This is a genomic window from Aquimarina sp. I32.4 (assembly GCF_002924285.1).
Classification (GTDB): Bacteria; Bacteroidota; Bacteroidia; order Flavobacteriales; family Flavobacteriaceae; genus Aquimarina.
In genome coordinates this window covers 1-55,424 of sequence record NZ_PGUB01000019.1, presented here as the reverse complement: position 1 = coordinate 55,424, position 55,424 = coordinate 1, and the positions used below count along the sequence as shown (strand labels likewise).

The following is a 55,424-nucleotide window of genomic DNA, read 5'->3' as shown; positions in this document are numbered from 1 at the left end:
AAAAGTGAAACACAAACGGCTACTGTAGTAGAGAATTCCGACCCAGATGGATTAGGAAGAATTAGAGTACAATTTGCATGGCAGAAGCCACTAGGTGAGCGTACTCCTTGGTTACGTATGATGACTCCTCATGCAGGCGCAGACAAAGGATTTCATTTTATCCCAGAGATCAATGAAGAGGTAATGGTAGGATTTGAAGGCGGTAATGCAGAACGCCCCTTTGTATTAGGTGCTTTGTATAATGGTAGTCAAAATCCATCAGCATGGCAATCACAGAATAACAATATAAAAGCTATAAGAACCAGAAGTGATCATACTATAAAACTAGATGATACCAGTGGCGCAGAAATGATTACTATTACCGATAAGAACAATAATATCATACAGATTGATACAGCAGGAAAAAGCATTATGATCTCAGCCCCAGAGAATGTGAGTATTGTAGCCAAAAACATAGAACTCAATGCTAGCGAGAGTATAAGCATAGGAGCAAGTGATAGTGTGAATGTAAATGCAGGAGAAGATGTTTCTGTAACCGCCAAAAACATACACAATTTGGCAGATGAAGAAATGTCATTGCAATCAGAGGATATAGAAGCCAATGCCAAAAAAATACGAGTAGATAGTACCGAGGAGAATCTGGAACTAGCCAGTGCCAAGCAAGTAGATGTACAAAGTAATGATAAGGTAAAACTTTTTTAGGCATCATGGCATTATCTTTTTTACCAGAAGAAGAACAGGAGATAGCACTTACTCAAAAAAAATGGGAAGCTCCTGTAGGATATAATGTACAGATCAATACAACGATGTATCTGCCACAAAAAAGCACTACTAATATACGCTATAAAGCCACTGTAGTATGTGATAAGAATGAAGATACACAACAAGTTTTTTATACCATTGATCGCACCACTCCCGTTGTTAATAATAAACCACCCAAAGATGGTTTTGAAGAGCTTACCTATACAATAAGTAGTGTATTCAACACCATAAAATTACAAGTAGGAGTAACAGGAAAACCAATTGCCCTTATTAATTATAAAGCCTTGCAAAATAAGTGGAGTGCTATAAAAAATAAACTCCAAAAAGAATATACAGGAGCCTCTGTAACAAATTATATACTGGCAACCCATCAAAAAATAATGCGAGAAGATGTGTTGTTTCAAAATCTGCTAAACGATCCTTTTTTGATGGTCTTTTTTGGGGGATATTATACCAATATAGCAGAAAAACAAAAGCTAGTTACCTCACAAAATCACATTGCAGGAATTGATATCCAGTATGCTATAAAAGATACACCATCCCAAAAAGATGCATCACTAGTTGCGATCTCTAGATTAGGCACCGCACAGTTCTCTAATCAGGATTATAAAATGCTACAAAAATATTGTAAAAGAAAAGGCATTGCAATAGAAAATAGTACAAAAGCGCAGATGCATGCGATACTCAATGGTACAAGTATGATCCATCAACAAACAGGCGAGATACATACGATACAAAGCAATCAACAATTTACGGTAGCCACAAAACTTCTAAAAGAGGTACAACTACACATTAAAAAAAACTAGGATATGTTGAAGTTTTTAAAAAATATATTTTCAGAAACAGAAGAAACAGACCCTCCAAGCGATGGCTCTTCCTCTACATCTTCTGATACAACAAACAATGATCAGGCAGACACTTCAGAAACGGTAGAAAATACAGAAGAAAATAGCGACGAAGAAACTGAAGAAACCACAGAAGAATCTACTGCAAAAAAACTGGTTTGCCATGGCGCAAAATGCGGGTGTGACAAAAGTGAGTCCCCTACAGAGGTTGAGCTACAGGTATTATCACACTCCAAGTTTTATATCAATGATAATGCAGGCAGTCAAAAACTCATTGCTAGCAATATGGAGTTGCCATTACCTTTTAACAAACCTTTTTTTGGTAAATGTACCTTAAAACCAAGTTCATCGGGCAATCTGCCATGTCAACCTGTATTACAAGGCTGGGATGACCCCTATGAGGGGGTAGAATTAGGTAACGGTGGTAAAATCCTTACCGAAGACTCTACCGCTATGTGTATCATGGGAGGGCTGATAGATATAAAAGATCACGGGCAAGACCCCGCAGAAATAACAGAACAGCAAATAGCAGATGCAAATACTACTGCCGCCGCTATACAAAACCCAATGATTACAGAAACCGAGATAGAAATTATCTCGGGTGGCATTACCGATGATGACGAGGAAGATCAAACAGGAAGAGGTGTAAAAAAGATAAACACTGTAACAGGTAGAAAAGCATTTCTAAAAGATGAATGGATACACTGCAAAGTAACAAAATGGTATAATGGTGATGCCCCAAAAGATAAAGTAAATTGGATAATCTATGATCAGACAGCCACCCCAATACAAGAGCATGTAGATTTGGGCGAAGACTTTTCTGCCCGTATATCAAAAAACGGGAAATATATTATAGAAGCCTATGGTAGCAGTGCTGGGGGTAATAACCCTGCACGTATAGAGATAGAGATCAAAGACCAGTCATTGCAATCTGTCAAAAAAAGTACCGCAAACAGAATACGCTCTGGCGAGAGTGCTACCTTTAGCATTACTCCCAATTTAGGGAGTTTTGAGACACTAGAAACAGGAGTCACTTGGCAGGTGTTTAAGGAGCAAGTAGTGCAAGAAAATTTTGTAACAGCAACCTCATACCAGCAAACCCTTGTTTTTGAAGAAAAAGGAAAATATACCATCAGTGCCACTTGGGGTACACAAACCAAAAGCACCTCACTTACCATAGGAGGTAATTATGTAACTGCTATACAGGCAGATAAAACCTCTATGAAACTACATAATGATAAGGTGTCTTTTTCTATCCCCAATAGTGGGTTTATCATAACTCCTGCACTAGAAACAGAAAAAGAAGCTGTAAAATGGATCGTTTATGATCATGAATATAATGAGGTAGCCCAATACCAAGGGCATACAGGAGCTACCTTTGTACTAGACACCCCACCAAAAACAGGTATTTATTATGTAGAAGCCTATATGAATATTAGAGAGATAGGCAAAGTAAAATCTGGTAGAGCATCAAGAACTATAAAAAAGATAAAAGTTACAGAGCCTACGGTGGTCAAAGCAGAATGGAGGTATAAAAACGAAAAAAGAAAACCCCGCACAGGATTTGCCAATGAAACCTCCTATATCTATGCAGAGCTACAAAGTTATCACGGGGGTACAGTAGATATAGAAGTACATACCAAAAAAGCTCATATTACTACCATAACAAACTGTAAGGCTAATAATCACAGTAAGATTATGCAGGAGTTTAGAATGACAGATCGATATAAGACGGCAATAAAAAGTGGAGATCAGGAGTTATTCTTCAAAATAAAAGGAAAAGACGAACCTATCAAAAATGAGAACGAAGCCTTCTATCCACAAAAAGGACTCATGATTATCGATAAACCTATGGTGCGAGATGCCTATTTTATCTACAATGGTAAACGATTACGAGCCAAACCTGTAGCCTATGGCGTTACGGTGCAAGGAGTGGTAGAAACGGTAAATATGATAGGCGAATCGCTAGAGGTAGATATATACAGAACCCAAAAACTACTCTATATAGATGCCGCTACAGGAGACCCTAAAGTTTTTTCTAAGGATCTTACTGTAGATGCAGAGGGTAGAATTACTTTTGATTTTACAGTAGAATCCCGATGGTGGCGAGACCTACACATGCTGGGTAAGTATTTTTATATAGGGGTAGAAAAAGCAGATTGGGCAGCTTTTAGAAAAGAACAAATCTATAAAGGCTCTATACTAGCGTATAAAAAAGGAGATCGACTCGAAAATGGTGTGAGCCCTGTGGTGGTACAAAGAGCAAATGTCGATTTAACAAATTCATGTGAAGGGAAACATTGTATTAAGCTAGGTGCAGAAAATAAACTTATAGAAGAAATTAATATAAGATTATGTGGTTTTGGAGGAAATGTGCCTTCCAAGCGTTTTACTATAAGAACCAAAGACATGATCAAACAATTTCAAAAAGATTATATGAAGATTACTCCTACTGGCAAAATATGTGGGGATACTCTAAAGTCTATTGATAAATTTGAAAAAAAATATACTATTGAATTTGATCAAATCAAATGTAATTGTGGTACTTGTGATGGTTTTGGAAAAGGATTGTACCCAGAGCAAAAACAAGATAGTTCTATAAAAGAGGCATATCGTAAATATGAATACCCAGGTATCCACAGAAGCTTAATATGGTCTCTACGAGCAGCCATGTTTTATATGCATGACCATGAAGAAGGAAAAGCTTTAGGGTATTCATTAAACAAGATAAGTTCAGGATATCGTTGCCATGAAAATAATAAGCAAAATAATAGGAATACAACAAACCATATGGGTAAAGCTCTAGATTTGCATTTTAACAAAAATGGAATCAGAACTAGAAATGTTTCTGATATGGAAAAAATAAGGAAAGAAATATTTAATAAATATTTAGGAGCTAAATGGGATTGGAAAGCAGGGCAAAATAATATTTTTAATTTAGAATCTACGAAAATAGGTGCAACTTCTTGGATTCATTATGATGTAAGAGAATTTGATCAAGTATATCTAAAAGACATTTTTTTTGTAAAAAAAATAACTGATACTAATAAAATAATAGCAATTGCTAAGGAGGAAAACTTCAGTAATACATGTGATTGTTTCCCAAAAAATAAAGACATTGATAAACAAGATGCAATTAACAATAGAGTTGACCCTGAAACGTTAAAAACAAGTGAGCAAGGAATAAAATTCATAAAAGACTGGGAAACCTTTAAAGCACATGCTTATAATGATGCAGAAGGTTATTGTACTATCGGGTATGGTCACTTAATTACGTATGATAAATGTGAAAACATTATACTTTCAGGTGAATTTAAAGATGGGATTAGTGAAGAAAAAGCATCGGAATTATTCAATGAAAGATTAACAGAGTTTGAAAATGCTATTCATAGAGATATAAATGTTAATCTATATCAATATGAATTTGATGCTCTTGTTAGTTTATTATTTAATGCTGGGGCTAATTTCCTAAATGTTGGAGGAATAAATAATGGTGAGACAAAAATTAAAACATATATAAACGATGAGAATTATTCTAAGGGAGCAGATGAATTTTCAGATGTAACCAACAATGGCCTTTCTGGTTTAGTTTCTAGAAGAAAAGCAGAAATAAATATGTTTAAAAATAATATATATGATTCAACACACTAAGTTTAATTTAATAGCATTACTTACTCTTTTAATATTCATAAATTGCAAACAGAATAAAGATAACATATCGGGATTACCTTCGTTGAATAAAAAGTCAGCTAAGACTAATAGTTATCCCCAGTCAGATTTATGGAGATATTACCAAGTATATCCTATTGGTAATCAAAAAAATGAGAAGATTAAGGATGTTGAGAATAAATTTAAAAACCTATCTTTTTATATAGAAAAAGACATGATTTTTATTTCTGATATTGGAGAGGAAACTATCTATAGAGGTAAGATAAAAACTAAAAAGTTTTTAAAATATCCATATATGGTAGATTATTACAAAAGTTTATTAAAAAAAGAATTTAATACTAATCTTAATGATACTGTAACTTACATACGAAATAAAAACACTCATAAACCTAGTTCAATTTTAAAAAATATTTTTAATGAGGCTTTTATTACGAAACAATATTTGTTTTTTGAATATAATGGAGTTGTCATTTGTTTATTAAATAAATCAAGAAGTACTCCTTTAAAGTATAGTTCATCCAAAAATCAAGAAAACAAAATACTATATCGTTCAAAAATAAATATTAATAATATAGATTATAGAATATATGAGAAGGATTTATTATTAGGAGCAGAAGATTGGTTATGTGATCAAAAACAACTAAGATATATAGAGTTACCACATAAAGGTAACCTTAAAATAATATTAGTCCCACAAGATTGTGGAGATTTTCCATATCGTTTTTTTCTTTTAACGATTAGAGAAAATAAAATATTATCAAATTTGTATGTTGAAGGTGAATGGTATGAACCAGGAGATGAAGAAGCTTATAAAGAACTTACATCATTTGAAATAAAAACAGACTATACCATTATTACAACGACTACTAGTTATGAGAACGGAGAAATAGTAAATAAAAGTATTAAAGAATATCATATTTCTGATTCTGGTAAAATCAAAGAGCAGTAGTTTTTTTGTTAACTACTTGCATACGCAAGGCAAGGAAACAATAAGAGAGTTTTATAAAGAGGGATGGTGGTATGTTTCTTTCAAAGGAAAGAACGGGTGGATACACAATAGTAGAGTTAAATTGATTAATGACTAAAGTTTTGAATTTAAAAGGCAACCTCTTCTTCTTTATCCTTTTTATTGTTTTAGGGTGTAAAAAACATCTAGCTGGTACGTCTAACTTATAGAACAAAAATATTTTTGAGTTGTATTCATTTAACGACAAGTCGTGCTAATTGTATCGTGTTAATATAGAGTTGATTGGAGGATAAAAAAATAACTTAAATATGAGAAAATATTGTTTTATTATATTAATTACTTTGATTAGCTGTCAAAAACAGGTGCAACAGAAAAAAAATGATAATAGGGTGGTTTTGGATGCTAAAACTGAGCAATCTCAGAAAAAAGAAACAATTGAAAAGGAAACTTTTGAATTTCCAAAATATCGTATTTCAAAAGGAATTATTAACGATAAAGATGGGTATGTAAACATAAGAAAAGGGAAAGGAACTAATTTTTCTGTTATTGGTAAAATAATGGATGGAGAGGAATTTCAATTTGCATTTCCAATGGGGGAAAAATCAAAATGGCGATTAGTTAAAACTTCTTATGGATTAGTTGGCTACGTTCATTCTAGTCGTATTTATAGTTATAGAAAAAATCATTGCAATAATACTATTATTCTAGTGGATCAAAATTGGGATGTCAATTATAATTTTTCTCATGGAACTAGAAAAATAGATTCTATACCCTCAAATTTAAACGAAGTTGATTTACGAATAGATGAGTCTAAACAAGTAAATATAAATAATCTAACTTCTTGTATATTCAAATCTGCGTTCGGTAATGAAAAGCTAAAACAAAAAAAAGAATATAATCAAAAAGTATATAAAGTTGAAGGTTTAGATATAACTCTTATTATTACAAATACCGAGGATTATTTTGCTGAGAATTTTTGTACCGTAGTGTCTATTATTGAAAAAGGAAATATGCAGCATTATATTTATTATAGTGAGTTAGAAACGATTACTATTTATGCCTTAAAAAAGATTAAAAATACATATAACTTGTTTGGAAATTTACAAGGTAGTCCAGGGAATTTATATGGAGGGAACTTTACAGTAAACTTAGATCAACATAAGCGAATTATTAAATATGAATATTATGAGTTTAATGGTTAGTTTTCTCATAGTTAACGATTTTAAAAAATGACATTCTTGGATATATACAATATAGTAGTAGAGTAAAATAATCGAGGGTTTCTTATAATGCGAGTTATCGTAAAAGGTTATACCTGTACCCATAAAATGCGATTTTTACTACAATTATCTTTTTAGAGTAGTGATTTTTTCGAAATTTAAATATTCAGACAATATGAATCCTAGTTTAATTGAAAATGCTGTACACACTGTTTTAACCCCAGAGTTTAGATGCAAAATAAATTCTAATCCTCATCGGGTAGATAGCTTAACTACGTTTATGAGATTTACCCCCCAAAAACTAAAAAAAACGATAAAAGGAGGTAAAGACCTTTGTCTGGTGTCAATTGGAGAAACCATATCAGTTTTTAATAAAACTACAACATCAGTATTGATTACAGATCAAAATGATAAGATTGTTTGTAATCAAAGTTTTAAAATAAAAAGATTTAAGAAGTTCCAAGAAAAACAGAAGGTTAATTTTACTCCTGATTTTATTTTTTAGTAGAAAAAGGAAAAAGAAGAGCTTATCATTCAATTATTTCTATTAACTACCAGCAATATGCTACTGGATATATAGAAACAGAAAAAGGTATGCCATTATTGGCGGTAGCTGATTCTAGTAATATTATGCATATATGCAAAGGGTTACTAAAACACTTTAATTTTGATACTGATAATAAAAGGAACTTAAAAATAGAGACTACTATCCATGAAGTAGATTTTGACAATGGTATCTGGAATATTTACTACCATTAGAAAGTGGTATTCTGCAAAAAAACATTTTGAATACAGTACATACTATCAAAACCCTACAGCAGTATCATCGCCTCTATGATCAGCACCCCCTTCTAGAGTACCATCAGGTAGCGCAAGAATACCATCAACTTTTCCAATAATTTTAGAATCCTTTTCATTGATTTGATACCCCTTTTGCTGTAAACTATCTATAAGTTTTGTAGAAAAAGCATTGGGTTCTAGTACTATTACATCGGGTAACCATTGATGATGAAAACGTGGTGCATTTACTGCATCTTGCATAGTCATATCAAATTCTTTTACATTGAGTATCGTCTGTAAAACAGATGTAATAATTGTAGAACCTCCTGGAGTACCAACAGACATCCAGAATTTACCATCTTTTTCTACAATTGTAGGAGTCATAGAACTCAGCATTCTTTTTTGAGGAACAATAGCATTGGCTTTAGATCCTGTTAACCCAAACATATTAGGAGTACCAGGTTTTGCGCTAAAATCATCCATTTCATTATTCAAAAAGAAACCTAACTCAGGAACATAAAGTTTTGAGCCATAACCACCATTAAGGGTTGTGGTTACAGAAATAGCATTACCAAATTGATCAACAATAGAATAATGTGTAGTTTCATCACTTTCATACCCTGGGATACTCCCATGATTGATATCAGAAGATGAGGTAGCCCTATCAAAGCTAAAACTTTGCATACGATCAGAAAGATACGCATCACTGATAAGCGTATCTATAGGGATCTTTACAAAATCAGGATCACCAAGATAAAAACTACGATCGGCATAAGCCCTTCGTTCTGCTTCAGTAATAACCTGAATAGTTTTGAGGGTGTTATGCCCATATTTATGGAGATCATATGGTGTTATCATTTTCATGATTTGAGCAAGGCAGATACCTCCACTAGAAGGAGGAGACATAGAAATGATAGAAAGGTCTTTGTAATCAAAACGTATAGGTTGTCGCCATTTTGCCTCGTATTTAGACAAATCTTCTAAAGTGATAATACCTCCCTTAGCTTGTATACGAGCGACTAGTTTTTTTGCTGTTTCTCCAGTATAAAATTCAGATTTACCATTTTTTATGAGTCGCTGAATAGTATTGGCAAGTTGTATATTTTTTAAAGTATCACCTTCTTTATAACCTTTAGCAAAAAGAATAGTGTCTTGATTTACCTCTAGGATTAGTTTTTTATGTTTTTCAAAGCGTTGTTGCTGTTGTTTGGTGACAACAAAACCTCGATTCGCTAATGCTACAACAGGCAAAAGAATTTCTTCTATAGGGAGTGTTCCAAATTTTTTGTGTACTGCAAAAATTCCAGCGATTGTTCCAGGTACGCCAATAGCCAGAGCTCCTTGTTGGCTTTTTTTTGGGATAGGGTTTCCATCCTCGTCTAGATACATATCTCTTGATGCAGTCAAGGGGGCTTTCTCTCTATAATCCAAAGCACCAATAGTGCCATTTGCACTACGATATACCATAAAACCACCACCGCCTAGATTTCCAGCATAAGGATATGCAACTGCAAGAGCCATTTCTGTTGCGATCATAGCATCAAAAGCATTACCGCCTTTTTTCATGATATCGCTACCTATTTTTGAAGCCTCTTCTCTGGCAGAAACTACCATAGCTTTTTGAGAAATTAGACCAATAACAGCTTCTTTTTGTATGGGTATACTTGTTTTTTTACAAGAGAAAAGTAAAGCGAGAAAAGAAAAAGAGAGAAGGTATAGGGTAAAGTTTATCTTCATAATAACCGTATTTCATTTTTGGTATAGAGTTCTAGTTCCTCAAAAAAAGAGCGAAATTCGTTCTCAAAATCAGTATAATATTGTTCCAACTCGATAATAGCAAAGTTCATCCCAGATTTATTTTTAGTTCTTTTATTCATTCTGTATAATACAGAACCAATTCCTTGAACAGTAGCATAGCTTAACAACCAATTTTCTTCAACCATATATGGTAGAAAACGCTGGATAGGTTTTGGTAAAAGTTCATAGTTTTTATGAAGTAAATCATAAAAATTAGCAACATATTCGTCTAAAGGAATATTGGAATATTCACTCCAATTAGCAGCCAAAAAGTGATCGTAAAGAATATCTACAATTACAGTACTATAATGTCTGTATTTAGGAAATAAACGAGACACACTTTTTTTTACAATAGAATGTGTATCCGTATAGAAATCAATTTTGCGATGTAGTAGTATACCTTGTTGCATACGAGTAGGGTACTCCAAATACTTTTTTCCTTTTACAGAATCAGCTATAAAATTACCTATTTTGAGTTGAGAATCTTCACCAGAAAGATATATGTGTGCTAAAAAATTCATTGGGTTAAAATACAATTTTATAAACCAATATCGACTAAATACTGTTGTTTATATGGTAAATAGAAGTACTTGTAAAAAAAGAAAATATATTAACTAAAAAAAATTATTTTAGTAAACTCACTCTTAAGTTTAAATAATAAATAATGAAGTATACTAGAAGTTTTTATTTTTTGATGTTGATCATTGTATGCATCTCTTGTAATAAAGAAATTAATAGTACAGATTTTACAAAGCCTAATACGTTTACCGCAGGAATAGAAGGACCTGCTACAGATAATAAAGGGAATATATATGCTGTAAACTATCAAAAAGAAGGAACTATAGGCAAAGTGACACCAGAAGGAGTAGTATCGATGTTTGTAGAACTCCCCAATGGTAGTATTGGAAACGGAATCAGATTTGGAAAAGAACAAATAATGTATGTTGCCGATTATACGAATCATAATGTCCTTGAAGTAAATTTGAGTACTAAAAAGGTTGAGATATATGCGCATCAACCAAAAGCAAATCAGCCTAATGATATTGCTATTTCTCCATCGGGTATAATTTATGCTAGTGATCCTAACTGGAAAAAAGGAACAGGAAATATCTGGAAAGTAACCAAAGAAAAAGGGTTTGAAATTTTAGAAAGTGATATGGGAACTACTAACGGAATAGAAGTGAGTCCTGATGGTAAAAAGTTATATGTAAATGAGTCTGTACAACGTAAAATATGGGAATATGATATTCTTGAAGATGGTACAGTAGCAAATAAAAAAGAACTATACTCTTTTGATGATTTTGGTCTTGATGGAATGCGTTGTGATAGTAATGGTAATCTGTATGTATGTAGATATGATAAAGGAACGGTAGTTATATTATCTCCAGCAGGGACATTGTTGAAAGAAATTAAGCTTCAAGGTAAGAAGCCTACCAATATTACTTTTAGTAATGATTTTACAACATTTTATATTACTGTAGCAGATAGAGGTTGTATAGAAAAGGTGCAAAATGAATTGTACTAGCTTGTAGATAATTACAGATACATACTTTTTGAGCATTATTCTTTGTAAGAAGAAACAATTTATATAGTTGTTTATAAAATTCTAACCTACTAAACTATTCCTGTTTATTATAATCTTGTACATTTGTTTGAAATAGAAAAAATCAATCAACACAAATGACATTAATCAAATCAATTTCAGGAATTAGGGGAACTATTGGAGGAACAGTGGGAGAGAATCTTACCCCAATAGATGCAGTAAAGTTTGCTTCTGCTTATGGAAGCTGGTTAAAAAACGAAACCAAAGTAGAGCATCCTATAGTAGTAGTAGGACGTGATGCTCGAATTTCTGGCTCAATGATTCAGCAATTAGTAATGAATAGTTTGGTAGGATTAGGAATTCATGTAATAGACGTAGGGCTTTCTACAACACCAACAGTAGAAATAGCAGTACCATTAGAAAAAGCTGATGGAGGTATAATTTTGACTGCTAGTCATAACCCAAAACAATGGAATGCACTAAAACTACTAAATAATAAAGGAGAGTTTTTGAATGCGGCACACGGTGAAAAAATTCTTGAGATAACAGAAAATGATTCCTATATTTTTGCAGAAGTTGATGATTTAGGAAGTATTAAGGTAAATGACACCTATATAGATAAACACATAGAAGAGGTGTTAAAGTTACCTTTGGTGGATGCCGAGTTAGTAAAAAAATCTGGGTTCAAGGTTGTGGTAGATGGTGTTAATTCTACAGGAGGAATTGCAATCCCTGGATTGCTTAAAAAAATGGGAGTTGAGGTCGTAGAGTTGTACTGTGAACCAAATGGGCATTTCCCTCATAATCCAGAACCACTAAAAGAACATCTTACTGAGTTGTCAAAATTGGTGGTTAAAGAAAAAGCACATTTTGGAATAGTAGTAGACCCCGATGTAGATCGTTTGGCATTTATGAGTGAAGATGGAGAAATGTTTGGAGAAGAATATACGCTAGTTGCTTGTGCTGATTTTGTGTTAGGAAAAACACCTGGAAGTACTGTCTCTAATCTATCATCTAGTAGAGCTCTTAGAGATGTAACCCAAAAACATAACGGAACATATGAAGCCAGTGCAGTAGGAGAGGTAAATGTAGTTGAGTTGATGAAAGCTAATAAGGCTATTATAGGAGGAGAAGGTAACGGAGGGATTATTTATCCTGAATCACACTACGGAAGAGATTCATTGGTTGGAGTAGCGTTGTTTTTGACCCACTTGGCTGAGAAAAACTGTAGCGTGAGTGAGTTACGTAATAGTTATCCTTCTTACTTTATGAGTAAAAATAAAATTCAATTAACCCCTGAGTTGAATGTAGATAGTATTTTAAAAGGTTTTCATAAAAAACACGCTTCAGAAGAAGTTTCTACTGTAGATGGAGTAAAAGTTGATTTTGAAGATTGCTGGACACATTTACGTAAAAGTAATACAGAACCAATTATTCGTATTTATACAGAAGCTTTGAGTCAGGAAAAAGCAGATAAATTAGCAGAGGACACTATTGTTACATTAAAAGAGATTGCTGGGATTTAGCTTTTAAACAGAAGTAACAGGTATAAGGAAGTAAATTCAGATTGAAAATACATTTTATATCAAAGAATGTTGTTTAAAATAATATAAATATCGGAATTCCATAAAGATGCCGTGTACAACACACAAAATGATTGCAATAAGAGAATTGGCTACAATAGTTAGTGGAGTTAACCGAGGTCTCTTTTTAATATTATAGTATAAAGTAAGAGGAGCAATCACAACAAATACAAGTAGTATCTGGGTTTTGAATGTATAGGTATATACATATATAATCTGGATTATGAGCTAATAAAGAGGTCGTGTTAAAGAATAGTAATTATAAAAAAGGGTAATTCTCATCTTATTTATGTTTTTAAATACAGAATTATTTGTTGCATGATATAGTAAAGAAGAGAGAGACAAAAACCTCTCTTCTTTACGTTTGTTTTATAAAACGGTGGAATCTAATAACATCGCTTATCAGCCATATGTTTACCATTAACACTATACTCAAGAGTATAGATAGGAAATTTATTTTTCCAATTTTTTATGGTAAAAAATGGTTGATCATTAGTTATTAAGCCTATATAATCGCAAAAGGCGTGATACTTGTCTTCTGTCTGGCAACATTGTTCTATTGAAGTAATAAAATTTAATCTAATATTTGGGTATTCGCTATTGAAATATTTTTTTATAATTTTTTCATTGCCAGCTGTATAACTTCTAATTTCTAAAAAGAGATGTTCACAATGATTACCCGCTCCAGAAGAATTTCCAAAAAAATCAGTATAATATAATTGTTCTGTTTTTATAGGATGCGCTATATTTTCAAAATAAGAAAGCTGTTTGCTATGATTAGTGTCATTTTTGAACTTATGAACAAACGGTTTTGCAAATAGCAACCAAAAAATGGCTAGAAAAATACAAACTATAAAAAATAAAGAAATTACTTTTTTAGACATTTTATTAATTTATTAGTTCTTTTAACCAAAAGAACATTTATACCAACTTGATGATTAATTTGGCATTAGTCTACAATAGCACCTTCAGGTATTTGAGCATTTCTATGTTTCCAACGTTTGTGAGTCCATAGATAATATTGAGGCTCTTGGCGTATTTGTTTTTCGAGTAATTCTAAATATTTTTTTATGATGTAATATTTTTCTTCTTTTTTGCTATTTTCTGAGATAGGGATAAATTTTACCTCATAGTGTCCTCTTTTTACTTTTTCGACATGAAGGTATAATACAATAACATCAAGGCGTTGTGCCAAAAACTCCCCTCCTAAAAAAATAGGCACTTTTACCCCCATAAAATCAGTCCAATATTTTGCATTACCTATTTTTGGGGATTGATCAGAGATCATACCGTATCCACAAACGGTACCTTCTTGTTTATCTTTGATAATTTGTCTAGCGACCTTGTGACTAGGTATAAGCCTAGAATTAAACCGACCTCTGATACGATGTGCTAATCGATCAAAGTATTTGTTCTCTATTTGTTTGTATATCCCAACACATGGATTTAAGGATACTAGATCAACTGCATTAGACCATTCAAAACTGCCATAATGCCCCATGAGTGTGATGATACTTTTATTCTTTTTTTCGAATTCATGAAATTCATCAAGATTTACGACTTTATAGCGCTTTATTAATTCTTCTCTAGAAATAGAAAGTGATTTTGTCATTTCTAAAAACATATCACACATATGCTTATAAAATGATTTACTGATATGGTTAATTTCTTTTTTAGATTTTTCTGGAAAAACTAAAGTTAGATTTTCTATTACAGTTTTTCTTCTATATCTGATAACATAATATACCAAAGCATAAATACAGTTAGAGAACAGATAAAATAATCGCCATGGTAGTTTAGAGATTACCAAAATTATAGGGTAAACTAAGCAGTATATAATTAATTGCATGAATATAGATAGTTAAAAACTCACAAAGATAAGTTTATTTAGCAATAATAAACACATGTAGCTTTAAACTACTGTAGCCCCTTCTGGAATGGTGGCATTGCGATGTTTCCATCGTTTATGTGACCATAAATAGTATTGAGGATTCTTGTAAATTTGACTCTCAAGAGCTTTTAAATAACTTTGAACAATAGAATAATCAGCGCAATTTTTAGAATCTTCTGTTAGAGTAACCAATGAAGCTTCATAATATCCTCTTTTTACTTTTTCAACTTTTAAATAATAAACATTCAAACCTAGTCGTTTTGATAATACTTCTCCCCCCAAAAAAACAGGTACTTTGATCCCCATAAAATCAGCCCAAAAAGTAGCATTATAAATTTTTGGAGATTGATCAGATATGAGTGCATACATATGTAAATTATCTTTTGATAGATTTTCTTCGGTAATTGTTTTCATAGCTTCTTTACTGGTTACTAATCGTGAACCAAAGCGAGCTCGAATGCGATGAACTAATCGATCAAAATATTTGTTTCCTACTTGCTTGTATACAGCTACGGCCTGAAAATCAGTTTGAATATCTACTACATTTGACCATTCATAACTGGCATAATGAGCCATAAAAACCATAATATTCTCTCCTTTGGCTTCTAATTCATATACCTTATCCATATTAGTAACTTTGAAACGTTCTTTCATTTCTTTGTCAGAAATAGAAATAGATTTAATCATTTCAAGAAACATATCACACATATGTAGGTAAAATCCTTTTCTTATTTCGTTAATTTCTTGAGGAGTTTTGTCTGTAAAAACTAATTGAAGATTTTGTGTTACCGTTTTTCTACGATAGCGTATGATATAGTATAGGATAAAAAAAATACAACTAGAAAAAGCATAAAAAATCTTCCAAGGTAGTTTAGATATTACCCATAAAATGGGATATACTAAGAAGTAGGTTATAAATTGCATAGAATGGGGGTTGGTTTGCTAAAGTATAGGTGCTTTGGCAATATACCCCAACCAATTATTATTAAAGCATAAAAAGTAAAAAATGTTTTATAGATAGAGATGTATCCTCTTTTATTCTACAATAGCTCCTTTAGGTATTTTTGCGTCCATATGTTTCCATCGTTTGTGAGTCCAGAGGTAAAATTCAGGATTTTCTTTAATTTGATTCTCTAGTAGCGTAAGATATGTTTTTGTTATATAATGTTCTTCACAGTTTTTTGGGGCATCACTTATCTTTATAAATTTTGCCTGATAATAACCACGTCTTATTTTTTCAACATGTAGATACATCACTGGTAGGTCTAGTCTTTTGGCTAATACCTCACCACCAGTAATAACAGGAATTTTGATTCCCATAAAATCAGTCCAATACAAAGAGTTTTTTAGTTTAGGAGATTGGTCAGATAATAAACCATAAGCACATAATTTGCCATGTACTTTATCTCGAGTTATTTCTTTGATTACCCTTTGATGTCTGATTAACCGGGTGCTAAATCTTCCACGAATTCGATGTGCCAGTTGATCAAAATATTTATTCTTAATTTTTTTATAGATACCAACAATAGGGAAATCCATAACAAATTGCGCTGCAATAGCCCATTCATAACTAGCATAATGACCCATTAATACAATAATACTTTTATTGAGGGATTGTACCTCTTTGAAAGTATGTGGATCAATTATTGTAAATCTTTTGGTCATTTCTTCTCTAGAAATAGAAAGTGATTTTATCATCTCCATAAACATATCACACATATGTTTGTAGAATTTTTTACGAATAGTGTGAATCTCTGAGATAGATTTCTCAGGAAAAGTAAGCATTAAGTTTTTTGTAACCACCTTTTTTCTATATCCAATGATATAATATCCAATGATATAAATTGTACTAGATAAGAAATAGAGTAGTTTCCAAGGAAATTTAGAAACAATACAAAATATAGGGTACACCAAGTGATATACGAGTAATTGCATCAAAATAAAATTAAGGGGGCAAATATAAAATTATTAGTTCTTTTTTTTCATAAACTTTTGCTAATAGCAAGAGGAGGTTGTCAGGTTGTGTTTTTATAGGGTGAAATATGTAGTATATTTGAAGAAAAAATATAGGTATATGATGGGATTTGATATAGTTTTGATTGTAATTATTGGAGCTAATGTATTGATGTCATTGAAGGGATTTAATGACTTTTCATTTTTTGAAAAATTCAAATTTAATATCGGAGGAATACGCAGAGGAGAGCAAGTAAGAATGTTGACATCAGGGTTTTTACATGCAGATACGTCGCATTTATTTTTTAATATGCTTACGCTTTATTTTTTTGCACCTGTTGTTATTGGTTTTCTGGGAAATGTCAAGTTTTTGATCGTATATATTGGGAGTTTAATTGTTGGTAATTTATTCTCTCTATTTTTTCATAAAGATGAGTATCATTATAGCGCGGTAGGAGCTAGTGGTGCAGTTTCTGGGGTGATATATTCAGGTATATTATTTCAACCAGATATGAGTCTTTATTTGATGTTTATTCCAATTCCTATACCAGCATACATATTTGGAATAGGGTATTTGTTATTTTCTATTTTTGGAATGAAAAAGAGATTGGGTAATATTGGACATGATGCCCATTTTGGTGGAGCAGTAGGAGGCTATGTAATTACTTTGATTCTGGCTCCTTGGGTGTTTCAAGAAAACCTGTTGATGACAGGATTATTAGCTATTCCTATTCTTATTCTTTTTGTTCTACAACGATTAGGAAAGTTGTAAAGTAAAGAAAGATTACTATTGATATAAAAAAAGGTAGCTATTAAAGCGACCTTTTTTTATATCAAAATCAAGATTATAAAGATTTTTCCTCTAATAATTCTGATATTTTATTTTCTAATGCAGGACCTCTTAAGTTTTTAGCAATAATATTTCCTTTTTCATCAAGGATAAAAGTTGCAGGAATAGATCTTACTCCATATGCTTTTGCAATAGGTTCTTGCCAGAATTGTAAATTAGAAACATGATACCAGTCTAATTTATCATCTACAATAGCTTTGGTCCAGGCCTGTTGTTTTTTATCCAATGATACTCCTATGATATTAAGCCCTTTATCATGATATTTTTTGTATAATTTTACCACATTAGGGTTTTCCATTCTACAAGGTCTACACCAGGAAGCCCAAAAATCTATGATAGTAATTTTACCCATAGATTCTTTAAGAGAAAGTAGCTTACCATCAGGAGTAGGAGCAGAAAAATCTTGAGCTTCATAACCAATATCTGTTTTCTTTTGCATTGAAGCAGTCATCGTATTATTGATAATCAGGTTCAGATTTTTTCCTAACCTAGATGATTTAATAGTATCATTGATAGTGGTAAATTTTTGCCTTGCTTCTTCTGCAGATAAGGCTTTAAGTTTTAACAGGTCTGTTATTGCCATAACAGAAACCAGAGAGTTAACATTTTTATTTACCAGATCTTTTCTGAACTGTTTTTCTTGCTCAATTAATTCTTGTTTTTGGGCGGCAATTGTTGAAGTCTTTTCAGTTTCTCCTAATTTTGAAGCAATATGTAATTGTGTATCTAACTCGGTTTTTTCTTTATTATATTTTTTGAGCGCATTCAGATAGGTAAAAAATAGTTGATTTTCTGCCCCTCCTTTAATAATAGAAGAACGCATACTATCTTTAAAGATTGTCATCTCAATAGGGTTGTTTTCTGCCAAAAATAACACGTTTCCTTGTAAGTTTTTGAAAGTAAGGTAATTGAAGTCGTTGCTTTCTGGAGCAGGAAGTGTAATCTGAAATTTTCCTTCTTGTATAACCGTAGAGTCAATGATTATTGGTCTGTTTGATTGACTAATAGCATTGACATATACAGCGGTTCCGTTTTCAAAACCTGATGCATCAGCAGTAATAGTATATCCTTTTTGATCTTTTTGACAAGCTACAAGCAAGAGAGTTGTAACAAGCAATGCAATTCTTTTCATAGTATTTGGATTTATTAGACGTAAAAATAAAAAATACAAGATAAATACTATAATAATTAACGTTGTATAAAGGAAGAATTATTAACGTGTATCTTGTTGGTTTTTATGTTTATAGTGAAATAGTGAAGTTTTTTTGTAACAAACACATGGTTTTTTAGTCTAATCAAGTATTTAATAAATATGAATGTTTAGTTAAGATTGCGAGTAAAAAACAATTTTAACTTACTTTTGCACCCCATTTTTTCTATTAGTATTTATTAAAAGTAGTTTTTTGATAGAGATTTTATTAACTTAGTTAATAAAATCTAGGGATAGAATTTGGTTTGTGTTATTTTTATATACTACCATAAATAATAAGGTATGAGGGTTTTAGGGCAAGATTTTCCAATGGACATATGGATTAGCTTTTCTAAGTTTATTGAACAATATAGGGAATTGCTGAAAAGCGATAATGAACTTCTTAGAAACAGAGCTTCGCAGATTTTAAAAATCATAGAAGAATATCCAGAATTGGAAGAAGGAATAAGAGAAGAAAAGAGAGTGCAGGAATTAATACCACAGATTCACTTGGTGTTAGAGGATTCTTTTGCTCAAATATTACAGAATAATGAAATTAAGATTGCTACGATCCCGTTTCATAATAACGTACTCAAATCATCTCAGCGTTATAAAAATATTATAGAGGCTGCAGGAGAAGGTTTTGAACCTCAAATCAAAAATATGAATGAGGATCATTATTATATTATGGGGTGCAGTATTATTTTAGGTAGTTACTACAATTATAACATTGATTTTAAGAGGCCTTTTTTCTATGATATTCCTGATGCTATGGGAATAATGAGGCATTATAGAATTATGTATAACGGAGATTTTATTGATGTTATCAAAACCGATAAAGCCAAAGATATTACAAAAGAAGATGTAGCAGAATTATTGGATAATTTTGATAATATTGATATTTGGAAAGAGAAATTTCCACCTCATAGTTGGATCTTTAAAGGAGTTGTCCTTGCAAATATGTTTGATGTTACTGCAGATGTATCACTATCTGATTTTAAGACAAGTCTGATAAAATATGATAAAACACAAGGTGATTTTGTTGGAAGTTTTCAGCAAATTTTTAGAGCCATATTTAATTTGTATGAGATAAAAGTTGGTTTCTCAAATTATAATCATGAAACTGGGACATTAGAAAGAGTTCCTTTTAAAAATATAGATAGCTATATTCTACATGATAGATATTCTGAATGTTGTAATACAGCATTGTGTAAAGGAACCTACCATTATCTTTTTGAAGAATCTACCTACTTTGCAATTTCTGATGTAAAAAAGCATCAAAAGCTTGGAGTGTATGAGCAGATGTATAAAAATCTGATTGCACAAAATATAAATAGCGCAATACTGGCTCCTATAAAAAGTGACGGTAAGTTATTAGGGATTCTAGAAATAGTCTCGCCAAATATTCATGAATTAAATAGTATAAATGCCAATAAGTTACAAGATGTAATGCCTTATTTGGTAGATTCTGTGTTGCGTTCTAAAACCAAAACCGAAAATGAATTAGAACTGATAATTCAACAAGAATGCACATCAATACATCCAAGTGTACACTGGAAATTTAAACAAGAAGCCAGACGTTTTATGCGTGCTATGGTAGATGAAAACCCAGTTTCATTTAGAGAAATTGTTTTTGAAAATGTATACCCATTATATGGGCAGATTGATATAAAAGGTTCTTCTGATGCACGTAATCATGCCGTGCAAAAAGATTTAGTACTACAACTTAAAGGGATTTATAAGATTATTGATAAATTGATGGAATCAGATTCATTACCAATTTATGAGCAACTCAAATACAGAACGAGTCGCTATATTGATTCTATCACAGAACAGTTACAAGTAGATAGTGAACAAAAGATTCTAGATTTTATAAAAAAAGAAATAACCCCTTTATTTAAGCATCTTCAACAAAAAAATGTTGAATTAGATTCACTCATCAATGAATATAATGAAACACTAGATACCGTTATACAAACAGTATATAAGCATCGTAAGGCATATGATGAATCTGTTATGCTAATCAATAAAAAGATGGCAGCTTTATTAGACCAAAAGCAAGATGAAGCACAAGGTATGTATCCACATTATTTTGAGCGTTTTAAGTCTGATGGAGTAGAACATAATATGTATATAGGTGAATCTATAACAAAGCAAGATAGTTTTAATAAAGTGTATTTGTATAACCTAAGGTTGTGGCAATTGCAAGTAATGTGTGAGATGGAAAATGCCTACTACCAGATGAAGAAAGAGTTGCCAGTAGCACTAGATGTAGCATCTATGGTATTGGTATTTAGTTCTTCATTATCTGTAAGGTTTAGAATGGATGAAAAAAGATTTGATGTAGACGGAACTTATAATGCAAGATATGAAGTTGTAAAAAAGAGAGTAGACAAATCAAAAATAAAAGGTACTGATAGACGTATTACCGAAAAAGGAAAATTGGTTATTGTATACTCACAACGATCTGATGAAACAGAATATATCAAATACATTAATTTCTTACAATCTAAAAAGTTCTTAGAAGAAGAAATTGAAATAGTAGAGCTAGATGATCTTCAGGGAGTAACAGGATTAAAAGCATTACGAGTAAATATTCTATATCATACAAATGAAAAAGAATACTATACTTATGAAGATTTGATGAAAGAGTTAAATTGAGTAGTTGTTTAAAATCATAAATAAAATAGACATATTTTGCTTACCAATAATAACATTCTTGTTGTATTCAATAATAAAATAAGTTTCATTTATTGATATGAAGAAATTTGTGATTTTTAGTATACTGATATTAGGGACTTCTATCTATTCTCAAACATATAATTCATTGTATTTACTTAAGAATGAAATTCTTCAGTTAGATAAAACTGAAAATGTTTATAAAATAGCTCCCTTAGAAATTTATGTAGAATTCAATAAAAGCAAACCTTACTTGTCTGAGAAGTATGAAGTTAAAATTGATGCAGACAAGCGGTATATTATAACGAATGATAAATCAGTTTACGCTTTTTCAGAAACAGGTAGATTAATATATTCTAGAATAGGGAACAAAAAAAGTATACCTACAAAATCTGGAAAAGATTCTATTGTAATAAAAAAGAACAGTTATTCAAAAGAGTCTACTGTAAGAACATATTTCTATAAAAAGAATAAACTATCAGAAGTAGATGAATACTGTGAGTTCAATGATTCAACCTTCTATCAAACCCGTTATACATATTCATATCCTGATAAAAATACCAAAATAGAAAAAAAAACGATTGAAACAAAAACTGATAATTTGTCAAGTTTAAACCACCGCTTTTTACTCCCAGAATGGGAGGTTTTTACTAAGTTTTCTAAAAATGATTCTTATAAATCGATAAGGAAACAGAATGGTGTAAATGATGGTTGGTTTCAAGAAAAAGAATATGATAGAAAAGGAAACCTTATCTGGGAGAATGGATCTTTATATGATGCCATAGGTTATAAATATGATAGCAATAATCGTTTAATAGAAAAAACAGTTAATAAAACAGATGAAATATATAAGTATGGATATGATAAGAGAGGAAATCGAACTAGTTTAATTATAGAGTATAACAAATATAAAAATATACCTAAAAGTAAAATAGTAATTTTTGTAGACTATAAATATAATACCGTTTCTGGTGAATGGATTGAGGGGCATTTTGATATGGATTTTATTAAGATACAAGAAGAAAAAGAAAGTATTGAAGATGAAATCAAATTTCATTTTTATAGAGATACAATTACTCATAAGTAGATACTCTATTTGTGTAATAATGATAAATTAAAACTTATAATGATTTGTAGAATGAGAAGTGTGTTACTATTATTATTAACCTTTTCTATAAGTTATTCAATTGTAAGTCAAGACAATGACATAGATTCGTTTATAGAATCTTATGCAAAAAACAATCAGTTTAATGGTACTATCTTGGTACAAAAGGATTCTACCATTTTATGTCATAAAAGCTTCGGTATTGCAGATAGAAGATTTAATGTGCCAATTACAAATGAAACCGTTTATAAAGTTGCTTCAATAACAAAGGCATTTACATCGGTTTTAATTCTTCAATTATATGATGAAGGAAAATTAGATCTTTCTCAAACAATTAATACCTATTTGCCAGATTATAAAGGAGAGGCAGGAGATAAAGTAACGATTCATCAACTTTTGAATCACACTTCTGGAATGCGACAAATCGATACAATTTCAAGCTTAGAGAATGCTTTTAAATATGGGTTAGGATACCTTCAGAAACCAAATGCATCAGATGACTTACTTCGTCTTTTTGAACAAGATTCTCTTGTAAATGAACCTGGAGAAAAATGGAGTTATAATAATTTTGAATATATGGTCTTGGGTAAGATTATAGAAAAACTTCGTAATAAAACTTATGAAGAGGTGTTACATGAGAAAATATTAGTACCTATAAAAATGATGAACACAGGTGTATTACATACAGAAAATATAGTAGATAAACTTGCTAGCACCTATTTAAGTAGTAATAAATCGAGCAACTTGATGCCAGATTTACCTGTGTATATGGAGAATTGGTATGCAGAAGGCAATCTTTATTCTTGTACTAATGATTTGATGAAATTTTCTAATGCACTATTTAATCAACACCTCCTTAAGAAGGAGTCACTTGATCTAATGTTGACTCCAGGGTTGAATGAGTATGGATATGGAGTTTGGATTAGAGGAAAGGAAGATTTAAAAGTAATGGAACGTTTTGGGAGTATCATGGGAGCAAACTCGATTTGGACATATTTTCTGAACAAACGAATTACAGTTGTTATTTTAAGCAATACAAACCTTACTGATTTAGGAAAATATGCAATGGGAATCGGGAAAAATATATTAAAAAAAGAATAAAGAGAATATTTAAAGATCTTTTGTAAATCATATAAAATGATAAAATTCAAAATAGTAATATTAACACTTTTACTCTTTAACCTTTTAAAAGCTCAAGAACTTAAAAATTTCAAGGTTGAGGTACTGGTTGCACAATTACCATATGCTAATAAGAAGATCAAAACCAAGTACGAAAACGGAAAAATATATTATGTAAATGCATCTAATAAAACAAAAATATTTCTAAAAGGATTCGAAGAAGCATATCCTTTTTTTGAAAAAAGTGCAATTGTAAGTGAAAATGGAAAATATGGGGTGATTGATAGAAATGGTAAGTTTTTAGTAGCACCAATATACAATACATTCAAACTAGCACCATATGCACATGAATCCTACATAGTTATTTTTGACGATACTAATGTGTTCAATCTTGATAGGGCAGAGCAAAGCTCATATACATCGTGTGAAGAACCAGCAGCACCAGAATTATATGCATTTAAAGGGAAGAATAGTAAATATGGGATCAAAAAAAATGAAGATATTATAATAAAGCCTGTCTATGATTCGATTTTTGCGGTTGAAGACAAATTTATAATAGCCTCTAAAAACAAAAAAATAGGGGTCACCAATATCAAAAAAGAAGAATTAGTAAGTTTTGATTATAACAACCTGCAAACCTCTGAAGATTCAGAATTTGACTATACCTATCCAGTATTTGGATTGTTGAAAAATAACACATGGAGCTACTATAAAAATGGTGTAAAACTAATAGACAGTAAATTTAAATGTACTAGTTTTTTAACTCTTCTAGATAAATCAATAGGAGTTTTAGAAGATAATGACAAAAAAAATATCCTTTTTGAAGATGGAGGAACACTAGATCAAAATTTTGATTTTATTTCTACAAATGGATTAGTAGCTATAAAGAAAAACATTGTTTATTTGCTAAATAGCGATAGGAGTTATGAAGTCTATTGTAAACCAAAAAGCTAAATAGAAAATGATAATATGTTTAAAGAGATATAAAAAATGATCGATAAGCTATCTAATTATATTAAAAGTTATGTTGATATTCAAGAGGAAGAATTAGCTATTATTCTTTCTTGTTTTGAAAAACGTGAGATATTAAAAGATAAATTTGCATTAAAAAGAGGTCAGGTAGTAACAGATTATTATTTTATCCACTCAGGTGGATTTATAATTTATGATGTAGATGATGATATCCAATCAACCAGATATTTTGCTTTTGAGAATGAATTTATAACCGATATCTCAAAGATAAAATCAAGGCAAAGAACAGCATCTTATATTAGAGCTATAGAAGATACAGTAGTATATACGATTACACATCAAAAAATGGAAACCTTATATAATCGTTTTCATATATGGGAAAAGTTTGGTAGGCTCATATGGGAAAATTCTTTTATGAGTGTATTACGAGCAATTCATGATTTTCAATCCCTTAATGCAAAAGAAAGATATTTGGCTCTGTTAAAACGTTCAGACCTTATACAAAGAGTTCCTCTTAAAGATTTATCCTTGTTTTTAGGGATTACACCTTCATCTTTGAGTCGAATCAGAAAAGAAATAATATAAAAGCTTATTGCCATTTGGCAATTTTAAGAACCTATTTTGACTCTAATTTTGTGTTCAGTAAAAAAACATGAAATTATGATAAAAAAGAGTTTGATATGGGTTAGTATACTTTTTCTTTCCAAAATGTATTGTCAGGTAAACGGAGAGGTATTTGCGATAAATAGAAATATGTTCTATTTAAATTATACTCCCTCGATTACAGAAGATAATACATACAAATATCAGTTTAGTAATATTAGATTAGGGCTTCCCCCAGTAAAAGCGCATAAAGTTACGTTCTATACCACAGTTGGAGCAGATTACCATCATTTTAATTATGATAACCCTCAATTTAATGATACTATAGATGAATTTTATAACCTAAATCTAAGTGTTTTGATACGGTATAGGCTTTCAGAAAAATGGTCTATAAACGCTTTGGCTATGCCACATATTATATCTAACCTCAAAAATAATCTTAAAGCAGATGACCTACATATAAATGGAATACTTTTTATGGAAAAGATGTTTAAAAAAGAACGATCAAATAATTTCTTTTCAGTGTCATTAGGAGTAGGATATCTTACACTGGCAGGTAAAACCACTGTGAACCCAGTAGTAAATGTAATGGCAAAAGTAAATGACAAACTATCATTCGTTTTGGGTATTCCTAATACATATATACAATATGATATCAATTCTAAGCATTCATTAAAAGTTTTAGGAGACCTAAACGATTTTTCAGCTACTATAAATTCACCTTTTTATGTTCCAGATAACAAAACAACGCAGATAAAAACAGCAGTATCAACAAAAGTTTCTGCTGGAATAGAATATAATTATTGGTTTTATAAAAACTGGGGAGTACTAGTGCGAGGTCTATACTCTGTGTATGATGAGTATAAATTATGGGATAATGATGACAATACAATTTATGATTTTGATTCTAATTCAAAACCCTATATAACATTTGGGATTAGACATAGATTAAAAAAATAAAATAAATTACCTCAAGACAAGCCTAGAAAGTATTCGTTTGAAAAGAACCTTTAACTTCGAAGCAAGTTTTGAAACATTAAAATCTCACTTAGTGAGTAAAACATGGCAAAAAGTAGAGATAAATTATATTTTTTATATAAAACATCTGTTCAAAATAAGTATATCGCTCATCAGTTAACAGAATATTTGGATTGTATCGTGAAAAATGGTTACTGGAATTTTGACCTAGAAGATAAAGATAAAGTGCTTAGAATAATAAGTGATTATGATGTTAGGCCACTTGTAGAAAACTTATTGATTAATAAGATGAATCTTATGTGTATAGAACTTCATTATCTTCCAAATGAAACTATTTAGATTTTGGTAGAAAAAAATCATAATAAACCATTTGAGGTGTTGTGTTGTTTCAAGTAGTTTATTTATAGTTGGTTACATGTGAAACTTGAAATACATCCTTGAGATTTTTAAAAATGAGAGATATCTAAATTAGTATAAATTTAACAGAAAATAAGAATAATTTTAAAGTACTTCGTTCAAGCATATTTAGTATTTGATATAAGTATTCATATGAGAAAAATTATAAAACAAAGTATTTTTATTGGGTTGATTTTATTTTTTACCATCATACAAACATTAGTTTCGCAAGAATTATTAAGTGAAATTAAGAGTAAACCAATCGCCAATATTCAACAATTTAATTTTGAATCTAACATTCTTGAACAAAATATTGAAGTGAATGTTTATTTACCTGAATCTTATAATGAAACTAGTGAAAAACATAAATACCCCATTATTCTTCTTCTAGAAAATGAATTTTTTTATCAAATGACAGGTATTGTCAAGCATTTGAGTTCTGTAGATAGAATGCCAGAGAGTATTGTAATTAGTTTTCCTAAAGGATTTGATAAATTTTATGCTCCAAAAGTATATACCAATGGAAGTAATTTTTGGCCAGAAAGTTGGAAACAAATGCCTTTTGATGGAAATCCAGATGATTTTACAAGTTTTTTAAAAAATGAGTTATTCAAAATATTAAATGAAAATTATAGAATAGCAAATTATAAGATGGTTATAGGAACATCGGTTACTGCAACATATCCACTTCATGCCTTTTGTAATGAGCCTGATTTGTTTCAAGCACATATAGCTATATCGGCGGGAGATATTTTAGGTATGGGGTATACATCTAATTCTACTTTTGTTGATTCTGTTATAGAACGTATTAAACAAGAGAAAAAACAACGAGGTCATTTATACATTTGTTCATCAAGGTCTGATGTGGTAGATACAGAAGAAATTGGTGAAAATCTAGTAGAATTGCATAATAGAATACCTTCTGATCTACCTGATGTTTATAAAATAAAATCAGAAGTATACGAGGAGGAAACGCATTATGGAGTTGTCATCCCTGCTTTTATATCAGCAATGAATACATTTTTTGATCAAGAAAAATGGGATTTGGATTTTAGAGAATTTGAGAAAGAAAGTACTAATACTTTAACAAATATTGATGCATATTATAAAAAGTTATCTACAGAATATGGATTTCAAATTTTTCCGAAAACAAATAGATGGAATAGTGGAAGTAGTTTGAAAGGAAGTGGAAAAAGATTACTCAGAAAAGAAAAAAATAAAGAAGCATTAGAAATTTTTGAACGTATTGTAGAATACACCCCAAACACACCAGAAGCTTATTATGATCTGGCAATTGCCTATGAAACAGATAACCAGCTAGAAGACGCTAAAAATACAATTATAAAAGCTATTGATATTGCAGAAAAATATTCTTCAAAATCTATAGATAAATACAAGAAGTTTTTAATAGATTTGAAAACAAAATAAAAGATGATACCAATTAACGATTTATTAGTATTCGGGTTAGCGGCAATGATTATGGTACTTTCTCCTGGCCCCAATATGATTTACTTGATTTCAAGATCATTATCGCAAGGGAAAAATGCAGGAATTATATCTCTTTTAGGAGTAATGTGTGGATTTTTGTTTCACATATTAATGGTTTCTTTTGGGCTTACTGCCATATTTTTTGCGATTCCTTATGCTTTTATAGTTGTAAAATTTTTAGGGGTGGGGTATTTATTGTATTTAGCCTATAATACAGTTAAATCAAAAAATAAGATTTTTGATGCAGACCAAAATTTAAAATCAGATAAACCTCTTAAACTGTTTAATATTGGGTTAATGACCAATGTTCTAAATCCTAAAATGGCAGTATTTTATCTTTCTTTTTTTCCACAATTTATAAAACCTGAATATGGCTCTATTTTAAGCCAAAGTTTTCAACTTGGTATTTTACAAGTAGTAATAAGTTTTACTGTTAACTTATTGATTGTTCTATCTGCAGCTAAGATGGCAAGCTGGTTTTCAAAAAAACCTATTTGGTTAAGAGTTCAAAAATGGTTTATGGCTTCTGTATTAACTGGGCTTGCTGTAAAAATGGCACTGACTAAGGCAAAATAATAGATTATTTAGTTTTATTATTTTCTAAATAAACGAATAGTATATTTAATTTTGATGATACAAAAGCAGAATATCTAGTTATTAATATAGATATTCTGCTTTAAAATAAGTTGAGTTTTGTAATAGTCAACATTAGCTTGTATTAAAGTGTTCTAAAATACTCTATTATATCTCTGGCATCTTTTTTAGAAAGATTTTGATTGATCATTGGAGATCTATTAAATTCAATGAATAATTCTTTTGCAATAGGGTCTTTTTCTATCATCTCTGTAGGATTAAGAATCATATTCATAACCCATTCAGGAGATCTTCTTTTTAAAATTCCAGAAGGAGCAGGGCCAATAAATTTTTTAGAGGGCTTATGACAAGCCATACACATTTTTTTAAAAGTATTTTTACCTTTATCTACCATTGTCTGATCTATTTCTGAAGATAATTCTACAGATGTGATTGGACCAACTCCCTTGTTTTTTAAATCTATTTTTTCTGAAGCCAATATTGTAGTAGTAACTTTAGAGCTTTTAGGTTTTTCTTGTATAGAACTGTTCTTTGTACCAATTGTGATTTGTTCTTTTTTTTCTTGTTTACCACTACAACTTATAAGTAATAAAATATGTAAGAAAAGAATAATTTTGCCAGATTTATTCATGTTAGTAATTGTATTATTATGATTTTGAGTCTTGGGTATGAATTTCTTATACAGATATGCAAAAAAGGTTTATTCAATAGTTAAATCTTCAGGCAATTCTCCTGTTAGCGTTTTTAAAAACGCGTTAATATCATTAACTTCTTTATAGGTCAATTCCTGATTTAATTGGATGATCCCCATAATTTTTATTGCCTTTTTTAAGTCAGGAACACTACCATCATGAAAATAAGGGAATGTTTTTTCTACATTTCTCAACGAAGGAGTTTTAAAAACAAACTTATCTGCCTCTTCTTTAGAAACGTCAAATCTTCCATGATCGATTGCCTTACTATTGGTGTGCTTCCAATATTCTTGAAAAACACCAAACTTTTGCAGGGTACTTCCTCCTAGTAGTTTACCAGAATGACATGAGGCACAACCAACACTGATAAATGTTTTTAATCCATTAACCTCTTGTGAGGTTAAAGCTTTTAAATCTCCATTTAGAAAATCATCAAACCTTGCTGGAGTGACTAGCTTTCTTTCAAATGAAGCAATAGCCTCTTGAATTTTTCTATAGGTAATTGTTTCTTTAGTATCATTAGGAAATGCTTTTTTAAATAACTTTGGGTATTCTGTTTCTAGAAGCCTTTTTATTAAAGCTTCTTTACTAGGCATATTCATTTCTACTGGATTTAGAATAGGTCCTCCTGCTTGCTCTTCAACATCTTTGGCTCTACCATCCCAAAATTGGGTTTGATGAAAAGCTGCATTTAGTACAGTAGGTGAATTTCTACCTCCAAGAGTTCCTAGATCTCCTTGTGAAAAACTATTGTTATCTACTCCATATGTTCTTAGGTTATGACAAGTATTACAACTTTGGTTTTGATCTTTAGATAACCTTTTGTCAAAGAATAATTTTTTGCCCAAAGCCACTTTTTCTGGTGTAATTTTATACTTATCATCTATCGCAGTAGTTGGTAATGTTCCAAAAAGATTTTTAGCATTTTCCTGTATTACTATATAGTCTTCACTATGGTCTACAGTTTTTTCTTTTCTACAATTAAAAAATAAAACAGAAAAAAGCAGAACTACTAAAAAAAAAATATGTTTTCTCATAATACATCGATTTATTCTTCAAATCAAATGTAGCTACGAAAACAATTATTTTATATATTAAAATTTTCAAAAAGTATATAAAAGTTTTCAACCTATTTAGGCTTTTATAGGATGATGGTATTTTTTGTCGTTATCAATGCTATATTGTTTTGGAGTAGTACCAAATTCATTCTTGAAAGCAAAAATAAAACTAGATAAACTTTCAAAACCTAAATCAAAATAGATGTCTGTTGGAGTTTTTTTATTGTTTTTTAATAAACAAGCTGCACATTTCAACTTTTTTTTCTTTAGCCATTTAGCAGGTGTAGTATTATAGAGTTTGTGAAATTCGCGTCTAAAACTGGAAGCACTCATGTTAGACAATTTAATCAAATCAACCACATTAGTTTCTATATCAATATTTCTTTCTAACATATTTTTAAATCCACCTTTAGTATGGTTACTCTTATCAAAAAAAGAAAATATTTCTTTATTACTATTTTTGAGATGCACCATTAACTCTAAAAATTTTAGAAAAAGAATATGTTTGGATACAGTCTTTAGATTATACAAATTTAATATAGATAGCACAAAATTTTCAAAATAATCATCTATTACCAAAGATATTGCACTTTCTTTTTTGTTTCCTTTTGTATTGGTGAATTCAGGATAATATTTTTTTAAAAAATAATTTAAACTATCTTCATTAAAGAATATTCCTATGAATTTAGAATTAGTGTTAAAAAGATTTCTTAAAGAAATACATGATTGGCTTTTTATAAATAACACTTCATGTTTATGAATAGAAATTGTAGGTTTTTTAGAAGTAGGAATCAATATTAAATTTTCATTAAGTCTTGTATACTCCTTTTTGTTTAAGTCATTAACATCAAGTTCGACAAAAAGAACTCTCATTTTACCTTTATCAATAAGATCACAATCTACAGCATTAGGCAAAGAAGAAAAGTGATGACAAAAATCATTCATATTTGCGTACATTGATATTCACTCAAATCTATTAAGATTTTACGTTTAAAAATACATACCGTAATTGTTAATCAATATAATATTATAATGAAAATTTATATATAAGATTATCTGTTTTTAGTCAAGTATATGATCGTAAAAAATGTCTTCAGAGTAAGGTACATGGTTTAGTTTGTAGTTAGGTACCTAGTAGCGCTATTTAACAAATTAAATTATTGTAAAAGATAATAAAATGACGTTTTGTAGTAAATACTTTTACTGCAATGTATTGAATGCAACAATAAAAGAAACTACAGAAGTAATAATACCAATCAAAAAAACTGTATAGGTAATTCGTAAAATTTTATATTTTTTATGTAATACTTTGCCTAGGAAATAAAGGTCTTTTATCATAGTATCATAAATATATTCTTTATCTTCCATAAGTTCTCCCATAGCCCATTTATATTCGTCTAAAGGCATTTTATGAAAGTTCCCAAAAAACAATAAATTCACCTTCTTTTCTTCAATTTCTTTACGAGTAAACTCACCACTTGTTATATTAGGTCTTGTTGCCAAAACAGATAGAATTATAGAAGCAATACAAAATAGAACAAATATAAGAGTAGGATAAATCAAATATTGATTAGAAGGATTGTCTAGTTTAGGTATTAAATTAGATAACGCTAGAGATATAATAATAGCATTTACAGAAAGCAATATATTGGCTTTGGTATCTGCAATATCACTTAATTTAAGGTGATTTCTTAAAGTAACTCTAAATAATGTTTGTATTCCTTTTTCAGGGCTCTCTTCTCTCAAAGCCTTTTTTAATTTCTCTTTCTCTTTCTTTTTTTCTTTTTTTAATCGTTCACGTTCTGCCAACATTTTAGCCAAGTTTTCCTCTTTTTTAGGTTTCCAATTATGAATAGCATATTCAGTATAATAAAGATGTTTATTTTGAAACAAATCAATATTAGTCTTGAGCCAATCTGTGGTAGTAAACTTACAAACATTATTCAATTGAAACTCTTTTCTTAATAACTCACTAGTTTCGGTATAATAATCTTTGGCAAAATGAGAAGCATCTGCATCTCTAATAATTTTTTCCATTAAATTTATAGGGTCATGCTCCATTTTGGTAGCCATGATTAGAGAAGCTGTCTTGTTTATAACTTCTTGAGATACATTTTGTTGAATCAGGAAATCTTGAGCAATCTCTACACTACGCTCCTCATGATTTTCTGTGCTTTTTGAATATCCAGTATCGTGTAATAAAGCAGTGAGTAATAAAACTTCTTTATCTTCGACAGATATATTAATACTATCAATGATTTCTTTTGTACTTTTAAAAACTCTTTTAGTATGATCATAATTATGATAAATACAAGAGTTAGGGAGTTCTTTTTCAAAGAGTTCTGAAACAAAAAGATCTGTTTTTTCTAGTAAAGAAAGCATATATATAGTTTTTTGATAACCAAAATAATTAAAAAAAAGAGATTGTAATTCACACAATGAATAAATATAACAAGATTCTGATTATTTGTGTTGCTTTATTACTTAGTTCTTGTGCAACATACTCTCCTAAATATAAGGTCGAAAGTTTCCCTAAAAAATTACCAAATAAAGAAATTTCAAAAAGATTTTATCTGGTAGGAGATGCGGGCTATGCCAAAATGAATAAAAGTACTATAGGTTTATCTATTTTGAAAAAAGTATTAGATACTACAGTGACAAAAAATGATGATCTCATTTTTTTAGGAGATAACATTTATCAAAAAGGTATGCCCGAAAAAGGAGAGCCAGAAAGAGCCTTAGGAGAACATAGAATAGATGCTCAGATTGATGCAATCAATGGCTTTAAAGGGAATGTGATTTTTATTCCAGGTAATCATGATTGGTATAATGATGGAGTAGAAGGTCTGCGTAGACAAGAGAAGTATGTACTAAAGAAAATGGGAAACAAAAAAGCCTTTTTGCCGTCAAAAGGGTGTCCTATAGAAAGTGTAGAAATCAATGAACAAGTACATCTATTGATTTTGGATACGCAGTGGTATTTGGCAAATTGGAATAAAAATCCAACGATCAATGATCATTGTGAGATCAAAACACGAGAAAAGTTTTTATTAGAAGTAGAAGGAGAACTAAAAAAATATAGCAAAAAAACAATTGTCATAGCAATGCATCACCCCATGTTTACCAACGGTCCACATGGAGGAAAAAATAATTTTGGGAAGCATATATTCCCTTCAAAAACAAAAATCCCGCTACCTGTATTAGGATCATTAGCTACTTTAATAAGATCCCAAGGAGGAGTTTCTGTACAAGACATATCAAATACGCATTACAATAAATTAATGAAAAGGTTATCTACGATGACAAGAAGCATTGATAAAGTTGTTTTTGTATCTGGTCATGAGCACTCATTGCAATACATAGATAATGAAGGGCTTAAGCAAATTGTTTCTGGCTCAGGATCAAAAATATCACCCGTATCTTTAGGGAAATACGGATTGTTTGCATACCCTAAACAAGGATTTGCTATCCTGGATGTATATAAAGATGGTTCCTCCAATGTACGTTTTTATGCAGATGATAATAGTGACCCAAAATTAGTATATCAGACCGTTGTACATCATAAAAAAGAAGAATTTGATTATAGTAATGTTTCTGATTCTTTTGATAAAGAAATTTCTACCTCCATTTATACAAAAGAAGAAGTGAAAAAATCAAATTCATATCAATTGATGTGGGGAGATCATTATCGATATATATACGGAACAGATATTAAAGTTCCTGTAGCCACTTTGGATACATTGATGGGCGGTTTTACAATTGATAGACAAGGAGGAGGACAAGTAACAAGATCTCTTAGACTTATTGATAAAAATGGAAAACGGTATAGTCTTAGAGCAATGCGAAAAAGTGTAACTCAATTTTTACAAAAAGGAGCATTTAAATATACCTATCTCGATGATGATTTTGAAGGTACTTTTACAGAAGAATTATTAGCAGATTTTTATACGTCGAGTTACCCATATGCATTTTTGACAATAGGCCCACTAGCAGATGCTATTGGAGTATATCATGCTAATCCAAGTTTATATTATATTCCTAAACACGCTGCTTTAGGAAAATATAATGAAAGCTTTGGTGATGAAATATATTTTCTAGAAGAACGCCCAGGAAAAGAGCATGGAGAAGAGGTGTCTTTTGGAAAACCCGATGATATTGAAAGTACTGATGATCTGTTGAGTAGATTAAGAAAAGACGAAAAATATCAGGTAGATGAAGCTCATTATATAAGAACCCGACTTTTTGATATGCTATTAGGAGATTGGGATCGTCATTCTGATCAATGGCGTTGGGCACGTTTTGATACAGAAAAAGAGAAGATATACAGGCCCATACCAAGAGATAGAGATCAAGTGTTTTCTAATTATGATGGAGTACTCTTAGATATCATAAAATTTGTAGTTCCATTAGCACGTAAATTTCAGGTATATGATGATCAACTCAAAAAAGTAAGGTGGATTAATCAATCTGGATTACCATTAGACAGAACATTGACTCAGAACTCAGGAAAGAATATATGGATAGAGCAAGCCAACTATATAAAAGAAAATTTATCTGATGTAGATATAGATAAAGCATTTGCCAAATTACCCATAGAACTTAGAGATAAAGTTGCAGAAAAAATCAAAGAAAACCTAAAAGCCAGAAGAGATAATATTGAGGATATTGCAAGACGTTATTATAATTTTTTATCTAAGCATGTGATTATTACAGGAACAGATAAAGATGATTTTTTTGAGATAGAAAGGGGAGAAGGAGTCACCACCATAAAGATTTCTAGAATAAAAGGAGGGCAGATAGAGAAACCTTATCTGCAACGAACTTTTGATGCAAAAGAGACAAGAGAAATTTGGCTATATGGATTGGATGATGATGATAAATTTGTGACTAAAGGGAAAGGCCGTAACCCTATAAAAATTAGAATTATTGGAGGGCAAAATAATGATAAGTATGTTATAAGTAATGGTAAGAAAATAAAAGTATACGATCATAAATCAAAGAAGAATACAATAGAAAAGAAAGGTGGTGCAAAATTTATAATTAGTGATATCTATAACTATAATATATATGACTATACTAAGTATGTAGATAGAACAAATACAGTAGCCCCTTTTATAGGATTTAACCCTGATGATGGATTGAATATTAATGTTACAGATGTATATACAGTCAAAGGCTTTAAGAATGAACCCTATCATAGTAAACATAAATTTAGAGCAGCTTATTATTTTCAAACAGAAGGATATGATTTATCATATTCAGGAGAATTTGTCAATGCACTAGGTAACTGGAATTTTTTGATGAATGCTACATATACAAGTGAGAATTTTGCTCAGAACTTTTTTGGATTTGGTAATAGCACTTCAAATTTTGATGATGAAGTAGGTTTAGATTATAACAGAGTAAAAACAGGTATTTGGGCTTTTGGAATAGGAGTTTCTAAAAAAAATAACTACGGAAGTGAATTTTCTATTAGTGGAGTATTTGAAGGGGTAGAAGTTCAAGATACACCAGATAGATTGATAACCTCTGGACTTAATTTTATTACTACAGATCCCGACTTTTTCGAAAGAAAATATTTTGCAAACCTGGAAATCACATATAAGTTTGAAAGCTATGACAATGCGATTAGCCCCACCAGAGGGATGTTATTTGAGCTAGTTAGTGGGAGTAAAATGAATGTAGAAGATACAGAGAAAACCTATGGATATATCAACCCAAAATTAGAATTTTACAATTCAATTACGAGAGATAGAAAATTAATATTAAGAACTAATGTTTTTGCAGAGATAAATATAGGAGATGAATTTGAATTTTATCAAGCAGCTAATCTTGGTGGAGTCAAGGGACTAAGAGGATATAGAGAAGAACGTTTTACAGGAGAAAGTGCATTGGCATTTAGTAATGACTTACGATATAGTTTTAATAAATTCAAAACTGGTCTATTACCATTACAACTAGGAGTTTTTGGAGGATATGATATCGGGCGCGTATGGATGGATCAAGAAGATTCTGATATATGGCATGATTCTGTAGGTGGCGGATTATGGATAAACGCCATTGATACTATCGGAGGGCAACTTGGAGTATTCTCTAGTGATGATGGCTTGCGGCTTACCTTTGGGTTTGGGATGAGCTTATAAAGTAATCCTACTACGTTTAAAAAAGCCTCTTTAAGTATAGGGGGTATCTAATTAATAATTCTCCAAATAATATAATAATTCTACTATAAGATATTCGAAATTTATCATTAAATTAGATAATCTAAATATGAATATGATGAATTAACATAGCCATAATTTAAGCTAAAGTTCTTTGGCTGTATATATTTTAAATTTATTAAAAATTACCCCATAATCAAGATTTACAAGAATTTTGTTATGGGTTTTTTTATGTCAAAATGTAACATCACAATATTTTAAAACCAACTTAAATTTACACAAAATGAAAAACACGATTTTATTAATAGGATTGGTCATGTTAAGCTTTAATTCCAAAGCTCAAAACCAGACAATTGATGGTACATTAACAGTTAAAAGCACATCGGATGCGATAGCAACATTTCAGACATTAGATGACAAATGGCTTTATACACAATGGAAAAACAAAGCAGGTGTACGTAAGGCTTATATGGGATTTGACCCTAATCTAACTAATTTTATTTTGGGTCTTGAAAACGGAGCGAACAAATTTTCTGTTAATAATGGAAGTTTGGATCTTAATGGAGGGGTGTTAACAGTCAAGAGTGCTTCGGATGCAATAGCAACATTCCAAACGCTAGATGATAAATGGCTTTATACACAATGGAAAAATAAAGCAGGTGTGCGTAAGGCATATATGGGATTTAACCCTAGCCTTACTAATTTTATTCTAGGTCTTGAAAATGGAGCAAAGAAGTTTTTAATTCCGAATGGAAAAGTAGGTATAGGAACCAATAATACAGGTTCACATAGATTAGCAGTAGAAGGCTCTATAGGTGCGCGTGAAATAATGGTAGAAGTAAGTGGTTGGTCAGATTTTGTATTTGAAACTGATTATAATCTTCCTACACTTATCGAAGTAGAAAGTCATATCAAAGAAAAAGGTCATTTAAAAGATATTCCAAGTGCTAAAGATGTGACAGAAAATGGTATTTCTTTAGGAGAAATGGATGCTAAACTACTACAAAAGATAGAAGAATTAACGCTGTATACAATTCAACAAGAAAAAGAAATTAAACAGCAAGCTAATGAAATTGAAGAATTAAAATCTTTATCAAATAGATTATTAGAAATAGAAAAGTTAATCGAAACTAAAAAATAAACCAACTTAAAATCACACAACATGAAAAAAATAATTTTTATACTAGTATTATTAGGGTTAAGCTTTGGAGTAGAAGCCCAGGATTTAATCAGTGGAGGAAAAAACTCATGGATTTTTCATACTCCAGATGATGATAGAACTACACTTTATATCGCTCCAAAAACCAACGGAAATTGGGATTGGGGTAAACAAACAGTTTTTTTAAATGATGGTAAAGTGAATTTTTCAAATACTATATCTGTTAATGGTGACATTTCAGGAAATAACATTATTAGTCAAGGAAAAAACTCATGGATTTTCCATACACCAGATGATGATAGAACTACACTTTATATCGCTCCAAGAACTAATGGGAATTGGGATTGGGGTAAACAAACAGTTTTTTTAAATGATGGTAAAGTAAATTTTTCAAATAATATATCTGTTAGAGGTAAGATAGAAACCAAAGAAATCATAGTGACAACAAGTCCGACAGCAGATTTTGTTTTTGAATCAGATTATCAATTACCATCTTTAAGTTTTATAGAAAAACATATAAAAAACAAAAAACATTTACCAGAAATAGCATCAGCAAAAGAAATGGAGAAAAACGGTGTTAATATAGGTGAGTTTCAAATACAATTACTTCAAAAAATTGAAGAATTAACGCTGTATATAATTCAACAAGAAAAACGTATTAATAAGCTAGAGACCAAATTAATCAAAGAGTAAATAAATTTAAATAATATATCTGTTTTCAAGATGATAATATTTAATAAAGAACATTATGAAAAATAATATAACATATAAAATACTAACTTTAATACTACTGTTTGTTACGGTACATGTTTTTGGGCAAGAAAAATCCGATGATTTCTATTATTACAAAGGAGAAAAATTCTTTTTAGATGTAAACACTAAAACTATTTCTATTTCATTTGAAGGAGAAAATTCTATTAATTCTTTTAAATCTTTACATAGTAACTCAGAAAAAATAACAGAAATAACTGAAGATAATGCGAGAGCTACTGTAATTTCGATAGACGATAAAACTACCAATAAGAAACATATAAAAAGCTATTATATGGAAATATCGATGACAAAAGATATGTCAAAAGCTAATTATTATAAAAAGATTGAATCCTATAAGAAGTTACCTAATGTCTTAATGGCTTCTCCAGCATATATGACTAAAGGAGGAACAGAATTCGGATTGTCAAATAATTTTTATGTAAAGCTTAGAGATAAAAATGATGTTGATGTTTTGTATAAAAAAGCAAAAGAGTTAGATATTGAGGTATTGGGTTATAATGAGTATATGCCGCTTTGGTTTACACTTTCTGTAACCCCTAAAAGTAAATTAAATGCAATACAATTTGCTAATGTCTTTTATGAAATGGGATGGTTCGAAAGTACAGAGCCAGCTTTTGTATATCATGATTTACAAAATTCTAACGATTCTCATTTTAATGATCAATGGACATTAAGGAATACAGGTCAAAGTGGAGGCATTTCTGGAGTTGATATTAAAATAGAACAGGCTTGGAATATATCCACAGGCAACAATGTAAATGTAGCAGTAGTGGATCAAGGGATTGAAATGAATCATCCTGATTTTCAGGCTAATATAGTAGGTACAGGGTTTGATGCACAAACTAATACTATTCCTTCACAAGTAAGAGGGGCACATGGAGTCGCGTGTGCAGGTATTATAGGAGCTGTTAAAGATAATAATATCGGTATAGCGGGTGTTGCCCCTTCTTCAGGATTAATTTCTGTAAGTGTAGGTTTTTCTGGAACAACAATACAAATGTTGGCTAATGGAGTTAATTGGGCATGGCAAAATGGAGCTGATGTGATTAGTAATTCATGGGGAGGAGGAAGCCCGAGTTCTATCTTTGATAATGCAGTAAATAACGCATTATCTAATGGAAGAAATGGACTAGGTAGTATAGTTGTTTTTTCGAGTGGGAATGATAATGTTAATGGGGCTCAATATCCTTCAAACTCAAACCCTTTGATTTTGTGTGTAGGAGCAATAGATAGATGTGGAATTAGATCAGGTAGAATAGATATTATCCCTCAATCTTGTGATCCATGGTGTTCTAATTGTAGAAAAGGTAGTAGTTATGGAACTCCTTTGGATGTAGTGGCAGGAGGAACAAGTACACCCACAACAGACAGACAAGGAGATGTTTCAGGAAATGGAGACTATAACCCATGGGCAAATAGTCCACCAAATAATTATTCTAATTACGACTATAATAGATGGTTTGGAGGTACTTCTGCTGCTTGCCCTTATGTTGCAGGAGTTGCGGCATTGGTGTTAAGTGTTGATTCTAGTTTAACTGTTCATGAGGTAAATGATATTATCGAACAATCTGCCCAGAAAGTGACAACGAATTTATACACGTATTCTAGTACAAATGGACGTCTAAATGGAACATGGAATAATCAATTAGGATATGGCTTAGTGAATGCATATCAGGCTGTACTGTTGGCTCAGAATTGTCAGAATGATTTGGTAATTACCCAAAATGTAGTTTCTGGACAAACTGATATCCAAGAAGCAAGCAACGTGATAACTGCCAGTAATACCATTTTTAGTGGAGCAACAGCAGCATATGATGCAGGAACGGTTATAAAGTTAAAAAGTGGTTTTACTGCTAGATCAGGATCATCTTTTAGAGCATATATAGAGGGGTGTTCAGCAAGAAATTTGACTAGAGAAGAACCAAATAGCGAACAAGAATTGATTACTTATGAAAACATTGAAGTTGAAACCAATTCTTTAGAAAAAACAGAGATAGTTTCAGTGTATCCCAATCCAACTAATAATATGTTAACAGTGAGTAGTAAAGAGCATGTGAAAAACTGGGAGCTAAAAGATCATATAGGTAGGTATACAGAGAAGTCCAAATTGAAAGGTAAATATTTTTATAAAGATCGATTTAGTATTAATCATTTACCAGTAGGTTTATACATCTTAAAAGTAACTTTAACCAATGGTAATATAATTTATAAGAATATAGTGAAAAAATAATATATTGTATCAAGACTAATTTTCAATGAAGTACCTCAGAACAAAATTTGTTTATTAGAAATTTATGTTATGAGTTCGTTTCAAAATTATTGATTTAGTTAGATGTGCATATTTTAATTTATGAAGCCACATTTTTTCATGAGAAATGAAAAAATGTGGCTTCTTTTTTATTTTTTACCTGAACCAAAAATAATTCAATTCAGGTTATTATGATTCATTTAAATTATTCTTCCTTTCTCGAAAATTGAGCGTAGCCGAAGCCTAGTATTATGAAAACTATAGTTGCAGTTCTTACATAGAATTCATATTAATAAACAATAGATGTGGGGTGTCATTTAAACCGATACTCATATAACCCAGCTTTTTGTAAGCCTTTTTTTTCATCGGTGATATAAAGTGTTGAGTCATTCTTAAAACAAATCCCTTCTTTTTGTGAAGTGTGATATAATTTGATTTTTTGGATGTTAGCATCTGATAAGTTAGTATCATTAAAATTGCTAAGTAAAAATATTTTGTTATGAGTAAGTAGTGCAATTTTGTCTCCAGAAGAATTGATGGTAGCACCAGTAATAAGACAATCAGATGGATCGTTACAAGTTGTGTAATTGCCAACAAGTTTTGCAATGTGCTTTCCTGATTCTGTAGGAACTCTATATACTGTAGTGATTCCTCTTTTATCTTTTCCTCTATTTTTTGTAAATAAATACAAGTTGTTATTGAAACATAAAAAGGCTTCTACGTCAAAATTCAGATTCTTTTTCTTTGGAGGAAATTTTTTTTGATCAGGAAAAGAAAACTCTATTTTTGATACAGATGTTTTTTCAGAAAAAGGAGGAGAAACTTTATAAATCCTCAAATTCTTTCTGTCATTACTATTATTACCAAAATCACCAATATAGAGAGTATCTTTTTTACCATATGCAAGGTCTTCCCAGTCTATGTTTTTTGTTTTGGGAATTTTAATTTTTTTTAGAATTTTACCCTTTTGATTCAAGCAAAATAAAGTATTGCTATTACCAGAATCGTTTATAGCATATAATTTTTGATCAGACAATAAAGCTATGCCTGATATTTCATGTAAATCATTTGATAGATCAGTAATCTTTATCAATTGATTTACCTTATTCTTTTGACAACTAACAGTTATAGTTGTCAAAAGAATAAGATATGATAGTTTTACTATATTAATTTCTTTGATTCCAAGCATTAAGCATCCAGCTTATTTTTTCTAATTCACCTACATAAGTTCCAGTAATATCCAGAGTACCATCATCACCTACATTTTCAGCTTCTTTGATTACGATTTTTAATTGTCTTAAAAGAGCCTTATGATCTTCTAAAATAGCAGCTACCATCTTTTGATCAATTAATGTTGTTTCTGATTCATTTATATTAGATAAATCTAAATATGAACTAAAATTACTTACTGGATTACCTCTTAATGTTAAAATTCGTTCTGCAATTTCATCAATTTTTAATTTAGCATCCTCATACAATTCTTCAAACTTTACATGAAGTTCAAAAAAATGCGAACCAGTTATATTCCAATGAAAATTTCTAAGCTTTTGATAATGCATATGATAATCTGCTAATAAAATATTTAAAGCATCGATTGTTTTTGTGTTGGTATCTTCCATAGTTTTTGTTTATTGGTTTTTTAATTGTAATACAAAATTACTATAATAAAATTATGGTTTATGAAGTTACAATAGATTATTCTAATAAATACATTATTAGAATTGATTTGTGATTTCCTTAAGAACTAAATTATAATAATCTTTTGTGTGCGTGACATATGTTTTAGAATAGTTTGGGTTTTGTAGATAAAGAATTAGTTTCTCTATAGGAATAAGAGTAATATCAGATACCTCTTCTTTTTGAAGCGTTAAGCTTGTTGTAGGAACTCGAAGTTTGGATAAATATATATGATTGAATTCGTTATCATAAAACCCTGCTTTAGGTTTTTTTTTACTAAGATAGGTGTGAATATATTTTAAGTCATTTGTTGATACACAAATACCAATCTCTTCCTTAATTTCTCTAATAGCAGAATTTTGTGCAGTTTCACCTGCAGAAATATGACCCGCGACAGAAATATCCCATAGACCAGGGTATGTATCTTTATTACTAGCACGTTTCTGTAATAATACCTCTCCTTTATTAGTAAAAAACCAAATATGCACGCTAGCATGATATAAACCTAATCGATGCGCTTCTGATTTTAACTTAACAATGCCTGTGTATTCACCAGTTTTATAAAGTATATCGATAAACTCGTCTGACATAATGTGATTCACTATTTTTCATTAATGTGGTGTAAATAAAAGGATATATTCAATAAAAATTAACTGTTTGTTGTAATATTTCAATATAAATATTAAACTATTGTTATATTTTTATTGCTAAAATGATATATTTATGCAAAAATACTATATATGACTGTTAAAGTTTGCCCAAATTGTAGTTCGTCAGACAATATAAAGAGTGGAGTGATAAATAAGAGGCAGCGATATCGTTGCAAAAAATGTAATTATTACTTTACGGTAAACAAGTTGGGTAAAAAAATAGATGACTATTATGTAAACAAAGCACTACAACTCTATTTAGAAGGCCTTACATATCGTGAGATAGAACGAATACTAGGAATCTCTCATGTCAGTGTTATGAATTGGGTTAAAAAATATAATATTAAGCGACCATACAATTCACAGTATCACTCAACCTATAAGATTTTGAATGCATTTGAGTTAGCAAATTATTTTCAATCACCTGATAATATAAAAGGAGCAGGAGTTGTAGTAACAGAGTTGGGAGATAAGTTTATGCTTATTAAATGGGAGCGTTTTAGAGAATAACTATAGTGATTAGCAAATAACTATACTGATTTTTACTGCCACACATAATTTTTAGAATTTTAACAAGTGCACAACACTACATAAAGTAGTACAATTCATTTTCTACAAATCAAATTCTTAAATTATGAAAAACTTCATATTACTACTTTTTTTAGGTAGTTTTTTGATTCCATACTCAGCTTTTTCGCAAGGTTCTCCAGATTATACAGGAGGACTAAAAGTAAAACTCAATGAGGATGGTTCAAAATATTTTAGGGTAATCTCTTGGGCTCAGTTTTGGGCCAAATACACAGATGATGTTCCTGATAGCGAAAGTAATGTTGATTTCAGTATACGAAGAGCTCGAGTTCTTATGTATTCTCAGATCAATAAAGACTTTTTGATCCTTACTCATTTTGGAATAAATAGTTTGAATGCAGATAATCAACATCCAGTAGGAAAAGGAGAAAGTTCGCAATTATTCCTTCATGATGTATGGGCTCAATACAGCTTAGGATCAAAACATGCTATAGGGGCAGGACTTCATTATTGGAACGGTATCTCACGACTTAATAATCAAAGTACACTCAATATGATGACACTGGATAATAACAGACAGTCATGGGCTAATATTGGGTTATCTGATCAATTTGCAAGACATATTGGAATTTATGCCAAAGGATCATTTGGTAAATTACAATATAGAGTAGCAATCAATGAGTCGATTACTGATAATCTGCAGGCAGAAGAAGAACCAGTAGCAAATGGTCCAGCAGTATATGCAGGAAGAAGGCTATTAGGATCTAAAGATGCAGGGAAGAATTTTGCAGGTTATTTTGATTATAATTTCTTTGATCAAGAATCGAATTTCTTACCCTATAAAGTGGGAACCTACTTGGGAGGTAAAAAAGTGTTTAATGTAGGAGCAGGGTTCTTTTATCACCCAAAAGGTAGTGTATCACTCAATTCAACACGAGCTCTAGAAGGAGAAGATGTTGCGGTATTTGCTGTAGACGCATTTTATGATGCACCTCTAGGAGAAAACGGATCAGCAATCACTGCATATGCAACCTATCAAAATAATGATTATGGAAAAAATTATACACAAGGACAAACCTATGAAACAGGTTCTATGATATATAGCCATGTAGGATATTTGATACCAAATGATAATAAAAAAATTAAATTTCAACCATATACATCTTTTAATTTACGCTCAATTGATGCTATAGATGATAATGCCACCACTTTTGGAGTAGGAGCTAATGCCTATATAAGTGGACATAATTCTAAATTAACATTAGAATATCAAAACACAAAGTACGGTAATAATGACTCAAATAGCTATGTTACCCTACAAGCAATGATCTATCTCTAAAAAAAATATAATCATGTCAGAACAACAACGAAAAGCCAGTGCCTACTGGAAAGAAAATGTAAAGTACTTATTTATTTTGCTAGCTATATGGTTTGCTGTATCCTATGGAGCAGGAATACTTTTTAAAGATCAATTAAATCAATTTCATATGGGAGGTTTTCCTCTTGGGTTTTGGTTCGCACAACAAGGTTCAATCTATGTATTTGTAGTAATCATTTTTATATATGTTCGATTAATGAACAAATTAGATAAAAAATATGGGTACGATAAAGATTAAATGAATAGAATGATTGTATTGGGGGAATAAGAAACGTCTTTAATTATTTCATACGATCGAAATAAGATTATAAAACAACTTTTAAAAAAATATATTATGAGTGTTCAAATATGGACTTATATCTTGGTAGGGATTACTTTTGCTTTGTATATAGGAATAGCAATCTGGTCACGGGCAGGTTCTACAAAAGAATTTTACGTAGCAGGAGGAGGGGTGTCACCTCTGGCAAACGGAATGGCAACAGCAGCCGATTGGATGAGTGCCGCATCATTTATTTCTATGGCTGGAATTATTGCTTTTTCAGGATATGACGGAGCAGTTTACTTAATGGGATGGACAGGAGGATATGTGTTATTGGCACTATTATTAGCTCCTTATTTAAGGAAATTCGGAAAATTTACTGTGCCTGATTTTATAGGAGACAGGTATTATTCAAAAACAGCAAGATCAGTAGCTGTATTCTGCGCATTATTAGTGTCATTTACATATGTAGCTGGGCAAATGAGAGGTGTTGGAATTGTGTTTTCTAGATTTTTAGAAGTAGACATTAATACAGGAGTGATCATAGGGATGATCATTGTACTTTTCTATGCAGTACTAGGAGGAATGAAAGGAATTACTTATACCCAGGTAGCACAATATTGTGTGCTTATTTTTGCATTTATGGTACCTGCAATATTTATCTCTATCCAGATGACAGGTAACCCTATTCCACAATTAGGATTCGGTGGTACAGTAACCGATGGTTCAAATATGTATCTTTTAGAAAAACTAGATGGACTAAGTACAGAGCTTGGATTTTCTGCATATACGGATGGTTCTAAGTCAATAATTGATGTATTTGCAATAACATTAGCGTTGATGGTAGGAACAGCAGGATTACCACACGTAATAGTTAGATTCTTTACAGTGAAACGAGTAAAAGATGCTCGTAAATCAGCAGGATATGCATTATTATTGATAGCCATATTGTATACTACAGCCCCAGCAGTTGCTGTTTTTGCAAAAACAAACCTTATAGAATCTGTACAGAATAAGAAATATGAAGAACTCCCTATGTGGTTCAAAAATTGGGAAGATATTGGATTGTTAGGATGGACAGATAAAAACGGTGATGGACAAGTGCAATACGCAAAAGGCCATTCTGTAGAAGGCAATAAAAATAAACCTGTATTTGATGGAAAAAATAGAGGAACACATGGAGAACGTACTATTACAAATGTAAATGCAGCTACCAAAAATGAGCTTTTTGTAGATAGAGATATCATGGTATTAGCAAATCCAGAAATAGCAAACCTACCCAATTGGGTAATTGCACTAGTTGCAGCAGGAGGATTAGCAGCAGCTTTGTCAACCGCAGCAGGATTATTATTAGTAATATCATCATCAGTATCTCACGACCTTATCAAGAAGATGATCAAACCAGACATTTCTGAAAAAGGAGAATTGATAGCGGCACGTCTTTCTGCTGTAGCCGCTGTATGTGTTGCAGGATACTTTGGAATTAACCCACCTGGATTTGTCGCAGCAGTCGTCGCATTGGCATTTGGTTTGGCAGCCGCCTCTTTCTTTCCAGCAATTGTATTAGGAATATTCTACAAGAGGATGAACAAAGAAGGAGCGGTAGCAGGAATGGTAGTCGGAATTTTGTGTATGTTACTATATATGATGAAATACAGACTAGGTTGGTTTGATGAAACCGTTCCTCCATCTAGTGAATGGTGGTTTGGGATTTCTCCCGAAGGGTTTGGAGCTGTTGCGATGGTAATTAATTTTGTAGTATCATTAGTAGTATCTGCATTTACTTCTGCACCTCCTAAAGATGTTCAAGAGATTGTAGAAAACATAAGAATTCCTAGTGGAGCAGGAGAAGCTACACATTAACAAAACTATTCTTTGAAGTTAAACGTAAAGGAACTATAGACCTGACAGGGATTTGAGCCTTGTCAGGTTTATAAAAAAAAGAAAAATTTAAAATGATTAAATTTAACGTATCTACTTTCAAATTAGTAAGTAATCGTTTTAATGTATGAAGAAACGTCATCAGCAAAAATTAGTTGTTCTATCTATAGCATTACTTTTTCTATTTAATGTTCCTTTGATATTTATGTTTAATCATTCAGGGAGCATTTTTGGATTTCCAGTATTGTACTTTTTTATATTCTTGATATGGGCAATCTCAATTTTAGTTTCTTTTAATATTCTAAAAAGATATTATGAATAGTTATATATTAATATTCATAATCATAGGATACTTATTACTCTTATTTGGTATTGCTTTTTGGGCAGAAAAAAAAGCAAGAAACTCTTGGGTTAATAATCCATACGTATATACATTATCACTAGCAGTATATTGTTCTGCTTGGACATATTATGGCAGTGTTGGGATAGCAGCTACTTCTGGAGTAAGCTTTTTGACGACCTATATGGGACCCGTAATAGCTTTTCCTATTTGGATTGTAGTATTAAAAAAAATAATTAAAATTTCTAAACAGCATAAAGTCTCAAGTATTGCTGATTTTATATCCCTTAGATATGGTAATGATCGCTTTTTAGGAGCTTTGGTTACAGTGATTTGTGTATTAGGAGTAGTACCATATATATCATTGCAACTTAAAGCTGTTTCAGAAACATTTGGGATAATCTCTAATAACCCTATAAATTCTTCTGGAACAATTTTTAAAGATTCTACATTTTATATAGCAGTTTTATTAGCTGTTTTTGCCGCTTTTTTTGGAACAAGAACAACAGATGCAACACGACGTAGGCAAGGAATAGTGTTTTCTGTAGCAGTAGAATCGGTAATAAAATTAGTATTCTTTTTGGGAGTAGGAAGCTATGTAACCTATTTTCTTTTTGATGGAACCACAGATATTTATAATCAAATAGTAATAAACGAGGATTTTGAAGCCTTAACCACATTCGATAGCTTAGAGTCAGGGATTAATTGGTATTTTATGATAGCATTATCATTTTTGGCCATATTTTTATTGCCCAGACAATTTCATATATCAGTAATCGAAAATACAAACCAAAAGCATCTTAAAAATGCAATTTGGATGTTTCCCCTATACCTCTTATTATTTAATGTATTTGTGATTTTTATTGCTTGGGGAGGAAAATTAAGGTTAGAAGATACAGCCAATCCCGATTATTATTCATTGTTATTACCACTACAAAACGGAGATGTTTCATTAGCAATATTAGTGTTTTTAGGAGGGTTCTCTGCTGTAATTTCGATGGTAGTAGTTTCAACGCTAGCCTTATCGACTATGCTTAGTAATAATTTGATCATTCCCTATGGTTTTCTAGATAAATTTAGTAAAAGTCGCCCCAAGCGTAATGCTAATTATATTAAGAACATTAGAAGAATAGCTATTTTTTCTTTGATATTAGGAGCCTACTTTTTTTACATTAATTTCAATATAGAATTATCATTATTCTCAATAGGGCAATTATCATTTGTTGTCATAGCGCAACTGGCTCCATCTTTTTTTATTGGATTATTTTGGAATAGAGGATCCTCTATTGCGGCCAAAGTAGGAATTATAACAGGAACACTAGTTACCACCTATACCTTGATATTGCCTTTTGTGCTTGATGCTATTTTTGGTGATATGAACTTTATCGTTTATGGCCCTTTTCAAAATGAACTTTTACGACCCTATGCATTATTTGGAATTGATTTCCTAAACCCTGTGACACATGCCTTTTTCTGGAGTATATTTTTTAATAGTCTTTTATATTTGGGAGTATCCCTCTCTTTCAAAGGAAACTATAGAGAACGTAATTATGCAGAAATGTTTGTAGATAGTAATTATAACTCTTTACAAGAAAACGCATTTGTATGGAAAGGTGAAGCCTATGTATCTGATATAAGAAAAGCATTGAATAGATTCTTAGGAGAACAACGTACAGAACGTGCTTTGAATTTGTTTTATCAAAAATATGACCTTCCAAAAAATGCGAAAAAAGCAGATGCCAGATTGATTAATTTTTCTGAAAAACTATTGACAGGAAGTATTGGTAGTGCCTCTTCACGAATACTTATTGCCAGTGTGGTAAAAGAACAACCAGTAAGTCTTATAGAAGTTTTAGAAATCTTGGAAGAAAATAAAGAAACAATTTCTACCAATAAATTTTTGAAAGAGAAATCTGATAAATTGATACAATTAACAAGTGAATTAAAAAAGGTTAATGAAGAATTAAAGCATCATGATAAACTCAAAGATGAATTTTTGGATACAGTCGCGCATGAATTAAAAACCCCAATTACTTCAATAAGAGCGGCATCAGAAGTTTTATTAGATAATCAAGATATGCCTGATAAACTTAGAGAGCAATTTCTGGATAATATAGTAGATGACTCAGAACGTTTGGCAACATTAATTCATAACATACTTGATTTAGAAAAATTAGCTTCGGGAAGAGAAATGCTAGATAAGAAAATTAATAATCTAAATCACACTATCGAGAAAGCGATATCAGGAGTGCACACTATTGCAGAGAAGAAAAGTATAAAAATTATCATGACAGAAATGCAAAGCGTGTTCTCTGTTAGGTATGACGAAGATAGAATTCATCAAGTGCTTACAAATCTGCTTTCTAATGCCATCAAATTTGTAGAAGAGAAAAAAGGAATAGTAAAAATATCTTCCAAAAAAATTAAGAATTATATAAGAATAAGTATTGAGGATAATGGAAAAGGTATTCCCGCAGAGGATATGAAATATATTTTTGATAAATTTTACCAGTCTAAAAACCAAAACGTTAAAAAGCCAGTAGGAAGTGGTTTTGGATTGGCAATAAGTAAACAAATTATAGAAGGACATAATGGTAGAATCTGGGCAGATGAAAATTATAAAACAGGAGCTCGTTTTGTAATTGAAATCCCTAATTAACACTAATAAAAAAATAGCTAATATAAAAGAGGAAATTTTGAACAGAAAAAAGATATTGATAGTTGATGATGAACCAAATATTGTAATGTCTTTAGAGTACACATTCAAAAAGAATAATTACGAGGTTTTTATCGCTCGAGACGGGAGTGAAGCCATCGAGATATTGAAAACGCAAATACCAGATGTTGTTCTTTTGGATATTATGATGCCTAATGTAGATGGGTATCAAACTCTGGAACATATAAGGTCTGATGCCAGTACAAAAAATATTAAGGTTGTATTTCTAACTGCAAAAAATAAAGTGTCAGATATAGAAAAAGGCCTAGCACTGGGAGTAGATAAATATTTAACCAAACCATTTTCAATAAAAAAAATTATGACAGAGATAGATGAACTAATAACATAAAAAAGCTAATGTATTGCCCTTTAAAGATTAAGGAAAAAGAATATTTTTTAGGTTGTTTACACCCTAATAAGAGTCACTTGTCGATAATTTTTTGACGATGACATGTTTTACAAGAATTTAATAGAGCGAATTACAAATATCACGAATCATGAAAATAAAAGACACACTTCAGCTTAGTTCTTTTGCTGAGTACAAAGAAGCCTATCAGGAAAGTATTAATAAACCAGAAGAATTTTGGGATGCTATCGCAGAAAAATTCTACTGGCATAAACGATGGGATAAGACATTAGAATGGGATTTTACAAAACCTGAGGTAAAATGGTTTGAAGGTGGTAAACTAAATATTACAGAAAATTGCTTAGATAGGCATTTAGAAAAATTTGGTAATAAAACAGCTATAATATGGGAACCTAATGACCCGACAGAAGAGTCACGTCATATCACCTATAAACAACTCCATGTAAAAGTTTGTCATTTTGCCAATGTTTTAAAAAATAATGGTATCAAAAAAGGAGATAGAGTTTGTTTGTATATGCCAATGATTCCTGAATTAGCAATAGCAATGTTAGCGTGTGCTCGAATCGGAGCAATACACTCTATAGTATTTGCTGGGTTTTCTAGTACAGCTATCGCCAGTCGTATTAATGATTCAGAATGTAAAATGTTGATCACAGCCAATGAAGTGTATAGAGGAGCAAAACCTGTAAAACTAAAAGAGATGTGTGATGAAGCCCTAAAAAGCACGCCATCTATAGAAACAGTGATTGTATACAGAAGAACAGTTGAACCAACACCAATGCAAGAAGGAAGGGATAAGTTTTGGTTTGATGAGTTGCAAAAAGTAGAAAAAGAATGTCCAGCAGAAATAATGGATGCAGAAGATATACTATTTATATTATATACATCTGGTTCTACAGGTAAGCCAAAAGGAATGGTACATACAACAGGAGGATATATGGTATATACAACATACACCTTTGCAAATGTATTTCAGTGTGATCATTTTGCTCCTACAGGGCAAGATATACATGCCAAAAAGCAAGATGATGTATATTGGTGTACTGCAGATATTGGTTGGATAACAGGGCATTCATATATAATTTATGGCCCATTGGCGGCAGGAGCAACAACCGTAATGTTTGAAGGAGTGCCAAGTTACCCTGATTATGGTCGTTTTTGGGAAATTTGTGATAAGCTTAATGTAACCCATTTTTATACAGCACCCACAGCAATTCGCGCATTAGCAAAACAACCATTAGATTTAGTAAATAAACATAACCTTTCTTCTATAAAAGTATTAGGTTCTGTAGGAGAGCCAATAAATGAAGAAGCATGGCACTGGTATAATGATAATATAGGAAAAGGAAACTCACCTATTGTTGATACTTGGTGGCAGACAGAAACTGGAGGAGTAATGATTTCACCTTTAGCAGGGATTACCCCAACTCGACCTACATTTGCAACACTTCCATTACCAGGGATTCAACCCGTCTTGATGGATGCAGAGGGCAAAGAAATAGAATTTAAGTCAAAAAGCTCAGAAGGAAGATTAGCAATTAAGTTTCCGTGGCCATCTATGGCAAGAACAATTTATGGTAACCATCAACGATATAAAGATGTATATTTCTCTACGTATGAAAATATGTATTTTACTGGGGATGGAGCTTATAGAGACGCAACAGGTAATTATAGAATTACAGGTAGAGTAGATGATGTAGTTATTGTTTCAGGGCATAATTTAGGTACAGCACCAATAGAAAATGCAATTAATGAGCACTTATCGGTAGCAGAATCAGCAATCGTAGGCTTCCCACATGACGTAAAAGGAACAGCATTATATGCATATGTTACCTTATATGATGATCAAGTAGCAGATGAAGGGTTGATTAATGAAATTAGAAAGCAAGTATCAGATACTATCGGACCAATTGCAAAACCAGATAAAGTTCAGTTTGTGAGTGGGCTTCCAAAAACTAGAAGTGGTAAAATAATGCGTAGAATACTACGAAAAATCGCTTCAAATGACACTTCCAATCTAGGAGACACATCTACATTATTAAATCCTGATGTAGTTCAGGAAATAATGGAGAATGTAGTATAATAAAAAAGAGGGGTTTGAAAATCAAACCCCTCTTTTTTATAATTAGATGTTATTTATAGAAAAAATTACTTCTCAAAGTAGCTAAAACTTTCTCCTTCTTTAATATTTAGTAAACTTTCATAGATAAGTTTGATAACATTTTCTACATCATCCCTATGTACCATTTCTACAGTAGTGTGCATATATCGAAGAGGTAAAGAAATTAAAGCAGAAGCAACACCACCATTACTATAAGCAAAAGCATCAGTGTCTGTACCAGTCATTCTACTAGAAGCCATACGTTGAAAAGGAATCTTTTTGTTCTCGGCAGTATCAATAAGTAATTCTCTAAGTCTATTCTGTACAGCAGGAGCATAAGAAATTACAGGACCGTCACCAATTTTAGTTTCACCCTGAGTTTTCTTCTCAATCATAGGAGTAGTAGTATCATGACAAACATCAGTAACAATAGCAACGTCAGGTTTAATCGTTTGAGTAATCATCTCGGCACCTCTTAGTCCTATTTCTTCTTGAACCGAATTAGTAATATATAATCCAAAAGGAAGCTTATCTTTATTCTCACTAAGTAAACGGGCAACCTCTGCAATCATAAAACCACCCATGCGATTATCTAGCGCTCTACAAACAAATTTATCTTTGTTTAAAATAAAAAACTCATCTGGATAAGTAATTACACACCCTACATGAACTCCAAGTTTTAAAACCTCTTCTTTGGTGTTACACCCAACATCAATACATATATTCTCTAGAGTAGGAGCTTGTTCTTTGGCTCCTTTTCTAGTATGTATTGCAGGCCAGCCAAATACACCTTTTATAATACCTTTTTTGGTATGGATATTTACACGTTTTGAAGTAGCAATCTGGTGATCGCTCCCACCATTTCTAATAACATAAATAAGACCATTATCTGTGATATAATTTACATACCATGAGATTTCATCTGCATGTCCCTCTATCACAACTTTATATTTTGCTTTTGGGTTAATTACACCTACAGCAGTTCCATACGTATCTGTGATAAATTCATCAACATATGGTTTTAGGTAATTCATCCATATTTTTTGACCTTCCCATTCATATCCTGTAGGAGCTGGGTTGTTCAGGTATTTTTCGAGAAAAGTCAAGGACTTTTTATTTAATATGCTCTTTTTTGCCATTATTTAACTTCTTTTTACTGCGAAAATAACAATATTCACATTCATTTTACAGTTTACAAATGGTTTATTACTAATTTTGGAACAATTTTAGAAAGACTCTTAACCTGTTATGTTAAAATATTTATTATTTATATTATTTGTAATGTTTACTTTTTGTACCTCTGCTCAAAAAGTATATAAACCTGTAGATACATCAAACGTAGATACAACCAATTATGTACAGTATTATATTATAGAAGGAGATACAATACTACATGAGTCTATAGGTCTGGATGAAGTGATAATTCTTGGAAAACTTAAGTTTAAAGATAAATTTGCAAGAAGGAAATATCTAATACTTAGACGTAAAACAAGAAAAGTCTATCCCTATGCAAAATTAGCAGCAGATAGATTATCCGTTCTTAATGAAAGATTAGAAAACATCAATTCCAAAAAGCAACGAAAACGGTATGTGAAAATGTTGCAAAAATACATGGAAGAAGAGTTTACAGCAGAATTAAAAAAACTAACACGTACAGAAGGGCAAATACTTGTTAAGTTGGTATATCGTCAAACAGGTAAAACAATGTTTGAACTTGTCAAAGAATATAGAAATGGGTGGAGAGCTTTTTGGTATAATAACACAGCTAGACTTTTTAATATATCATTAAAAGAAAAATATGATCCAATTAATGTAGAAGAAGATTATTGGATAGAAGATGTATTACAAAGGAGTTTTCAGTCTGGTATATTAAAGGAACAGAAAACAGCATTAGATTTTAGTTTTTATGATTTAAGGAATAAGTGGTCAGGTAATGCAAAGACAACTTCTATAAAAAGATAATGAATCAATAGAGAGACTATTTATATAATGAAACGTATACTATATATAATAGTACGTTTTATTCCTAAAATGAAGAGGATTGATCAGATTATGATAGTAAGCTATACAAAAAGTTAGAATGTTTTGTTTTTTTTAAATAAAATTTCATATATTAGATGCTTATCTTTTTTAAAATCAGCAAGTTGTTAATTTATTATAAATAAACTGCAAATTTTATGTTATTATTTAGATAAAAGGTTGTAGGTTTGCAACCGCAAAACGGAGCAGTGTTTTGGTTAGTTCATTGATAAGGATTTTGGTTTAGGTTTTAAAAAAATAATTAAAAATAAATCAAAAAAAGCTTTGCGGGATAATAAAAGGTTGTATATTTGCACCCGCTTAGAGAAACAAGCAAAGTTCATTAAAAAATTATACAGGAGTAGAACACGTATTATAAGTGTTTATAAGGTTCGATTCCTTATTGATTAACAAAGAGCTAGTGGCGAAGAAG

The 55,424-nt window shown here is 31.0% G+C and carries 46 protein-coding genes; 31 read left to right on the top strand and 15 right to left on the bottom strand.

Annotated elements, in window-relative coordinates:
* The 7 genes from CVD18_RS06370 to CVD18_RS22510 all read left to right on the top strand — a co-directional run.
* Positions 1–702, top strand: a 702-nt coding sequence (locus tag CVD18_RS06370) for a phage baseplate assembly protein V (RefSeq protein ID WP_146052719.1), incomplete at its 5' end; no start/stop codon positions are given.
* A gap of 5 nt (positions 703–707) precedes the next feature.
* A complete protein-coding gene (locus tag CVD18_RS06365; protein ID WP_103864612.1) occupies positions 708–1,568 on the top strand; it encodes a hypothetical protein in 861 nt (286 codons plus the stop codon).
* 3 nt (positions 1,569–1,571) lie between these two features.
* The gene (locus CVD18_RS06360) at positions 1,572–5,258 is read left to right on the top strand and encodes a PAAR-like protein (RefSeq protein WP_103864611.1); all 3,687 of its coding nucleotides are present in this window, start codon (positions 1,572–1,574) and stop codon (positions 5,256–5,258) included.
* On the top strand, positions 5,242–6,225 hold the full coding sequence (locus tag CVD18_RS06355) for a hypothetical protein (RefSeq protein WP_103864610.1): 984 nt from the start codon (positions 5,242–5,244) through the stop codon (positions 6,223–6,225). The genes CVD18_RS06360 and CVD18_RS06355 overlap by 17 nt, the downstream gene beginning before the upstream one ends.
* A 326-nt stretch (positions 6,226–6,551) precedes the next feature.
* Complete coding sequence (locus CVD18_RS06350; protein ID WP_103864609.1) at positions 6,552–7,445, top strand: SH3 domain-containing protein; 894 nt, start codon at positions 6,552–6,554, stop codon at positions 7,443–7,445.
* Between the two features lie 193 nt (positions 7,446–7,638).
* Entirely contained in the window at positions 7,639–7,968 is a 330-nt protein-coding gene (locus tag CVD18_RS06345) for a hypothetical protein (RefSeq protein WP_103864608.1), read from the top strand.
* Positions 7,969–8,057: 89 nt separating this feature from the next.
* Positions 8,058–8,222, top strand: coding sequence for a hypothetical protein (locus tag CVD18_RS22510; RefSeq protein ID WP_158250402.1), 165 nt, complete (start codon positions 8,058–8,060; stop codon positions 8,220–8,222).
* 45 nt (positions 8,223–8,267) lie between these two features.
* Here CVD18_RS22510 and ggt read toward each other — a convergent pair whose 3' ends face one another.
* Both ggt and CVD18_RS06335 read right to left on the bottom strand, forming a co-directional pair.
* The gene (gene ggt / locus CVD18_RS06340) at positions 8,268–9,980 is read right to left on the bottom strand and encodes a gamma-glutamyltransferase (protein ID WP_103864607.1); all 1,713 of its coding nucleotides are present in this window, start codon (positions 9,978–9,980) and stop codon (positions 8,268–8,270) included.
* A complete protein-coding gene (locus tag CVD18_RS06335; protein WP_103864606.1) occupies positions 9,977–10,561 on the bottom strand; it encodes an ACP phosphodiesterase in 585 nt (194 codons plus the stop codon). The genes ggt and CVD18_RS06335 overlap by 4 nt, the downstream gene beginning before the upstream one ends.
* Before the next feature lie 143 nt (positions 10,562–10,704).
* Here CVD18_RS06335 and CVD18_RS06330 point away from each other — a divergent pair, with 143 nt between their 5' ends.
* On the top strand, positions 10,705–11,565 hold the full coding sequence (locus tag CVD18_RS06330; protein ID WP_103864605.1) for an SMP-30/gluconolactonase/LRE family protein: 861 nt from the start codon (positions 10,705–10,707) through the stop codon (positions 11,563–11,565).
* Between the two features lie 155 nt (positions 11,566–11,720).
* Complete coding sequence (glmM, locus tag CVD18_RS06325) at positions 11,721–13,109, top strand: phosphoglucosamine mutase (RefSeq protein ID WP_103864604.1); 1,389 nt, start codon at positions 11,721–11,723, stop codon at positions 13,107–13,109.
* Between the two features lie 443 nt (positions 13,110–13,552).
* On the opposite strand, the gene CVD18_RS06320 is transcribed toward glmM, so the two are convergent.
* From CVD18_RS06320 to CVD18_RS06305, 4 genes are all read right to left on the bottom strand, one after another.
* On the bottom strand, positions 13,553–14,050 hold the full coding sequence (locus CVD18_RS06320) for a hypothetical protein (RefSeq protein WP_103864603.1): 498 nt from the start codon (positions 14,048–14,050) through the stop codon (positions 13,553–13,555).
* A 65-nt stretch (positions 14,051–14,115) separates the two neighbouring features.
* Positions 14,116–15,015 carry a lysophospholipid acyltransferase family protein gene (locus tag CVD18_RS06315; protein ID WP_103864602.1) on the bottom strand — a complete coding sequence of 300 codons (900 nt, stop codon included), beginning with the start codon at positions 15,013–15,015 and terminating at the stop codon, positions 14,116–14,118.
* 63 nt (positions 15,016–15,078) lie between these two features.
* Positions 15,079–15,981 (bottom strand): lysophospholipid acyltransferase family protein, encoded by a 903-nt coding sequence (locus CVD18_RS06310; RefSeq protein ID WP_103864601.1) that lies wholly within the window; start codon positions 15,979–15,981, stop codon positions 15,079–15,081.
* 111 nt (positions 15,982–16,092) lie between these two features.
* Positions 16,093–16,992 (bottom strand): lysophospholipid acyltransferase family protein, encoded by a 900-nt coding sequence (locus CVD18_RS06305; protein ID WP_103864600.1) that lies wholly within the window; start codon positions 16,990–16,992, stop codon positions 16,093–16,095.
* 142 nt (positions 16,993–17,134) lie between these two features.
* Here CVD18_RS06305 and CVD18_RS06300 point away from each other — a divergent pair, with 142 nt between their 5' ends.
* Entirely contained in the window at positions 17,135–17,782 is a 648-nt protein-coding gene (locus CVD18_RS06300) for a rhomboid family intramembrane serine protease (RefSeq protein ID WP_369858587.1), read from the top strand.
* Between the two features lie 73 nt (positions 17,783–17,855).
* Here CVD18_RS06300 and CVD18_RS06295 read toward each other — a convergent pair whose 3' ends face one another.
* On the bottom strand, positions 17,856–18,992 hold the full coding sequence (locus tag CVD18_RS06295) for a TlpA disulfide reductase family protein (RefSeq protein WP_103864598.1): 1,137 nt from the start codon (positions 18,990–18,992) through the stop codon (positions 17,856–17,858).
* A 360-nt stretch (positions 18,993–19,352) separates the two neighbouring features.
* Here CVD18_RS06295 and CVD18_RS06290 point away from each other — a divergent pair, with 360 nt between their 5' ends.
* The 9 genes from CVD18_RS06290 to CVD18_RS06250 all read left to right on the top strand — a co-directional run bounded on the left by CVD18_RS06290 (position 19,353) and on the right by CVD18_RS06250 (position 28,965).
* Complete coding sequence (locus CVD18_RS06290; protein WP_103864597.1) at positions 19,353–21,710, top strand: GAF domain-containing protein; 2,358 nt, start codon at positions 19,353–19,355, stop codon at positions 21,708–21,710.
* Positions 21,711–21,807: 97 nt separating this feature from the next.
* Positions 21,808–22,815 (top strand): hypothetical protein, encoded by a 1,008-nt coding sequence (locus CVD18_RS06285; RefSeq protein WP_103864596.1) that lies wholly within the window; start codon positions 21,808–21,810, stop codon positions 22,813–22,815.
* A 51-nt stretch (positions 22,816–22,866) separates the two neighbouring features.
* Positions 22,867–23,934 carry a serine hydrolase gene (locus tag CVD18_RS06280; RefSeq protein WP_158250401.1) on the top strand — a complete coding sequence of 356 codons (1,068 nt, stop codon included), beginning with the start codon at positions 22,867–22,869 and terminating at the stop codon, positions 23,932–23,934.
* Positions 23,935–23,970: 36 nt separating this feature from the next.
* Complete coding sequence (locus CVD18_RS06275; RefSeq protein WP_103864594.1) at positions 23,971–24,906, top strand: WG repeat-containing protein; 936 nt, start codon at positions 23,971–23,973, stop codon at positions 24,904–24,906.
* Between the two features lie 36 nt (positions 24,907–24,942).
* The gene (locus tag CVD18_RS06270) at positions 24,943–25,509 is read left to right on the top strand and encodes a Crp/Fnr family transcriptional regulator (RefSeq protein WP_103864593.1); all 567 of its coding nucleotides are present in this window, start codon (positions 24,943–24,945) and stop codon (positions 25,507–25,509) included.
* A 75-nt stretch (positions 25,510–25,584) separates the two neighbouring features.
* On the top strand, positions 25,585–26,487 hold the full coding sequence (locus CVD18_RS06265) for a DUF6268 family outer membrane beta-barrel protein (RefSeq protein ID WP_103864592.1): 903 nt from the start codon (positions 25,585–25,587) through the stop codon (positions 26,485–26,487).
* Between the two features lie 102 nt (positions 26,488–26,589).
* Positions 26,590–26,844 carry a hypothetical protein gene (locus CVD18_RS06260; protein ID WP_103864591.1) on the top strand — a complete coding sequence of 85 codons (255 nt, stop codon included), beginning with the start codon at positions 26,590–26,592 and terminating at the stop codon, positions 26,842–26,844.
* A 210-nt stretch (positions 26,845–27,054) separates the two neighbouring features.
* Positions 27,055–28,329 (top strand): alpha/beta hydrolase-fold protein, encoded by a 1,275-nt coding sequence (locus tag CVD18_RS06255; RefSeq protein WP_103864590.1) that lies wholly within the window; start codon positions 27,055–27,057, stop codon positions 28,327–28,329.
* Positions 28,330–28,332: 3 nt separating this feature from the next.
* On the top strand, positions 28,333–28,965 hold the full coding sequence (locus CVD18_RS06250) for a LysE family translocator (protein WP_103864589.1): 633 nt from the start codon (positions 28,333–28,335) through the stop codon (positions 28,963–28,965).
* A 142-nt stretch (positions 28,966–29,107) separates the two neighbouring features.
* Here the strand turns inward: CVD18_RS06250 and CVD18_RS06245 are convergent, their stop codons facing one another.
* From CVD18_RS06245 to CVD18_RS06230, 4 genes are all read right to left on the bottom strand, one after another.
* The gene (locus CVD18_RS06245; protein ID WP_103864588.1) at positions 29,108–29,614 is read right to left on the bottom strand and encodes a cytochrome c; all 507 of its coding nucleotides are present in this window, start codon (positions 29,612–29,614) and stop codon (positions 29,108–29,110) included.
* Between the two features lie 69 nt (positions 29,615–29,683).
* Positions 29,684–30,712, bottom strand: a complete 1,029-nt coding sequence (locus tag CVD18_RS06240) for a cytochrome-c peroxidase (RefSeq protein ID WP_103864587.1) — start codon at positions 30,710–30,712, stop codon at positions 29,684–29,686.
* A 96-nt stretch (positions 30,713–30,808) separates the two neighbouring features.
* Complete coding sequence (locus tag CVD18_RS06235) at positions 30,809–31,678, bottom strand: AraC family transcriptional regulator (protein WP_158250400.1); 870 nt, start codon at positions 31,676–31,678, stop codon at positions 30,809–30,811.
* Positions 31,679–31,933: 255 nt separating this feature from the next.
* The gene (locus tag CVD18_RS06230; protein WP_103864614.1) at positions 31,934–33,115 is read right to left on the bottom strand and encodes a Pycsar system effector family protein; all 1,182 of its coding nucleotides are present in this window, start codon (positions 33,113–33,115) and stop codon (positions 31,934–31,936) included.
* A gap of 56 nt (positions 33,116–33,171) precedes the next feature.
* On the opposite strand from CVD18_RS06230, the gene CVD18_RS06225 reads away from it, so the two are divergent.
* The 4 genes from CVD18_RS06225 (at position 33,172) to CVD18_RS06210 (ending at position 41,057) form a co-directional block, all read left to right on the top strand.
* The gene (locus CVD18_RS06225; protein ID WP_103864585.1) at positions 33,172–36,876 is read left to right on the top strand and encodes a metallophosphoesterase; all 3,705 of its coding nucleotides are present in this window, start codon (positions 33,172–33,174) and stop codon (positions 36,874–36,876) included.
* Positions 36,877–37,210: 334 nt separating this feature from the next.
* Complete coding sequence (locus CVD18_RS06220; RefSeq protein ID WP_103864584.1) at positions 37,211–38,035, top strand: hypothetical protein; 825 nt, start codon at positions 37,211–37,213, stop codon at positions 38,033–38,035.
* 21 nt (positions 38,036–38,056) lie between these two features.
* A complete protein-coding gene (locus tag CVD18_RS23110) occupies positions 38,057–38,746 on the top strand; it encodes a hypothetical protein (RefSeq protein WP_233194489.1) in 690 nt (229 codons plus the stop codon).
* A 55-nt stretch (positions 38,747–38,801) separates the two neighbouring features.
* Positions 38,802–41,057 carry a S8 family peptidase gene (locus CVD18_RS06210; protein ID WP_103864583.1) on the top strand — a complete coding sequence of 752 codons (2,256 nt, stop codon included), beginning with the start codon at positions 38,802–38,804 and terminating at the stop codon, positions 41,055–41,057.
* Between the two features lie 331 nt (positions 41,058–41,388).
* On the opposite strand, the gene CVD18_RS06205 is transcribed toward CVD18_RS06210, so the two are convergent.
* The 3 genes from CVD18_RS06205 to CVD18_RS06195 form a co-directional block, all read right to left on the bottom strand.
* On the bottom strand, positions 41,389–42,264 hold the full coding sequence (locus CVD18_RS06205; protein ID WP_103864582.1) for a hypothetical protein: 876 nt from the start codon (positions 42,262–42,264) through the stop codon (positions 41,389–41,391).
* Positions 42,242–42,694, bottom strand: coding sequence for a Dps family protein (locus CVD18_RS06200; protein ID WP_103864581.1), 453 nt, complete (start codon positions 42,692–42,694; stop codon positions 42,242–42,244). Before CVD18_RS06200 ends, CVD18_RS06205 begins: the two co-directional genes overlap by 23 nt.
* 96 nt (positions 42,695–42,790) lie before the next feature.
* Positions 42,791–43,342, bottom strand: a complete 552-nt coding sequence (locus tag CVD18_RS06195) for an NUDIX domain-containing protein (protein WP_103864580.1) — start codon at positions 43,340–43,342, stop codon at positions 42,791–42,793.
* Between the two features lie 150 nt (positions 43,343–43,492).
* Here CVD18_RS06195 and CVD18_RS06190 point away from each other — a divergent pair, with 150 nt between their 5' ends.
* The 7 genes from CVD18_RS06190 (at position 43,493) to acs (ending at position 52,954) form a co-directional block, all read left to right on the top strand.
* The gene (locus tag CVD18_RS06190; RefSeq protein ID WP_103864579.1) at positions 43,493–43,912 is read left to right on the top strand and encodes a helix-turn-helix domain-containing protein; all 420 of its coding nucleotides are present in this window, start codon (positions 43,493–43,495) and stop codon (positions 43,910–43,912) included.
* Between the two features lie 124 nt (positions 43,913–44,036).
* Entirely contained in the window at positions 44,037–45,269 is a 1,233-nt protein-coding gene (locus tag CVD18_RS06185; protein WP_103864578.1) for a hypothetical protein, read from the top strand.
* A gap of 13 nt (positions 45,270–45,282) precedes the next feature.
* Positions 45,283–45,546, top strand: a complete 264-nt coding sequence (locus tag CVD18_RS06180; protein WP_103864577.1) for a DUF4212 domain-containing protein — start codon at positions 45,283–45,285, stop codon at positions 45,544–45,546.
* A 96-nt stretch (positions 45,547–45,642) separates the two neighbouring features.
* On the top strand, positions 45,643–47,430 hold the full coding sequence (locus CVD18_RS06175) for a sodium:solute symporter family protein (protein ID WP_103864576.1): 1,788 nt from the start codon (positions 45,643–45,645) through the stop codon (positions 47,428–47,430).
* Between the two features lie 332 nt (positions 47,431–47,762).
* Entirely contained in the window at positions 47,763–50,447 is a 2,685-nt protein-coding gene (locus CVD18_RS06165) for a sensor histidine kinase (protein WP_103864574.1), read from the top strand.
* Between the two features lie 37 nt (positions 50,448–50,484).
* The gene (locus CVD18_RS06160; protein ID WP_255409420.1) at positions 50,485–50,853 is read left to right on the top strand and encodes a response regulator transcription factor; all 369 of its coding nucleotides are present in this window, start codon (positions 50,485–50,487) and stop codon (positions 50,851–50,853) included.
* Positions 50,854–51,001: 148 nt separating this feature from the next.
* Positions 51,002–52,954 (top strand): acetate--CoA ligase, encoded by a 1,953-nt coding sequence (gene acs, locus CVD18_RS06155; protein ID WP_103864573.1) that lies wholly within the window; start codon positions 51,002–51,004, stop codon positions 52,952–52,954.
* Positions 52,955–53,019: 65 nt separating this feature from the next.
* Here acs and CVD18_RS06150 read toward each other — a convergent pair whose 3' ends face one another.
* Entirely contained in the window at positions 53,020–54,111 is a 1,092-nt protein-coding gene (locus CVD18_RS06150; protein WP_103864572.1) for a M42 family metallopeptidase, read from the bottom strand.
* Between the two features lie 142 nt (positions 54,112–54,253).
* On the opposite strand from CVD18_RS06150, the gene CVD18_RS06145 reads away from it, so the two are divergent.
* The gene (locus CVD18_RS06145; protein WP_233194488.1) at positions 54,254–54,934 is read left to right on the top strand and encodes a DUF4294 domain-containing protein; all 681 of its coding nucleotides are present in this window, start codon (positions 54,254–54,256) and stop codon (positions 54,932–54,934) included.
* Positions 54,935–55,424: the final 490 nt, after the last annotated feature.

Bases quoted from the DNA above. Each gene is read 5' to 3' on its own strand.
- CVD18_RS06175 (WP_103864576.1), top strand. From the start codon at position 45,643: ATGAGTGTTCAAATATGGACTTATATCTTGGTAGGGATTACTTTTGCT.
- CVD18_RS06360 (WP_103864611.1), top strand. From the start codon at position 1,572: ATGTTGAAGTTTTTAAAAAATATATTTTCAGAAACAGAAGAAACAGAC.
- CVD18_RS06365 (WP_103864612.1), top strand. From the start codon at position 708: ATGGCATTATCTTTTTTACCAGAAGAAGAACAGGAGATAGCACTTACT.
- CVD18_RS06355 (WP_103864610.1), top strand. From the start codon at position 5,242: ATGATTCAACACACTAAGTTTAATTTAATAGCATTACTTACTCTTTTA.
- CVD18_RS06150 (WP_103864572.1), bottom strand. From the start codon at position 54,111: ATGGCAAAAAAGAGCATATTAAATAAAAAGTCCTTGACTTTTCTCGAA.
- CVD18_RS06205 (WP_103864582.1), bottom strand. From the start codon at position 42,264: ATGCTTGGAATCAAAGAAATTAATATAGTAAAACTATCATATCTTATT.
- CVD18_RS06290 (WP_103864597.1), top strand. From the start codon at position 19,353: ATGAGGGTTTTAGGGCAAGATTTTCCAATGGACATATGGATTAGCTTT.
- CVD18_RS23110 (WP_233194489.1), top strand. From the start codon at position 38,057: ATGAAAAAAATAATTTTTATACTAGTATTATTAGGGTTAAGCTTTGGA.
- CVD18_RS06250 (WP_103864589.1), top strand. From the start codon at position 28,333: ATGATACCAATTAACGATTTATTAGTATTCGGGTTAGCGGCAATGATT.
- CVD18_RS06210 (WP_103864583.1), top strand. From the start codon at position 38,802: ATGAAAAATAATATAACATATAAAATACTAACTTTAATACTACTGTTT.
- CVD18_RS06345 (WP_103864608.1), top strand. From the start codon at position 7,639: ATGAATCCTAGTTTAATTGAAAATGCTGTACACACTGTTTTAACCCCA.
- CVD18_RS06280 (WP_158250401.1), top strand. From the start codon at position 22,867: ATGAGAAGTGTGTTACTATTATTATTAACCTTTTCTATAAGTTATTCA.
- glmM (WP_103864604.1), top strand. From the start codon at position 11,721: ATGACATTAATCAAATCAATTTCAGGAATTAGGGGAACTATTGGAGGA.
- CVD18_RS06310 (WP_103864601.1), bottom strand. From the start codon at position 15,981: ATGCAATTTATAACCTACTTCTTAGTATATCCCATTTTATGGGTAATA.
- CVD18_RS06145 (WP_233194488.1), top strand. From the start codon at position 54,254: ATGTTTACTTTTTGTACCTCTGCTCAAAAAGTATATAAACCTGTAGAT.
- CVD18_RS06230 (WP_103864614.1), bottom strand. From the start codon at position 33,115: ATGCTTTCTTTACTAGAAAAAACAGATCTTTTTGTTTCAGAACTCTTT.
- CVD18_RS06260 (WP_103864591.1), top strand. From the start codon at position 26,590: ATGGCAAAAAGTAGAGATAAATTATATTTTTTATATAAAACATCTGTT.
- CVD18_RS06185 (WP_103864578.1), top strand. From the start codon at position 44,037: ATGAAAAACTTCATATTACTACTTTTTTTAGGTAGTTTTTTGATTCCA.
- ggt (WP_103864607.1), bottom strand. From the start codon at position 9,980: ATGAAGATAAACTTTACCCTATACCTTCTCTCTTTTTCTTTTCTCGCT.
- CVD18_RS06305 (WP_103864600.1), bottom strand. From the start codon at position 16,992: ATGCAATTACTCGTATATCACTTGGTGTACCCTATATTTTGTATTGTT.
- acs (WP_103864573.1), top strand. From the start codon at position 51,002: ATGAAAATAAAAGACACACTTCAGCTTAGTTCTTTTGCTGAGTACAAA.
- CVD18_RS06335 (WP_103864606.1), bottom strand. From the start codon at position 10,561: ATGAATTTTTTAGCACACATATATCTTTCTGGTGAAGATTCTCAACTC.
- CVD18_RS06245 (WP_103864588.1), bottom strand. From the start codon at position 29,614: ATGAATAAATCTGGCAAAATTATTCTTTTCTTACATATTTTATTACTT.
- CVD18_RS06265 (WP_103864592.1), top strand. From the start codon at position 25,585: ATGATAAAAAAGAGTTTGATATGGGTTAGTATACTTTTTCTTTCCAAA.
- CVD18_RS06350 (WP_103864609.1), top strand. From the start codon at position 6,552: ATGAGAAAATATTGTTTTATTATATTAATTACTTTGATTAGCTGTCAA.
- CVD18_RS06300 (WP_369858587.1), top strand. From the start codon at position 17,135: ATGGGATTTGATATAGTTTTGATTGTAATTATTGGAGCTAATGTATTG.
- CVD18_RS06255 (WP_103864590.1), top strand. From the start codon at position 27,055: ATGAGAAAAATTATAAAACAAAGTATTTTTATTGGGTTGATTTTATTT.
- CVD18_RS06165 (WP_103864574.1), top strand. From the start codon at position 47,763: ATGAATAGTTATATATTAATATTCATAATCATAGGATACTTATTACTC.
- CVD18_RS06295 (WP_103864598.1), bottom strand. From the start codon at position 18,992: ATGAAAAGAATTGCATTGCTTGTTACAACTCTCTTGCTTGTAGCTTGT.
- CVD18_RS06190 (WP_103864579.1), top strand. From the start codon at position 43,493: ATGACTGTTAAAGTTTGCCCAAATTGTAGTTCGTCAGACAATATAAAG.
- CVD18_RS06225 (WP_103864585.1), top strand. From the start codon at position 33,172: ATGAATAAATATAACAAGATTCTGATTATTTGTGTTGCTTTATTACTT.
- CVD18_RS06240 (WP_103864587.1), bottom strand. From the start codon at position 30,712: ATGAGAAAACATATTTTTTTTTTAGTAGTTCTGCTTTTTTCTGTTTTA.
- CVD18_RS06275 (WP_103864594.1), top strand. From the start codon at position 23,971: ATGATAAAATTCAAAATAGTAATATTAACACTTTTACTCTTTAACCTT.
- CVD18_RS06320 (WP_103864603.1), bottom strand. From the start codon at position 14,050: ATGTCTAAAAAAGTAATTTCTTTATTTTTTATAGTTTGTATTTTTCTA.
- CVD18_RS06235 (WP_158250400.1), bottom strand. From the start codon at position 31,678: ATGAATGATTTTTGTCATCACTTTTCTTCTTTGCCTAATGCTGTAGAT.
- CVD18_RS06330 (WP_103864605.1), top strand. From the start codon at position 10,705: ATGAAGTATACTAGAAGTTTTTATTTTTTGATGTTGATCATTGTATGC.
- CVD18_RS06270 (WP_103864593.1), top strand. From the start codon at position 24,943: ATGATCGATAAGCTATCTAATTATATTAAAAGTTATGTTGATATTCAA.
- CVD18_RS06220 (WP_103864584.1), top strand. From the start codon at position 37,211: ATGTTAAGCTTTAATTCCAAAGCTCAAAACCAGACAATTGATGGTACA.
- CVD18_RS06285 (WP_103864596.1), top strand. From the start codon at position 21,808: ATGAAGAAATTTGTGATTTTTAGTATACTGATATTAGGGACTTCTATC.
- CVD18_RS06315 (WP_103864602.1), bottom strand. From the start codon at position 15,015: ATGCAATTAATTATATACTGCTTAGTTTACCCTATAATTTTGGTAATC.
- CVD18_RS22510 (WP_158250402.1), top strand. From the start codon at position 8,058: ATGCCATTATTGGCGGTAGCTGATTCTAGTAATATTATGCATATATGC.
- CVD18_RS06195 (WP_103864580.1), bottom strand. From the start codon at position 43,342: ATGTCAGACGAGTTTATCGATATACTTTATAAAACTGGTGAATACACA.
- CVD18_RS06180 (WP_103864577.1), top strand. From the start codon at position 45,283: ATGTCAGAACAACAACGAAAAGCCAGTGCCTACTGGAAAGAAAATGTA.
- CVD18_RS06200 (WP_103864581.1), bottom strand. From the start codon at position 42,694: ATGGAAGATACCAACACAAAAACAATCGATGCTTTAAATATTTTATTA.